52 protein-coding genes, 1 other RNA gene and 1 riboswitch (2 of these 54 only partly in view) are annotated in these 57,671 nt (G+C 69.1%); of the genes, 24 read left to right on the forward strand and 29 right to left on the reverse strand.

The features are described from left to right. Positions 1–638 carry the 3' portion of a cobalamin biosynthesis protein gene (locus ACLBW1_RS16280; RefSeq protein WP_447812828.1) on the forward strand. It extends 298 nt beyond the left edge of the window, so only the last 638 of its 936 coding nucleotides appear in the window; its start codon lies beyond the left edge, outside the window; it ends in the stop codon at positions 636–638. Between the two features lie 9 nt (positions 639–647). Here the strand turns inward: ACLBW1_RS16280 and ACLBW1_RS16285 are convergent, their stop codons facing one another. After that, positions 648–1,646: an SURF1 family cytochrome oxidase biogenesis protein gene (locus ACLBW1_RS16285; RefSeq protein ID WP_447812829.1), complete on the reverse strand. Its 999-nt coding sequence runs from the start codon at positions 1,644–1,646 to the stop codon at positions 648–650. A gap of 206 nt (positions 1,647–1,852) precedes the next feature. On the opposite strand from ACLBW1_RS16285, the gene ACLBW1_RS16290 reads away from it, so the two are divergent. Then, the gene (locus ACLBW1_RS16290) at positions 1,853–2,866 is read left to right on the forward strand and encodes a zinc-binding metallopeptidase family protein (RefSeq protein WP_447812830.1); all 1,014 of its coding nucleotides are present in this window, start codon (positions 1,853–1,855) and stop codon (positions 2,864–2,866) included. A 27-nt stretch (positions 2,867–2,893) separates the two neighbouring features. Here ACLBW1_RS16290 and ACLBW1_RS16295 read toward each other — a convergent pair whose 3' ends face one another. Both ACLBW1_RS16295 and ACLBW1_RS16300 read right to left on the reverse strand, forming a co-directional pair. Further along, positions 2,894–3,379, reverse strand: a complete 486-nt coding sequence (locus ACLBW1_RS16295) for a low molecular weight protein-tyrosine-phosphatase (RefSeq protein WP_447812831.1) — start codon at positions 3,377–3,379, stop codon at positions 2,894–2,896. Further along, complete coding sequence (locus ACLBW1_RS16300) at positions 3,372–4,058, reverse strand: HAD hydrolase-like protein (RefSeq protein WP_447812832.1); 687 nt, start codon at positions 4,056–4,058, stop codon at positions 3,372–3,374. The genes ACLBW1_RS16295 and ACLBW1_RS16300 overlap by 8 nt, the downstream gene beginning before the upstream one ends. 65 nt (positions 4,059–4,123) lie before the next feature. Between ACLBW1_RS16300 and cobC the strand changes: the two genes are divergently transcribed. The 5 genes from cobC (at position 4,124) to ACLBW1_RS16325 (ending at position 10,016) form a co-directional block, all read left to right on the forward strand. Next, the gene (gene cobC / locus ACLBW1_RS16305; protein WP_447812833.1) at positions 4,124–5,272 is read left to right on the forward strand and encodes an Rv2231c family pyridoxal phosphate-dependent protein CobC; all 1,149 of its coding nucleotides are present in this window, start codon (positions 4,124–4,126) and stop codon (positions 5,270–5,272) included. Next, the gene (locus ACLBW1_RS16310; protein ID WP_447812834.1) at positions 5,259–6,434 is read left to right on the forward strand and encodes a Nif3-like dinuclear metal center hexameric protein; all 1,176 of its coding nucleotides are present in this window, start codon (positions 5,259–5,261) and stop codon (positions 6,432–6,434) included. Before cobC ends, ACLBW1_RS16310 begins: the two co-directional genes overlap by 14 nt. A 39-nt stretch (positions 6,435–6,473) precedes the next feature. Next, the gene (locus ACLBW1_RS16315) at positions 6,474–7,211 is read left to right on the forward strand and encodes a zinc ribbon domain-containing protein (RefSeq protein ID WP_447812835.1); all 738 of its coding nucleotides are present in this window, start codon (positions 6,474–6,476) and stop codon (positions 7,209–7,211) included. A gap of 5 nt (positions 7,212–7,216) precedes the next feature. Continuing rightward, positions 7,217–8,326, forward strand: a complete 1,110-nt coding sequence (locus ACLBW1_RS16320) for a bifunctional RNase H/acid phosphatase (RefSeq protein ID WP_447812836.1) — start codon at positions 7,217–7,219, stop codon at positions 8,324–8,326. 232 nt (positions 8,327–8,558) lie between these two features. Beyond that, entirely contained in the window at positions 8,559–10,016 is a 1,458-nt protein-coding gene (locus ACLBW1_RS16325) for a DUF222 domain-containing protein (RefSeq protein ID WP_447812837.1), read from the forward strand. 150 nt (positions 10,017–10,166) lie between these two features. Here the strand turns inward: ACLBW1_RS16325 and ACLBW1_RS16330 are convergent, their stop codons facing one another. From ACLBW1_RS16330 to ACLBW1_RS16340, 3 genes are read right to left on the reverse strand one after another with little or no spacing between them, the layout of a single operon-like run. Continuing rightward, positions 10,167–11,390 carry an SLC13 family permease gene (locus tag ACLBW1_RS16330; protein WP_447812838.1) on the reverse strand — a complete coding sequence of 408 codons (1,224 nt, stop codon included), beginning with the start codon at positions 11,388–11,390 and terminating at the stop codon, positions 10,167–10,169. Between the two features lie 22 nt (positions 11,391–11,412). Beyond that, positions 11,413–11,934: a DUF1697 domain-containing protein gene (locus tag ACLBW1_RS16335; protein WP_447812839.1), complete on the reverse strand. Its 522-nt coding sequence runs from the start codon at positions 11,932–11,934 to the stop codon at positions 11,413–11,415. A 39-nt stretch (positions 11,935–11,973) separates the two neighbouring features. Next, a complete protein-coding gene (locus ACLBW1_RS16340; RefSeq protein WP_447813002.1) occupies positions 11,974–13,008 on the reverse strand; it encodes an alpha/beta hydrolase in 1,035 nt (344 codons plus the stop codon). A gap of 160 nt (positions 13,009–13,168) precedes the next feature. Between ACLBW1_RS16340 and rnpB the strand changes: the two genes are divergently transcribed. Beyond that, positions 13,169–13,593, forward strand: an RNA gene (gene rnpB / locus ACLBW1_RS16345) — RNase P RNA component class A. 40 nt (positions 13,594–13,633) lie between these two features. Here rnpB and ACLBW1_RS16350 read toward each other — a convergent pair. From ACLBW1_RS16350 to panB, 3 genes are all read right to left on the reverse strand, one after another. Beyond that, positions 13,634–15,142 (reverse strand): CYTH and CHAD domain-containing protein, encoded by a 1,509-nt coding sequence (locus ACLBW1_RS16350; RefSeq protein WP_447812840.1) that lies wholly within the window; start codon positions 15,140–15,142, stop codon positions 13,634–13,636. Continuing rightward, positions 15,139–16,137, reverse strand: coding sequence for a prolyl aminopeptidase (gene pip, locus ACLBW1_RS16355; protein ID WP_447812841.1), 999 nt, complete (start codon positions 16,135–16,137; stop codon positions 15,139–15,141). Before pip ends, ACLBW1_RS16350 begins: the two co-directional genes overlap by 4 nt. A 62-nt stretch (positions 16,138–16,199) precedes the next feature. Continuing rightward, the gene (gene panB / locus ACLBW1_RS16360) at positions 16,200–17,045 is read right to left on the reverse strand and encodes a 3-methyl-2-oxobutanoate hydroxymethyltransferase (protein ID WP_447812842.1); all 846 of its coding nucleotides are present in this window, start codon (positions 17,043–17,045) and stop codon (positions 16,200–16,202) included. A gap of 178 nt (positions 17,046–17,223) precedes the next feature. Here panB and ACLBW1_RS16365 point away from each other — a divergent pair, with 178 nt between their 5' ends. From ACLBW1_RS16365 to ACLBW1_RS16380, 4 genes are all read left to right on the forward strand, one after another. Next, a complete protein-coding gene (locus tag ACLBW1_RS16365) occupies positions 17,224–18,858 on the forward strand; it encodes an alpha/beta hydrolase (protein WP_447812843.1) in 1,635 nt (544 codons plus the stop codon). An 84-nt stretch (positions 18,859–18,942) separates the two neighbouring features. After that, positions 18,943–20,283, forward strand: a complete 1,341-nt coding sequence (glnA, locus tag ACLBW1_RS16370) for a type I glutamate--ammonia ligase (RefSeq protein WP_447812844.1) — start codon at positions 18,943–18,945, stop codon at positions 20,281–20,283. Positions 20,284–20,341: 58 nt separating this feature from the next. Continuing rightward, a complete protein-coding gene (locus ACLBW1_RS16375) occupies positions 20,342–23,395 on the forward strand; it encodes a bifunctional [glutamine synthetase] adenylyltransferase/[glutamine synthetase]-adenylyl-L-tyrosine phosphorylase (protein ID WP_447812845.1) in 3,054 nt (1,017 codons plus the stop codon). Between the two features lie 21 nt (positions 23,396–23,416). Next, entirely contained in the window at positions 23,417–24,391 is a 975-nt protein-coding gene (locus tag ACLBW1_RS16380) for an endonuclease/exonuclease/phosphatase family protein (protein WP_447812846.1), read from the forward strand. 11 nt (positions 24,392–24,402) lie between these two features. Here ACLBW1_RS16380 and ACLBW1_RS16385 read toward each other — a convergent pair whose 3' ends face one another. The 4 genes from ACLBW1_RS16385 to glnA (ACLBW1_RS16400) all read right to left on the reverse strand — a co-directional run bounded on the left by ACLBW1_RS16385 (position 24,403) and on the right by glnA (ACLBW1_RS16400) (position 27,622). Continuing rightward, on the reverse strand, positions 24,403–24,567 hold the full coding sequence (locus tag ACLBW1_RS16385) for a hypothetical protein (protein ID WP_156378083.1): 165 nt from the start codon (positions 24,565–24,567) through the stop codon (positions 24,403–24,405). A gap of 127 nt (positions 24,568–24,694) precedes the next feature. Beyond that, positions 24,695–25,462, reverse strand: a complete 768-nt coding sequence (locus tag ACLBW1_RS16390; protein ID WP_447812847.1) for an FAD-binding oxidoreductase — start codon at positions 25,460–25,462, stop codon at positions 24,695–24,697. A gap of 12 nt (positions 25,463–25,474) precedes the next feature. After that, complete coding sequence (locus tag ACLBW1_RS16395) at positions 25,475–26,071, reverse strand: sulfite oxidase-like oxidoreductase (protein WP_447812848.1); 597 nt, start codon at positions 26,069–26,071, stop codon at positions 25,475–25,477. A 117-nt stretch (positions 26,072–26,188) separates the two neighbouring features. Then, a complete protein-coding gene (gene glnA, locus ACLBW1_RS16400; protein WP_447812849.1) occupies positions 26,189–27,622 on the reverse strand; it encodes a type I glutamate--ammonia ligase in 1,434 nt (477 codons plus the stop codon). A gap of 119 nt (positions 27,623–27,741) precedes the next feature. Between glnA (ACLBW1_RS16400) and ACLBW1_RS16405 the strand changes: the two genes are divergently transcribed. Beyond that, positions 27,742–28,203 (forward strand): RDD family protein, encoded by a 462-nt coding sequence (locus tag ACLBW1_RS16405; RefSeq protein WP_447812850.1) that lies wholly within the window; start codon positions 27,742–27,744, stop codon positions 28,201–28,203. Positions 28,204–28,224: 21 nt separating this feature from the next. On the opposite strand, the gene ACLBW1_RS16410 is transcribed toward ACLBW1_RS16405, so the two are convergent. The 6 genes from ACLBW1_RS16410 to ACLBW1_RS16435 all read right to left on the reverse strand — a co-directional run bounded on the left by ACLBW1_RS16410 (position 28,225) and on the right by ACLBW1_RS16435 (position 35,347). Further along, entirely contained in the window at positions 28,225–28,962 is a 738-nt protein-coding gene (locus tag ACLBW1_RS16410; RefSeq protein WP_447812851.1) for a DUF4191 domain-containing protein, read from the reverse strand. A gap of 73 nt (positions 28,963–29,035) precedes the next feature. After that, a complete protein-coding gene (gene lipA / locus ACLBW1_RS16415) occupies positions 29,036–30,091 on the reverse strand; it encodes a lipoyl synthase (protein ID WP_447812852.1) in 1,056 nt (351 codons plus the stop codon). Next, complete coding sequence (gene lipB, locus ACLBW1_RS16420; RefSeq protein WP_447812853.1) at positions 30,088–30,858, reverse strand: lipoyl(octanoyl) transferase LipB; 771 nt, start codon at positions 30,856–30,858, stop codon at positions 30,088–30,090. Before lipB ends, lipA begins: the two co-directional genes overlap by 4 nt. After that, positions 30,851–31,765 (reverse strand): TIGR01777 family oxidoreductase, encoded by a 915-nt coding sequence (locus ACLBW1_RS16425; RefSeq protein WP_447812854.1) that lies wholly within the window; start codon positions 31,763–31,765, stop codon positions 30,851–30,853. The genes lipB and ACLBW1_RS16425 overlap by 8 nt, the downstream gene beginning before the upstream one ends. Further along, entirely contained in the window at positions 31,765–33,642 is a 1,878-nt protein-coding gene (sucB, locus tag ACLBW1_RS16430; protein ID WP_447812855.1) for a 2-oxoglutarate dehydrogenase, E2 component, dihydrolipoamide succinyltransferase, read from the reverse strand. Before sucB ends, ACLBW1_RS16425 begins: the two co-directional genes overlap by 1 nt. Before the next feature lie 166 nt (positions 33,643–33,808). Continuing rightward, complete coding sequence (locus ACLBW1_RS16435; protein ID WP_447812856.1) at positions 33,809–35,347, reverse strand: leucyl aminopeptidase; 1,539 nt, start codon at positions 35,345–35,347, stop codon at positions 33,809–33,811. Between the two features lie 114 nt (positions 35,348–35,461). On the opposite strand from ACLBW1_RS16435, the gene gcvT reads away from it, so the two are divergent. Next, on the forward strand, positions 35,462–36,574 hold the full coding sequence (gene gcvT, locus ACLBW1_RS16440) for a glycine cleavage system aminomethyltransferase GcvT (RefSeq protein ID WP_447812857.1): 1,113 nt from the start codon (positions 35,462–35,464) through the stop codon (positions 36,572–36,574). Between the two features lie 88 nt (positions 36,575–36,662). After that, positions 36,663–37,766 (forward strand): branched-chain amino acid aminotransferase, encoded by a 1,104-nt coding sequence (locus ACLBW1_RS16445; RefSeq protein ID WP_447812858.1) that lies wholly within the window; start codon positions 36,663–36,665, stop codon positions 37,764–37,766. A gap of 31 nt (positions 37,767–37,797) precedes the next feature. On the opposite strand, the gene ACLBW1_RS16450 is transcribed toward ACLBW1_RS16445, so the two are convergent. The 3 genes from ACLBW1_RS16450 to ACLBW1_RS16460 are packed head-to-tail and all read right to left on the reverse strand — an operon-like array spanning position 37,798 to position 41,080. Next, positions 37,798–38,556 carry an adenosylcobinamide-GDP ribazoletransferase gene (locus ACLBW1_RS16450; RefSeq protein WP_447812859.1) on the reverse strand — a complete coding sequence of 253 codons (759 nt, stop codon included), beginning with the start codon at positions 38,554–38,556 and terminating at the stop codon, positions 37,798–37,800. Continuing rightward, the gene (gene cobT, locus ACLBW1_RS16455) at positions 38,553–40,373 is read right to left on the reverse strand and encodes a nicotinate-nucleotide--dimethylbenzimidazole phosphoribosyltransferase (protein ID WP_447812860.1); all 1,821 of its coding nucleotides are present in this window, start codon (positions 40,371–40,373) and stop codon (positions 38,553–38,555) included. The genes ACLBW1_RS16450 and cobT overlap by 4 nt, the downstream gene beginning before the upstream one ends. A 5-nt stretch (positions 40,374–40,378) precedes the next feature. Continuing rightward, a complete protein-coding gene (locus ACLBW1_RS16460) occupies positions 40,379–41,080 on the reverse strand; it encodes a DUF3043 domain-containing protein (protein ID WP_447812861.1) in 702 nt (233 codons plus the stop codon). 117 nt (positions 41,081–41,197) lie between these two features. Here ACLBW1_RS16460 and ACLBW1_RS16465 point away from each other — a divergent pair, with 117 nt between their 5' ends. The 3 genes from ACLBW1_RS16465 (at position 41,198) to ACLBW1_RS16475 (ending at position 43,980) form a co-directional block, all read left to right on the forward strand. Beyond that, complete coding sequence (locus tag ACLBW1_RS16465; RefSeq protein ID WP_447812862.1) at positions 41,198–42,310, forward strand: glycerate kinase family protein; 1,113 nt, start codon at positions 41,198–41,200, stop codon at positions 42,308–42,310. Positions 42,311–42,452: 142 nt separating this feature from the next. Further along, entirely contained in the window at positions 42,453–42,818 is a 366-nt protein-coding gene (locus tag ACLBW1_RS16470; RefSeq protein ID WP_447812863.1) for a HesB/IscA family protein, read from the forward strand. Between the two features lie 187 nt (positions 42,819–43,005). After that, on the forward strand, positions 43,006–43,980 hold the full coding sequence (locus tag ACLBW1_RS16475; RefSeq protein WP_447812864.1) for a carbohydrate kinase family protein: 975 nt from the start codon (positions 43,006–43,008) through the stop codon (positions 43,978–43,980). 72 nt (positions 43,981–44,052) lie between these two features. On the opposite strand, the gene asnB is transcribed toward ACLBW1_RS16475, so the two are convergent. Beyond that, positions 44,053–45,981, reverse strand: a complete 1,929-nt coding sequence (asnB, locus tag ACLBW1_RS16480; RefSeq protein WP_447812865.1) for an asparagine synthase (glutamine-hydrolyzing) — start codon at positions 45,979–45,981, stop codon at positions 44,053–44,055. Between the two features lie 267 nt (positions 45,982–46,248). Between asnB and ctaC the strand changes: the two genes are divergently transcribed. Genes ctaC through ACLBW1_RS16495 form a run of 3 tightly spaced genes read left to right on the forward strand, consistent with a single transcriptional unit; the run spans position 46,249 to position 48,413 of the window. Further along, a complete protein-coding gene (gene ctaC, locus ACLBW1_RS16485; RefSeq protein WP_447812866.1) occupies positions 46,249–47,391 on the forward strand; it encodes an aa3-type cytochrome oxidase subunit II in 1,143 nt (380 codons plus the stop codon). Further along, on the forward strand, positions 47,388–47,804 hold the full coding sequence (locus tag ACLBW1_RS16490) for a cytochrome c oxidase subunit 4 (protein ID WP_447812867.1): 417 nt from the start codon (positions 47,388–47,390) through the stop codon (positions 47,802–47,804). The genes ctaC and ACLBW1_RS16490 overlap by 4 nt, the downstream gene beginning before the upstream one ends. Positions 47,805–47,819: 15 nt before the next feature. Further along, positions 47,820–48,413: a GNAT family N-acetyltransferase gene (locus tag ACLBW1_RS16495; RefSeq protein WP_447812868.1), complete on the forward strand. Its 594-nt coding sequence runs from the start codon at positions 47,820–47,822 to the stop codon at positions 48,411–48,413. Between the two features lie 258 nt (positions 48,414–48,671). Here ACLBW1_RS16495 and qcrB read toward each other — a convergent pair whose 3' ends face one another. The 4 genes from qcrB to ctaE all read right to left on the reverse strand — a co-directional run bounded on the left by qcrB (position 48,672) and on the right by ctaE (position 53,131). Then, positions 48,672–50,300 (reverse strand): cytochrome bc1 complex cytochrome b subunit, encoded by a 1,629-nt coding sequence (gene qcrB / locus ACLBW1_RS16500; protein ID WP_447812869.1) that lies wholly within the window; start codon positions 50,298–50,300, stop codon positions 48,672–48,674. Further along, on the reverse strand, positions 50,297–51,487 hold the full coding sequence (gene qcrA / locus ACLBW1_RS16505; protein WP_447813003.1) for a cytochrome bc1 complex Rieske iron-sulfur subunit: 1,191 nt from the start codon (positions 51,485–51,487) through the stop codon (positions 50,297–50,299). The genes qcrB and qcrA overlap by 4 nt, the downstream gene beginning before the upstream one ends. A gap of 35 nt (positions 51,488–51,522) precedes the next feature. Then, the gene (qcrC, locus tag ACLBW1_RS16510) at positions 51,523–52,452 is read right to left on the reverse strand and encodes a cytochrome bc1 complex diheme cytochrome c subunit (protein ID WP_447812870.1); all 930 of its coding nucleotides are present in this window, start codon (positions 52,450–52,452) and stop codon (positions 51,523–51,525) included. A gap of 67 nt (positions 52,453–52,519) precedes the next feature. Continuing rightward, positions 52,520–53,131: an aa3-type cytochrome oxidase subunit III gene (ctaE, locus tag ACLBW1_RS16515; RefSeq protein WP_447812871.1), complete on the reverse strand. Its 612-nt coding sequence runs from the start codon at positions 53,129–53,131 to the stop codon at positions 52,520–52,522. Between the two features lie 80 nt (positions 53,132–53,211). Here ctaE and ACLBW1_RS16520 point away from each other — a divergent pair, with 80 nt between their 5' ends. Further along, positions 53,212–53,682: a hypothetical protein gene (locus ACLBW1_RS16520; RefSeq protein WP_447812872.1), complete on the forward strand. Its 471-nt coding sequence runs from the start codon at positions 53,212–53,214 to the stop codon at positions 53,680–53,682. Positions 53,683–53,761: 79 nt separating this feature from the next. Further along, on the forward strand, positions 53,762–54,871 hold the full coding sequence (gene trpD / locus ACLBW1_RS16525; RefSeq protein WP_447813004.1) for an anthranilate phosphoribosyltransferase: 1,110 nt from the start codon (positions 53,762–53,764) through the stop codon (positions 54,869–54,871). Between the two features lie 4 nt (positions 54,872–54,875). Here trpD and ACLBW1_RS16530 read toward each other — a convergent pair whose 3' ends face one another. Continuing rightward, complete coding sequence (locus ACLBW1_RS16530) at positions 54,876–55,151, reverse strand: Lrp/AsnC family transcriptional regulator (protein WP_045823103.1); 276 nt, start codon at positions 55,149–55,151, stop codon at positions 54,876–54,878. Positions 55,152–55,200: 49 nt separating this feature from the next. Next, positions 55,201–56,964: a DEDD exonuclease domain-containing protein gene (locus ACLBW1_RS16535; protein WP_447812873.1), complete on the reverse strand. Its 1,764-nt coding sequence runs from the start codon at positions 56,962–56,964 to the stop codon at positions 55,201–55,203. A 233-nt stretch (positions 56,965–57,197) separates the two neighbouring features. Between ACLBW1_RS16535 and ACLBW1_RS16540 the strand changes: the two genes are divergently transcribed. Then, positions 57,198–57,479, forward strand: a complete 282-nt coding sequence (locus ACLBW1_RS16540) for a hypothetical protein (protein ID WP_447812874.1) — start codon at positions 57,198–57,200, stop codon at positions 57,477–57,479. A gap of 110 nt (positions 57,480–57,589) precedes the next feature. Continuing rightward, positions 57,590–57,671, forward strand: a riboswitch (cyclic di-AMP (ydaO/yuaA leader); it runs 120 nt beyond the window's last position.

The following is a 57,671-nucleotide window of genomic DNA, read 5'->3' on the forward strand; positions in this document are numbered from 1 at the left end:
TCACCCGGGTCGCTGCGGCGGTCGCCGACGCCCTGGAGGCCGACGACGAACCGGCCGCGAGGGCCCTGATCCCCAGCCTGTGTGGCCGCGACCCCGAGAGTCTCGATCGTGCCGGGATCATCCGCGCGACCGTGGAATCGGTGGCCGAGAACACCTCCGACGCCACCGTCGCGCCGCTGGTCTGGGGCACGGTCGGTGGGGTGCGTGGCCTCATCGCCTACCGGATGGTCAACACCCTCGACGCGATGGTCGGTCATCGCACGCCGCGCTACAAGCGGTTCGGTTGGGCGGCAGCACGACTCGACGATGTCGCGAACCTCGTGCCGGCACGCCTCGCCGGATTGGTGGTCATCGCGATAGGCGGCCGTCCCGTCGACGCGGCGGCGGCGTGGCGTCGCGACGCGGGAGGCCACCCGAGTCCGAATGCCGGTGTCGTGGAGTCGTCGTTCGCGGGCGCGCTGGGCATCGGACTGGGGGGCACCACGGTGTATCGACACCGGGTGGAGGAGCGACCCCGTCTGGGCGACGGCCCCGCACCCGAGGTGGCAGACCTGCGGCGAGCGATCACGCTGTCGCGGCGGGTGCAGCTGGTGAGCGCGGTACTGGCGGCGGGCGCCGCCGGTGTCCTGCTCGGTTGATTACTCGGCTCAGTCGCCGTAGCGGTCGGCGAGCTTGCCGCGCACGCGGTCCTCGCTCGCGCCGGTCTGATCGGGACCCGCGCCGATGGTGCCGCGCACCCGCGTCTGTCCCATCCCCGTCGACGATGCCGAGGTGAGTTCCTTGCGCCGCTGCCGGGCGCGGGCCGCGCGCTCGGACAACGCCGACTCGGCCAGTGCCGCCGACTCGAGGGCGTCGGGTGGTGCGGCGCCGGTGCGGATGCGCTCGGCGGTCTCGGCGCGGGCTGCGTTGGCCTCGCGACGGTGGCGGATCTCCGATCGCACGAAATACAGCAGACCCAGTGGCGCCATCACGCCGAATGCGATCCACTGCAATCCGTACGACAGGTAGGGCCCGGAGTCGAGCTGGGGGATGGGGATCTCGGCGAGGCTGCCGGGTTGCCCCGACGACAACTGCAGGTAGGCGGGCATGGTGGTGAGCCCGACGGTGCGGCCCAGTACGGCCGGATCGATCGTGTAGACCTGCAGCACGCCGGACTCGGTTCGGGGTCCCTTGCCAGGGCTGGTCCCCTCCGGCGCGCGGATGCGGGCATCGACGGTGGTCGTGCCGGTGGGCGCCGCGGTCACCGGCGGCAACGCGGTGCCCTGCTGCGGACGTACGTAACCGCGGTTGACCACGAACACCCGACCGTCGGATGTGCGGAACGGGGTGAGCACCTCGAACGCGGGGCTGTCGTCGACCGACCGCAGCCGGACCACCGCCTGCGCCTCGGGCAGGTAGGTACCCGTCACCGACACCTCGCGCCACTCGGTGTCGGTCGGTATCGGACCCGAACCGGGATACACGGTGTCGATGGGGACCGCTGCCTTCGACACCGCGCTCTTGATCAGATCGTTCTGGTGTTCGGTACGACCGTTCTTGCCTAGTTGCCACGGTGCCAGGACCCAGAAGCATGCGACCGCGAACGCGACCACGACGAGCGCGAGGACCACCCAGCCGGGACGCAGGAAGGCGCGGAGCACTCGCATACCTCGACGGTACAACCTCGCCCGGGGGTCGGCGGGCGCCGCGATCGGTGAGCGGACCTGCATGTGTCGACTACGCTGAGTCGGCCGGAGCCCGACAGGCCCTCACGCGAAGCCGCCGCCGTGAGCGTTGCCTCGCCGCCTCCGAACTCCCACCTCGCCCGTCCCCACGCGGCGCAGGTGCCTCACCGAACGGACCCACCCCCACCATGCGTGATTTCGCCTGCCGTAACTGCGGCCAGCAACTCTCCTTCGAGAACACCCTCTGCCTGAAGTGCGCCAGCGCGCTCGGCTTCCACCTGCCGTCGCGCACCATCGTCACCCTCGACGACAACGGTCAGACCGAGATCGACGGATCGACCCTGATCCGTTGTGCGAACAACATCGTCGCCAAGTGCAACTGGCTCGTGGTGAAGGGTGCCGGCGACGACGGCCTCTGCGAGTCGTGCGTGCTCACCCGCACCCGTCCCGGCGACGGCGACACCGAGGCGATTGCCGAGTTCGGCGACGCCGAGGCGGCCAAGCGTCGGGTGGTGCTCGAGCTGACCGAGTTGAACCTGCCCATCGTCGGTCGCGATGACGACCCGAGCACCGGTCTGGCGTTCGACCTGTTGTCCAGCGCCCAGGAGAACGTCATCACCGGTCACGCGAACGGGGTCATCACCCTCGACCTCGCCGAGGGCGATGACGTGCACCGCGAACAGCTCCGTGTCTCGATGGACGAGCCCTACCGCACCCTGATCGGCCACTTCCGCCATGAGATCGGTCACTACTACCAGATGGCCCTCGTGGGCGACGGCGAGCACCGCCAGCGGTTCGAGGAGCTGTTCGGCAACCCCGACGACGACTACCAGGCCGCGCTCGACCGCCACTACAACGACGGCCCGCCCTCGGACTGGAAATCCGACTTCGTCTCCTCCTACGCCACGATGCACCCGGCCGAGGACTGGGCGGAGACCTTCGCGCACTACCTGCACATCCGCGACACCCTCGACACCGCAGCGGCATTCGCGATGGCACCGGCCGGCGCGACGCTGGCCAGCTCACTCACCGGCGACGTCGGTTTCGATCGCATCATCGAATGGTGGCTGCCGCTGTCGTGGTCGCTCAACCAGATCAACCGGTCGATGGGTCACCAGGATCTGTACCCGTTCGTGCTGCCGGCCAAGGTGCTGGAGAAGATGCGGTTCGCGCACTCGTTGATCGAGCCCGTCAAGGTCTGACCGACTCGTGCGGGGTCGTCGACCGCGCTACGGGGCGGGTTGCTCGCGGATCCAGTCGAGCAAGCCCGGTACGGCGGCCTCGATCTGTTCCCGGACCCGCGTGAAGTCGCTCTGGTCGCCGTAATACGGATCGGCGACGTCGAGATCGTCGCCGACGGCGGGGTCCACATCCGGGTCGAAGCTGCGCAGCAGACGCGCGCGCTCGCCCAACCGCTTGCGCCGCAACGCCTCGAGGTGTCCGCGGTCGAGCGCGACGATCAGATCGGCGTCGCTGTGCTGAGCGCCGAGAACGGCTGCGGCGTGCTCGTCGGAGTACCCGTTGCGCCGCAGTTCCGTCCGCGCGCGGTCGTCGGCGGGTTCACCGACGTGCCACGAACCGGTGCCGCAGCTGTCGATGCGCACCCGATCCGACAGTCCGGCCTCGGCGACGGCGTGGGTGACGATGCTCTGGGCCATCGGGGACCGGCAGATGTTGCCGGTGCAGACGAACGTGATGTGGAGCCGGTCAGACACCGAGCACCTCCCGCAGCTCGCCCACCGTGGACACCTGCCACCGTGCGTCGGCACCCTCGCCGTCGAGCGCGTATCCCCAGCCGACGAGGACCGCGGGGATGCCGAACGCGCCGGCGCCGTGGATGTCGTGAGAACGGTCGCCGATGATCACCACGTCGGGTGTGCCGCCGTCGGCACTCGCGGTCGGTGCCACACCCAGGCCGGACAGCGCATGCGCCACCACGTCACCCTTCGTGCGGCGGGTCCCGTCGTCGCTCGCGCCGGCGATCACCGTGAAATACCCGGCGAGACCGAAGTGCTCGAGGATGCGCGTCGCCGTGGTCTCGTTCTTCGAGGTGGCGACGGCCATCCGGCGCCCGGCCGCGGCCAGGTCGTCGAGCATCGCCTCCATCTCGGGGAACACCGCGTTCTCCAGCCACCCGATGTCGGTGTACCGCGCACGGTAGGCATCCATCGCGGCGGCCGCGCGGTCGTCGTCGAGACCCAGTGTCCGCAGGGTGTCGAGCATCGGCGGCCCGGCGATGCCCTCGACGACCGTCGGATCGGGTTCGGGATGACCGACGGTCGCCAGCGCGTGTCGAAAGCTGTTGGCGATGCCGTCGAAGGAATCGGTGATGGTGCCGTCGAGGTCGAACAACAGGGTCGTCGTCGCCGCGGCGGGATCGGTGGAGACCGGCACCCGACCATTCTCACCCGACGTGCGGAGCCCGGGCCACGCAGGGGCGCGAAGTAGAGTCGGGAGTCGTGATCCCGTCGGCCACGCAGCACCAGACCGCCACGGGTACAGACCTCACCGCACTCGACCGCCACGGCGACGACGACGTCGCGGCGGGCATGGTCGATTTCGCCGTCAACGTCCGTGGCCGGACGCCGCGCTGGATGGTCGACGCCCTCGCCGAGCGGCTGCCCGACCTGGCCGCCTACCCCCTCCGTGACGATCACGACGCCGCCGTCGACGTGATCGCGCGGGCCCATCGTCGGGATCGCCGCGAGATCCTGCCGCTCGCCGGTGCCGCCGAGGGGTTCTCGCTGCTCGCACGGTTGCGCCCCGGGAACGCCGTCGTCATCGCCCCCACCTTCACCGAGCCCGAACGCGTGCTGACCTCTGCCGGTGTCCCGGTGACCCGCGTCGTGTGCGCCGCACCGTGGGATGTGACCTCCGCCGACGTCCCCGCCGACGTCGACCTCGTGATCGTCGGCAACCCGACGAACCCGACCTCGGTGCTGCACCCCCGTGAGGCCATCGAGTCGTTGCGGCGTCCGGGACGGATCGTGGTGGTCGACGAGGCGTTCGCCGACGTGACCCTCGCCGTGCGCGACGGGGCCGAGATCGACGAACCGGAATCCCTCGTCGATAGCGCGTATCCGGACGTGATCGTGATCCGCAGCATCACCAAGACCTTCGCCCTCGCGGGACTTCGCGCCGGATATCTCTGCGCCGCAGCAGATGTCATCGATCGCCTCACCGCGGGTCGCCCCCACTGGCCGGTGGGCACGCTGCAGCTCGCCGCACTCGCCGCCGCACTGTCGGAACAGGGGAGGGCTCATGCGCGCGAGCAGGCCCGGGTGGTCCGATCCGACCGCGAGGCGATGTGCGCGGCCCTGGCCGCGGCCGGCATCACGGTGTGCGGCACGCCCGCGGCGTCGTTCGTGATGGTGCGGGTGACCGAGGGCACCGCGGCCAAGAACCATCTCGCGCGTGAGGGTTACGCGGTACGCAGCTGTGCGAACTTCGCCGGGCTGGGTCCCGATCACCTGCGTCTCGCCGTCCGCGACCGCGAGGCGGTTGCCGGTCTGATCGCCGCCTGGCCACGCCGCGACGACACCGGACAGCTCCCGCACCGCACCGCGTGCACCGACCTACCCTGTACCGACTCGAATGACGGGAACTGACGTGGCCGCCCTGCGCCATCTGATCGAACTGCTCGACGAGACCTACCCGCCGCGTCACGCCGAGTCCTGGGACAGTGTCGGTCTCGTGTGTGGCGACCCCGGTGACACCGTCACCGCCGTGTTGATCTGCGTCGATGTGACCGACGCGGTGGTCGACGAAGCCGTCGCGACCGGTGTCGAACTGATCGTGGCGCACCACCCGCTGCTGCTGCGCGGTGTCGACACCGTCGGTGCGCACACCCCCAAGGGGCGATTGATCCACCGCCTCATCCGGTCGGGATGCGGGCTCTACACCGCGCACACCAACGCCGACATCGCCCGCCCCGGGGTGTCCGACGCCCTCGCCGACGCTCTCGGGGTCACCGACACGCGGCCTCTCTCACCGCTGCCGAGCCCGCCGTTGGACTCCTGGGTGGTGATGGTCCCGCGCACCGCGACCGACGCGGTCGCCGAGGCGATGTTCGCCGCCGGTGCCGGCGCGATCGGCGAGTACAGCCGGTGTCGGTTCACCGTCGCGGGGACCGGCGAGTTCCTCCCCGGTCCGTCGGCGAACCCGGCCATCGGTGACGTCGGTGAGGTCGCCTCCGTCGCCGAGGACCGCATGCAGATGGTCGCCCCCCGCGGCCGACGCGACGCGGTGGCCGCGGCCCTGCGCGCGGCGCATCCCTACGAGGAACCGGCCTTCGACCTGATCGAACTCGCCTCCACCCCGTCCGACATCGGATTGGGGCGGGTGGGCGTCCTCGCCGAACCGATGTCGTTGCGCGCGTTCACCGATCATGTGGCGACGTCACTCGCGACCGCGGCGTGGGGCGTGCGGACGGCGGGCGATCCCGACGCCATGGTCTCGACGGTCGCGGTGTGTGGTGGAGCCGGCGACTCGCTGATCGACGCGGCCGCCGCGGCCGGGGCCGACGTCTACGTCACCGCCGACCTGCGTCACCACCCCGCCGACGAACACCTGCGCGCAGGTGGCCCCGCGCTCGTCGACGCCGGGCACTGGGCGACGGAGTTCCCCTGGTGTGCGCAGGTCGCCGCGGTGCTCGGCGCCCACGACGCGGGGCTGGTCATCTCGCAGTTCGACCGTCCGACCGACCCGTTCACGCTGCACGGCGCGGGCTCCACCAGCGCCGTCACGGGCGAGGCACGCCCCGACCGGTAGTGTCGCCAGAACCCCTACAGAACAGGACACCCTCGCGACATGAAGGCAGATCCGGCCGATCAGAGAGCACTCCTCGACCTGGCCGAGGTCGATGCCGGGGTCTCGAGGGCCACCCACCGGCGGTCCCACTCGCCGGAGGCCGCACGGGTCGCCGAACTCGTCGAGGCCCTGCGTGAGTACCGGGATCAGACCGTCGCCGCGCAGATCGCGGCCGAGGACCTCGCCCGCGAGGTGCGACGCCTCGAGAACGACATCGCCGTGCTCGACACGCGGTTGAGCAAGGACTCGGCCCTGCTCAACGGCGGCACCCTCACCGGCAAGGCGCTCACCGAGATCGAGCACGAGATCGCGGGCCTGCACCGTCGGCGCGGTGTGGCCGAGGACGAGCTGCTCGAGGTGATGGAACGTCAAGAGGCCACCGCGGCAGAGGAATTGCGCTGCGGAGCGCTGGTGACCCACACCGAGGAAGAGATCGAGAAGGCCGACGCCGACGCGGCGACGGCGATGTCGGAGATCGACGTGACCGCAGACGCCGCGCGCGCCCGTCGCGACGAACTGCGCGGACAGATCGACGACGCCCTGCTCGCCGTCTACGACAAGCAGGTGGCCCAGGGCCGGATCGGCGCGGGCCTGCTGCGTCAGGCGCGGTGCGGGGCCTGCCGCATGGAGATCGACCGCGGAACGCTCAGCCGCTACGGGCAGGCACCCGCCGACGAGGTGCTGCGCTGCGACGAGTGCGGCGCGATCATCGTGCGCACGCACGAATCCGGGGTCTGAGCCGGATGCGGGTCATCGTCGAGGCCGACGGCGGATCGCGCGGCAACCCCGGCGTCGCCGGATACGGCACCGTCGTGTTCGACGCCGACCACCGGACCGTCCTGGCCGAGCGCAAGGAGTACATCGGACGCGCCACCAACAATGTCGCCGAATACCGTGGGCTCATAGCGGGTCTCGGGGCTGCGAGGGATCTCGACGCCGACGAGGTGTCGGTGCGGATGGACTCCAAGCTGGTCGTCGAGCAGATGTCGGGTCGGTGGAAGGTCAAGCACCCGGACATGATCCCGCTGGCGGAGCAGGCCCGCGATCTCGTCTCGGGCTTCTCACACGTCGACTTCGCGTGGATCGCTCGCGCGGAGAACTCCCACGCCGACCGCCTCGCCAACGAGGCCATGGATGAGCAGGCGCAGGGGCAGATCGCGACAGGTGGTGAGTCGGCCGCCCCGGTCGAGAAGAGCGCTTCGGCGGCGAAGACCGGGCCCGGTTGGACCGGGGCGATGGGGGAGCCCACCCGGTTGTGGCTGGTGCGCCACGGGCAGACGGCGCTGTCGGTGGACCGGCGCTACAGCGGACGTGGGAACCCCGAGCTCACCGAACTCGGTGTGCAGCAGGCCGATCGGGCGGCGCATCGCATCGCCTCTCGCGGCGGTGTGAAGGCCATCGTGTCCAGCCCGTTGTCGCGGGCGCGGGCGACCGCCGGCGCCATCGCCCGCAAGCTCGATCTTCCGGTGCACGAGGTGGAAGGCTTCACCGAGACCGACTTCGGCGAGTGGGAGGGTCTGACGTTCATCGAGGCGATGCAGCGTGACCCGGAACTGCACCGCGCCTGGATGTCCGACACGTCGGTCGCCCCTCCGGGTGGGGAGAGTTTCGACGCCGTCACCGAGCGTGTGCGGGTCGCGACCGACCACGTGGTGTCGGAGTACGGACCCGGCGACGTCGTGGTGGTCAGTCACGTCACGCCGATCAAAACCGTTCTGCGCCATGCCCTCGACGTCGGTCCGTCGATCCTCTTCAAGCTCCACCTCGACCTGGCGTCGCTCTCGGTGGCCGAGTTCTACTCCGACGGAGGAAGTTCCGTCCGCCTCGTCAACGACACGAACCATCTGTCCTGATTCACGGCCGACCGTGACGAACCCGAACCGGGTGTGCTGACCACAGATCGTGAGTTGACGGCGAAACGACGCACACTCGGCGACGACTTTCGGCACAGTCGGCGGTAGTAGAACGCGACCGGACAAGCGAAATACACCAGCGTTCAACAACATTCACTAAAATTAACCACCCACCCCTCGAACATCCGTGCTAGGATAGATGTACAGATCCACCTGGGGAGGGGGCAGGCCGATGAACAGCATCCAATCGGATTACGCTGCCCTGGAACAGATCGTGGACAGAATCCTCACTGCCGACTCCACCTCGTGCACCGACGAGGAGGTCGCGGATCTCGCCATTCGCCATGAGCGCATCGCCCGGCAATTGGAGGCCGCCGGCAACAAAAGGATCCTCGAGGTGTCCGACCGCGACGCCCACCGCGCCGTCGGATGTGTGAACCTGACCGAGTTCCTTCGGACGACACTGCGCGTGACGCAACCGAAGAAGCGGCTCAAAGAAGTGCAGGCGCTCGAATCGATGCACGCGATGACCGGAGAGAAGCTGCCACCGGTCTGCCCGAACGTCGCTCGGGAGTTGGCGGCCGGATCGATCGGCCCCGACCACGTTCACGCCGTGCTGGATGTCATGGCCAAAATCCCCACCGCGGTCGAGCCCGAGCACCGAGCGTTCGCAGAACAGACCCTCGCCGAGTTCGCGACCACACTCACCCCGAAAGAGATCACCGCCGCCGGGGTACGGATCCTCGCCCACCTCGATCCCGACGGCACCCTCACCGACGACCGTGACCGCGCACGGAACCGGAAGCTGTCTGTGGGTTGCCAGGACAGCCAGTTGATGTCGAAGCTGACCGCCACCTTGGACCCGACCACGCGCGCCCTGTTCGACGTGGTGCTCGCGAAGTGGGCGGCACCGGGGATGAACAACCCCGACGACGATCAGTCGCCTCACGGCGACGGCAGCGAGATCAGCAGCGATGCACTACGGGAAGCAGCAGATCGGGACTGCCGCTCGCAGTCCCAACGCAACCACGACGCCCTCAAAGCCCTACTCGACGCCGCCGTCAACGGCGGCTTGCTCGGTGGGTCACACCGCGGGCTGCCGCCGCAGATCATCGTCTCCATCACCGACGCCCAACTCCGCGAGCACGCCGGCGTCGTACGCACCACCACAGGTACCGACCTCCCGATCGGTGACGTTGTGAAGCTCGCCGCCGACGCCCAACAACATCTCGCGGTGTTCAGCGACGTCACCAACGAGCCCTTGTTCTTCGGGCGCACCCGCCGCCTCGCCTCACAAGCGCAACGGTTGATGGCTTTCGCGCAGTACCGCGGTTGCAGCAAGGACGATTGCGGTGTCGCCTTCGCCCACACCGAGATGCATCACGCCGAACAGGATTGGGCCGACGGCGGGCTCACCGACTCCACCCACCTGGCCCCCGCCTGCGGACCCCACAACCGAGCCGTCGGAACCGAACCCCATCAGTGGTCCACCGAGAAGATCACCGACGGCCCCGACAAAGGCCGCTACGGCTGGCGCCGCAACACCGACCCACCCGAAAAGCTCCGCGCCAATCACCTACACCGGATCGACGAACTCCTCGAACGATTCCGGAACCCGCCTGACGTCGCGGCAGTGAGCAGGCGCTTCGACATCACTTGGCCTGAGTGTGAGCTCTATCCCGCTGCTTGATGGGTGTTTGGGTTCTACCGCCGCTGACGGTGCGGAAAGCCGTTGTCGAATGTGCGTTGTTCACGTCTCGGCTTGCGTAATGCTGCGAGCACACTCAGCGACGACTTTCGGCACAGTCGGCGGGAGTAGAACGCGACCCGGCCGCTCAACTCAAGTGACGAGCCACAACATGGTGACGGCAGCGACGATCGACGGGGCACCGGCGACGAGGCCGAGGGCGGAGAAGCCGGCGGCGGAAACCGCGACACCGTCGCGGCTGACGATGCGGCGCCACAGCAGATTCGCCAGCGACCCCACGTAGGTGATGTTGGAGCCGATGTTGACGCCGAGGAGCATTGCCAACAGCGCGACGGTCGGGGCGCCGGACATCGCGGCGAGCAGCAGCAATGTCGCGGGGATGTTGTTGATGACGTTCGCGACCACCGCACCGATCGCGGCCACGCCGAGCAGCGCGAGAAGACCGGTGCCGTTCGGGACGATGCCGGCCAACCAACGACCGATCGCGCCGTCGGCGATGGCGGCGACCAGGACCCCGAGTGCGAACACGAACAGCAGGAACAGGGGATTGATCGCCTTCACCACATCGACCACGCCCGACGCCCTGCGCGCCATCGCGATCACCGTGAGCACCACGGCACCCGCGGTGGCGAACCACACCGGCTCCACCCCGACCTGAGACGACAGGACGAAACCGACGAGCGTCGCGCCGAGGACACACAACGCGGTGACCGGCGCGAGCCCGGGATCCTGTGGCTCGTGATCGGGGACGTCGGCGATCTCGGCGCGGAACCACCAGCGGTGCACCGCGTACTGCACCACGAGCGTCGCGAGCCACGGCAGGGCCATCAGCAGGGTGAAGCGGCCGAAACTCACGCCGGTGGCCGAGAACGCCAGCAGGTTGGTCAGATTCGAGACCGGCATCAACGACGACGCCGCGTTGGCGAGACTGATCGTCGCCACCGACAGCGGCCGTGGGCGCACCCCGAGGCCGCGGGTGACCGCGATCAACACCGGGGTGAGCAGGACGACGGTGGCGTCGAGATTGAGCGCGGCCGTCGTGACCGCCGCCCCGACGAATCCGAGGGCGAACAGTCGTCGACCGTTGCCGGCTCCCGCGCGACCGATCTGCCGCGAGACCCACCCGAACACCCCGAGCACCTCACACGCGTGCGAGAGCGCCAGCAGCGCAGCCAGTGTGGCGACCGTCGACGCCAGACGGTGGATCTCGTCGAACGCCTCACCCAGCGTCACCGCGCCCACAGTGATGGCGATCGCCGCCGCGGGCACCGCAACCGTCGCCTCGGGAAGCCCTCGCGGACGCCACACAGCGAACGCGAGCGCCAGCACCATGAGCGCCACTGCGCCCGCTGCCATCATCTCTGTCGTCCCCGTGTCCTCAGCCGAGGATCCTGCGGAGTGTGCGCAGGTTGCGGTTGGTGGTCGTCGCCTTGTACGCCGACCTGCCCAGGACCTTCCCGAAGGCGCTGCTGAGCGTCTGCTTCTGTGGCACCGACCAGTAGACGACGCCGTCACCTCGGGCCACCGATTCGACGTCGCCGTCGATGTCGACACCGAGCAGTTCGTCGAGCACCGCATCGTCGGCCACGAACACCACATACGCGTGGACGCCGTCGCTCTCGTCGAACGGATAGGCCCCGGTGACGTCGGCAACGTGGTCGACGGTGTGGACGAACACGAATGCCTCGTAGCCGAACCGCTTGCCGAGGGCCGGTTCGATCAGCTCGCGCAACGACGACGGCGTGTGGTCGTCGTCGGCGTCGAACACGACGTTGCCGGTGGCCAGCACCGTGCGCACCTCGGTGAAGCCCAGATGCCCGAATTCGTCACGCAGATCGGACATTCCGACCCGCACGCCACCGACGTTGATGCCTCGGAGCAGGGCGACGTAGCGGGCCACCGCGCCAGGGTAGCGCCCCGGCAGTTGTCGTCGCCGACGCTACCGCCGGCCGACCGGGACCCCGAGCGCGCGTGCCACCGTCGGCCAGGCGCGGTGCAGATCCTGATTCCAGTACCCCCACGAGTGCAGTCCGGCCCGGTAGTCGATGGTGGTTCGCACACCGGCGCGTCGTGCGGCGCGGTCGAACAGTCGGGTGCACGTCAGCGCTCCGCTCTCCAACACACCACCGACCGGCGACGCGATGCCCGCGAGTCCGAGGGACAGATCGGGCAGGCCGTTGCCGACGGCGAGGTAGAGCGCGGTGCCCCTCAGCGCACCGACCTGTGATGCCGGGTCGTGCGCCCGCCACTGCGCGTTCCCCGGCCGACCCCACATGTTGTCGGGGTTGCCACCGCGGGTGAGGATGCTGCCCTGCGTGGCCGCCGCGGCGGTCGGGTCGAGGAGATCGAGACACCCGCTGAACGCCGCGACGCCGCGGTAGAGACCCGGGTGGCGGACGGCGAGCATCATCGCGCCCGTGGCACCCATCGAGACACCGCCGATCGCATTGGTGCCGTTGCCGCGGAACGTCCGGTCGATCACCGGGGGCAGTTCGGAGGCGAGGAACGTGTCCCATTTGTTCACGCCGAGAACGGGATCGGTGCGGTCCCAGTCGGTGTAATAGCTCGCCGTCCCGCCGATCGGCAGGACGACGTTCACGGACTTGTCGGCCATGAAGCGCACGATGTCGGTCTGGTCGGTCCACCCGCTCTGGCGGTAACCGGTGAGGACGCCGGCGTCGATACCGTCGAGCAGGTACAGCGACGGGCGCGGTCGGCTCCGGTCACGGGGGAGCAGTACGTCGACCGAGATGATCTTGCGCATCGACGGGGAGAACACGCGCAGGCGCGCCTTCTGCGACGAGGTCATCACCACCGACACCACCCGCGCGGCCGGGGCGGTCGACGGGGTCTGCGTGACGCCGGGTGACGTCGTGACGCCTGGCGTCGGGGGCGCCGCGTGGGCGACAGGCTGGTTGAGCGCTGCCGTCGCCACCAGCGCGACGAGAGTGAGGATCACGGCGACGAACCGCATGATCCTCGGACGTGCCGCATCGGTTGTGCCGAGTGTCTGTGTGTCGAGCGTGGCCATTGTTCGAACCCCCCAGGTCGCGTACACGTCGCCGGTCCGGTGCCGCCGTGTGTGCGACGACGACCGGAGTACAGACGACCGGCGGTTATCATAAGCGGGCGAACGAGCCGACCGGGCGATCGCGGTCTGCGGGAACGGTCGCCGTCGGGCGATACGCCCGTGATCGAGGAAAGTCCGGACTCCACAGAGCAAGGTGGTTGCTAACGGCAACCCGGGGTGACCCGCGGGAAAGTGCCACAGAGAACAGACCGCCGACACCGCACGCCCTCGGGCGTGGGGTTCGGTGAGGGTGAAACGGTGCGGTAAGAGCGCACCAGCGCCGTGGGTGACCACGACGGCTCGGTAAACCCCACCAGGAGCAAGGTCGAAGGTCGCACCGCGAGGTGCGGCTGCGCAGGCGTTCGAGGGCTGCTCGCCCGAGCCTGCGGGTGGACCGCTCGAGGCACCCGGCGACGGTGTGTCCAGATGGATGATCGCCCCCGACCCCCGTGGTCGGGACAGGATCCGGCTTACAGGTCGACTCGTTCGCACCCCGCCCGGCGCAGCCGCGCCCACCGGGGTCTGCCTGTCAGAAGGCGTCGGCGATGGCGTCGTAACGGTGCAGCGCCTCGGCGTGACGTTGCTGTTCGCGGGCGTCGAGACGGCCGAGGACGAAGGCGTCACCCGGCGCGGTGACGTTCGCGGCGACCTCGGCGAGCAGTTCGCGACTCAGCGACGCGTCGTTCGCATCCCCGAGCAGCGACTGGATCTTCTTGGCCGTCGAGCCCACCCGCTTGTGTCGGGAGACGCCGAGCGTCGCGCCCGCCTCCGCGATGTAGCGCAACCGCTTGGCCTTCTTGCGGACCGTGTGCATCTGCTCGGTCCACTCCTCGGTTCCCCGGTCGAGCTCGGCGAGCTTGCGTTGCGCCTTGCGCACCGAACGACGGCTTGCGTCGACGGCGTCACGCAGGGCTTTCTTCGCGGGCCGCTCACCGTCGGGGCCTGCGACCGGATCGGCCAGGTGTGCGTCGATGGCGTCGAGCAACGTGAAGTAGCGGGCGGAGTTCATGCCCGTCACCGCGACCCGCAGGCCACGCCGGTACCTGCGTTCCTGTTCGTCGACGAGTGCGGCCCGCAGCGCATCCGACGCGTTCTCGTCGGTGAGGAGTTCGGCGTAGCGCTGTGCGGTGACCTCGGCGTCACGGGCGACCCCGAGCACCGAGGCCAACTCCCTGAGCTCGTCGCCGATGGTGTCGCGCGCGGTGCCGCCGAGAACCGTGTCGAACGCGCGCAGCACGCTGCGGAGCCTGCGTGTCGCGACCCGCATCTGGTGGACCGCGTCGTCGACGTCGGCACGTACCGCCGGGTCCCACTCGACGAGCTGGTCGCGGTGACGCGACAACTCGGTGATCACGAGTTCGAGCGCGGTCGGGTTCTTCGGCAGCGGCTTCGTCGAACGGTGGGAGGGCATCGCGCCGATGGTGCGGGCGAGCTTCGACGCGCTCGAGGCGGTGGTGGCGCCGGCCCCGCGCAGCAGTTCCTCGGCGGGTCCGAGGAGGTCGGTGTCGCCGTCCACGAGTTCGAATTCCCACTCCGACCACGTCTGGCCGGTGCCGCCGGGCAGCAGCGATCGCGCGGTCACCAGATCGGCGCACAAGACGGCGAGCAGACGGTCGTCGTCGTCGCGTGCCTCGGTGATCTGGCGTCGGGTGCCGATCACCGCCACCGGCGACAGTGCCCGCCCGCGTACGTGCACCCGGACCGGCTCGAGCAGCTCGCCGGGCACGGTCGCGTGCGCGATGCCGGTCGCGGGATCGGCGTCGTCGGGATCGAGCGGCACCTGTCGCTCGCGGCGTCCGCCCGTACCCGCGGGCCGCTTGAGATGCCACCCCTCGTCGTGGCCGCCGGTGCGGCGCCGCAACGTGATCCGGTTGTCGGCGAGGTCGAGGTTCTCGGTGTCGAAGTAGGTGGCGTCGAGGTTCTCCTCGATCGGGCCGGACGTGGAGGCGACACCGGGTAGCGCGGTCAGGTCGGGGATCGGCCGTCCGGCGGCGACGTCGAACTTGAGCTCGATCTCGATCTGCTCGTGCGCGGTCATGGGGTGCGTGTGTCCTTGTCCTCGGTGGTGTCGGTGCCTGCGGGCGTGCGCGCGAAGCGGTCGGTCGCCTCCACCAGATGGTGTTTGATACCGGCCTCGAACGAGGCGTGACCGGCGTCGTCGACGACGCGTAGATCGGCAGACGGCCACGCGCGGTGCAGATCCCACGCACTACGCATCGGGCACACGACATCGTATCGGCCCTGGACGATCACGCCGGGGATGTGGGCGATGCGGTCGATGTCACGGAGCAGCTGACCGTCGTCGAGGAAGCCGCCGTGGGTGAAGTAGTGGTTCTCGATCGAGGCGAACGCGAGATCGAAACGCGTGTCGACGTCGTCGCCGTCGGGGGTCGGCAGCAGATGACTGGTGCTCTGTTCCCAGTTCGTCCACGCCGTGGCGGCCGCTGTGCGCACGTCGGGGTCGTCGGAGGCGAGGAGTCGCCGGTAGGCCGCGACGAGATCGCCGTCGCGCTCGGACTCGGGGATCGGCGCGAGGTATCCCTCCCACACATCGGGGAAGAGGTGTGCGGCACCGCCGTTGTAGTACCAGTCGATCTCACTGCGGCGCAGCAGGAAGATGCCACGCAGCACCAGCTCGGTGACCCGTTCGGGGTGGGTCTGGGCGTAGGCCAACCCCAGGGTGGAACCCCACGACCCGCCGAACACCTGCCACCGCTCGACCTCGAGATGGGTGCGGATGCGTTCCATGTCGGCGATCAGGTGCCCGGTGGTGTTGACCGAGAGGTCGGCGCCATCGGCGATGTGCGGAGTCGAACGCCCGCAACCGCGTTGATCGAACAGGATGATCCGGTAGTGCGAGGGATCGAAGAAGCGGCGCTGATCCGCCGACGTCCCCCCGCCGGGCCCGCCGTGGACGAACACCACGGGCTTCCCGTTCGGGTCGCCGCTGCATTCGACGTAGATGCGTTGCCCGTCACCGACGTCGAGCATCTCCTGCCGGTACGGCTCGATCGCCGGGTACAAATCGCGCATGTGACCACTATGCCGGGTGTGGCCACCTCATCGGTCACGCGCGCGGCGCGCGGGTCGTCGGTTCAGTAGCTGTGCTCGGGACCGGGGAACGTCCCACGGCGCACCTCGTCGGCGTACTGCTCGGCCGCCACACGCAGGTCGGTGCCGATGTCGGCGTACCGCTTCACGAACTTCGCGGTCTTGCCGTGGGTGAAGCCGGCCATGTCCTGCCACACGAGAACCTGTGCGTCGGTCTCGTTGCCCGCACCGATGCCGACGGTGGGGATGGTGAGCTTGCGAGTGATCTGGCCGGCGAGGTCGGCCGGGACCATCTCCATCACGACGGCGAATGCGCCGGCCTCGGCGACGGCGATCGCGTCGGCGACGAGCTGATCGCCGGCGTCGCCGCGGCCCTGGACGCGGAAACCGCCGAGGCCGTTGACGCTCTGCGGTGTGAACCCGATGTGGGCCATCACCGGGATGCCCGCGGCGCTCAACGTGGCGATCTGGTCGGCGACGCGCTCACCGCCCTCGAGCTTCACCGCGTGCGCGCCACCCTCCTTGAAGAAGCGGATCGCCGAGGTCAGTGCCTGCGCCGAGCCACCCTCGTAGCTGCCGAACGGGAGGTCGGCGACCACCAGCGCATGCGGGGCACCGCGCACCACGCCGCGGACCAGCGGAAGCAGCTCGTCGATGGACACCGGGATGGTGGTGTCGTAGCCGTAGACCACGTTGGCGGCGGAGTCGCCGACCAGCAGTACCGGGATCTGCGCCGCATCGAAGATGCGGGCGCTGGAGTAGTCGTAGGCGGTGAGCATCGACCACTTCTCACCCTCGGCCTTCATCTGGGCGAGGTGGTGGACGCGGGTCACGCGGCGGGGAGAGGTCGGCGCGGTGGAGGGGGCGCCATAGACAGAGCTGTCAGACATCGTCGTCTCTTTCGTGCCTCGAGTCTCGCGGTGCGAGTACCCGGGTGGATGTGGACGCCACCAGTGTGGCACTCGCACGCCACGACGTCCCAGGTCTCTGCGGTGTGCCGTGCCTCACATCGTCTCCGCGTCTTCCTCGCGGAGGTCCGGGTCGGCCGCGCCGTGCCACGATGGGGCGATGCCGCACCCGACGTCGACAGTCGAACCGTCCCGCCGGCAGCGTCGGGGACTGCGCTGGTCGGTTCTCGCCGCGGTGCTGTTGATCGCCGGTTGCGCGAGCACGAACACGCAGCGGTTCGATCTCGGCGCACCGGTGCCGGATTCGAGTTCGAACGGGTCGGGCACCTCGGTGGAACCGGATCCGACGGCGGCGCCGGTGAGCGGACCGCTCGCCCGGTTCTACGGCCAACGCATCGCGTGGGGGTCGTGTGCGGAGTTCGCCCCCGACGGTGGATATCCGCAGCAGCGTAGTCAGTGTGGCCGACTGACCGTCCCGGTCGACTACACCGACCCGACGGGTGCGACGGCGTCGCTCGCGGTGTTCCGGCTCAAGGCCGCCGACCGGGCGAACGGGATCCTGCTCACCAACCCCGGCGGGCCCGGGGGATCGGGTGTCGACTTCATGGCCTCGGCCGCCGCAGACTTCGCCGACCGCGACGTGAGTCGGACCCTCGACGTCGTCGGCTTCGATCCCCGCGGCGTGGGACGTTCGACGCCGCAGATCCGCTGTCGGACCGACGCCGAGCGCGACGCGGTGCGTGCCCGCGACTGGGTCGACACCAGCCCCGCCGGTATCGCCGCGGTCGAGAAGCGCAATGCGGCTGTGGGTTCGGCATGCGCGCGTCAGATGGGCGGCGACTTCCTGGCCCACGTCGGAACGGCGGACGTGATCGCCGACATGGACGTGCTGCGCGGCGCCCTGGGCTACGAGCAGCTGAACTATCTCGGCTACTCCTACGGCACGCTCATCGGCGCCGATTACGCCGAACGGTTCCCGACCCGTGTGCGGGCGATGGTCAACGACGGCGCCGTCGACCCGTCAGCCGACCCGGTCGCCGACGTCGTCGCGCAGACCGCGGGATTCCAGCGAGCGTTCGACGGCTTCGCCGCGGACTGTGTCACCCGACGTGGCTGTGCGCTCGGCACCGACCCGGCCCGGGCCACCGCGCGGTACCAGGAACTCACCCGACCGCTCATCGGTCGGCCCGCGCCGACGACCGATCCGCGGGGACTTACCTACGGCGACGCCCTCACCGGCACCGGGCAGGCGCTCTACAGCAAGAACCTGTGGCGGTACCTCCGCGACGGCCTCGCCGAACTCGCCGGCGGACGTGGCGACACCATGCTGCGGCTCGCCGACCTGTACGAGGGACGCGACCGCTCGGGTCGCTACGACAACAGCGCCGACGCCTTCACCGCCATCCGCTGTGTCGACGGACCACCCATCACCGACCGCGCGACGATCGACCGACTCGACACCGATCTACGACGGGCGGCGCCGTTCCGCGACGACGGTCGGGGAACCGGGCGCGGTTCGGCCGACGAGTGCGCGTTCTGGCCGGTGTCCCCCACCTCGCAGCCGCATCGGATCGCCGCGGCCGGTCTGCCGACGACGGTGGTGGTGTCGACCACCGACGATCCCGCCACGCCGTACGCCGCGGGTGTCTCGCTGGCCGGTCAGCTCGGTGCCCGCCTGATGACCTTCCGGGGCACCCAGCACACCGCGTCGTTCGAGGGCAACGCGTGCCTCGACGACCCGTTGACGAAGTACCTCGTCGATCTCACGTTGCCGCCGGTGGGTGCCACATGCTGAGACGCCGGTAGTCGAGCCCCAGTTGAGCGACCCCGATCCGCATCTGTAACACGGATTTAACAGCGCGCTTCTAGCCTCTGAACCATGGACCGCCAAAAGGAATTCGTCCTTCGCACCCTCGAAGAACGAGACATCCGATTCGTTCGACTGTGGTTCACCGACGTCCTGGGCTATCTCAAGTCGGTGGCCATCGCGCCGGCCGAACTCGAGGGTGCGTTCGCCGAGGGGATCGGCTTCGACGGATCGTCGATCGAGGGGTTCTCGCGGGTGTCGGAGGCCGACACCATCGCCAAGCCCGACCCGTCGACCTTCCAGGTCCTCCCGTGGACGACGAGTGCGGGCAAGCACCACTCGGCGCGAATGTTCTGCGACATCGCCATGCCCGACGGCACACCGTCGTGGGCCGACTCACGCCACGTGCTGCGGCGGCAGCTGAACAAGGCGGCCGACCAGGGTTTCACCTGCTACGTCCACCCCGAGATCGAGTTCTTTCTCATGAAGGACGCGCCGACCGACGGGTCGCCGCCCACGCCGTCGGACACCGGCGGCTACTTCGACCAGGTCGTGCACGGCAGCGCGCCCAACTTCCGACGCCACGCCATCGACGCGCTGGAGTCGATGGGCATCTCGGTCGAGTTCTCCCACCACGAGGGCGCCCCCGGCCAGCAGGAGATCGACCTGCGCTACGCCGACGCACTGTCGATGGCCGACAACGTGATGACCTTCCGCTACCTCGTGAAGGAGGTCGCGATCGGTGAGGGCGTGTGGGCGACGTTCATGCCCAAGCCCTTCAGCGAGCATCCCGGTTCTGCGATGCACACCCACATGAGCCTGTTCGAGGGCGACACCAACGCCTTCCACAACCCCGACGACCCGATGCAGCTGTCGCAGACGGGCAAGCACTTCATCGCCGGGATCCTCCACCACGCCTCGGAGCTGAGCGCGGTCACCAACCAGTGGGTCAACAGCTACAAGCGACTCATCCACGGTGGCGAGGCCCCGACGGCGGCGAGCTGGGGCGGCGCCAATCGTTCGGCACTGATCCGGCTGCCGCTCTACACCCCGAACAAGGCCTCGTCGCGGCGCATCGAGGTCCGCAGCCCCGACTCCGCCTGCAACCCGTATCTCACCTTCGCGGTGCTGCTCGCCGCCGGACTCAAGGGCATCGCCGAGCAGTACGAACTGCCCGACGAGGCCGAGGACGACGTGTGGGCGTTGACGTCGGCAGAGCGCCGCACCATGGGCTACAAGGAGCTCCCGGGCAGCCTCGGTGACGCACTGAAGGCGATGGAGTCCTCGGAACTGCTCGCCGAGGCGCTCGGTGAGCACGTGTTCGACTACTTCCTCCGCAACAAGTGGACCGAGTGGAACAACTACCGCAGCCAGGTCACGCCGTTCGAGCTGAAGAGCTACCTGGCGCTGTAGGCGCGGATCGGCCGGTCGCGCGCGCTGTGGCGCGGTGGCGCCGACTACGGTCGTGTCCGTGAGTTCACTCCCATCGAGGGCGGCGGTACCCGGCCCTGCGCGTCTCGGATTGATCGACGACTCCGCGGCGGCCGATCTGGCGACGCTCGGGTGGACCACGCCCGCTGATCTCGATGTGCTCTGGGCGCTGTCGCGCGCGCCCGACCCCGACCTCGCGCTGCGCGCGCTCATCCGGTTACGTGCCGCGGTCGGCGACACCTGGACCGAGGTCGACGACCGCATCCGTGGCCGCCGAACCTTCCGCGGCCGGCTGTTCGCGGTACTCGGTGCCTCGGAAGCCCTCGGCGATCACCTCGTCGCCGAGCCCGACACCTGGCATCTGCTCGACCCCGACCCGACAACCGACGACGGCCTGCCCGGGTTCGACGAGGTGCTGGCCACCATGCTCGCCGCGGTCGACGCGGTACCGGAACCCGGCGCTCTCGAGCGTGGCGACCGCGTCTATCGGGCGGGGATCACGGGCCCCGCCGCGGTGGTCGCGTTACGGACCGCGTACCGGAACATCCTGCTGCAGTTGGCGGCCCGCGATCTCGCGCCTGCCGTGGAGGACGAACCGGTGCTGTGGTTCCCGCAGGTCGGTCGGTACCTCGCCGACATGGCCGACGCCGCCCTGACCGCCTCGCTCGCCGTCGCGATCCGTGAGGTCTGCGGCGACGCGGCGTTGCCGGTACGTCTCGCGATCATCGCGATGGGCAAATGCGGTGCGCGCGAACTGAACTACGTCAGCGACGTCGACGTCATCTTCGTCAGCGACCCCGCCGACGGCATGTCGGCCCGCATCGCCGGCGAGGTCATGCGGATCGGCACGCTCGCGTTCTTCGAGGTCGACGCCGCGCTGCGGCCCGAGGGCAAGGCGGGCGCACTCACCCGCACGCTCGCCTCGCACGTCGCCTACTACCAGCGCTGGGCCAAGACCTGGGAGTTCCAGGCGCTGCTCAAGGCGCGACCGATGACCGGCGACATGGCCCTCGGCGCCGAGTACCTCGACGCGGTGTCGCCGATGGTGTGGGAGGCCTCCGAACGCGAGGACTTCGTGCCCGAGGTCCAGGCGATGCGCCGCCGGGTCGAGAAGATGGTGCCCGCCGACCTGCGGTCGCGCGAACTGAAATTGGGCAGCGGCAGCCTGCGCGATGTGGAGTTCGCCGTGCAGCTCCTTCAGCTGGTCCACGGTCGGGTCGACGACTCGCTGCGCGTGCTATCGACCGTCGACGCGCTCACCGCGCTCACCGCCGGGGGATACGTCGGCCGCGACGACGGCGCCAACCTGACGGCGTCGTATGAGTTCCTGCGGCTGCTCGAACACCGTCTGCAGCTGCAGAAGCTCAAGCGCACCCACCTCTTGCCCGAGTTCGACGACCGCGAGGCCATGCGCTTCCTCGCCCGCGCGGCCCACATCCGGCCCGAAGGCGATCTCGACGCGGCGGCGTCGTTGCGCGCGGAGATCCGCAGGCAGTCGCTACGGGTGCGTCGTCTGCACGAGAAGTTGTTCTACCGTCCGCTGCTCGACGCCGTCACCCGCATCGATGCCGACGAACTGCGACTGTCGGATGCCGCGGCCACCAAGCGCCTCGCCGCACTCGGTTACAACAAACCCGATCACGCGCTCAGTCATCTGCGCGCGCTGCTGTCCTCGGCCGGGCGCCGCGGTCAGATCCAGGAGCTGCTGCTCCCGACGTTGCTCGAATGGCTCAGCAACACACCCGATCCCGACGCGGGGCTGTTGAACTACCGCCGCCTGTGCGAGAGCCTCGCCGACCAGGACTGGTTCCTGCGGTTGCTGCGGGACGACGGTCTTGTCGCCGAACGGTTGATGCATGTCCTGGGCGCGTCGGCGTATGTCTCCGAGCTCCTCATGCGGTCGCCGGAGGTGATCCGCCTCTACGCCGACTCCGCGTCGGGCCCGAAGCTGTGCGAGGTGCCGCTGTCCGACGTCGCCAACGGTCTGATCGCCTCGGCGGTCCGCCAGTCCGACGCCAAACGTGCGATCGCGGTCGCGAGGTCGCACCGGCGAGCCGAACTCGTCCGGGTCGCCTCGGCCGACATCCTCGGGATGCTCGACACCCCGGCGGTGTGCGCGGCGTTGTCGGGTGTGTGGGCGGCGGTGCTCAACGCGGCGCTCAAGGTCGTGATCGCCGAATCCGCCGCTGCTCGTGGGGCCGCCGCCCCGGCGCGGATCGCGGTGATCGGGATGGGGCGTCTCGGCGGTCAGGAACTCGGATACGGCTCCGACGCCGATGTGCTGTTCGTCTGCGATCCGATCCGGCCCGAGGGGGACGGTGGCGAGACAGGGGAGGTCGACGAGGCCGCGGCGGTGCGGTGGGCCAACACCATCGCCGACCGTGTCCGCACCCTGCTGAACACCCCCAGTGCCGATCCGCCGCTCGAGATCGACACCGGTCTGCGGCCCGAGGGGCGCAACGGACCGGTGGTGCGGACGTTGGCGGCCTACCGCGCCTACTACAGCCAGTGGGCGAAGCCGTGGGAGATCCAGGCGCTGTTGCGCGCCCATCAGGTCGCCGGTGACGAGGACCTCGGCGTCGCCTTCCTCCACATGGCCGATCGCATCCGTTATCCCGATGGAGGTGTCTCGGCCGACGCGGTGCGTGAGATCCGTCGGATCAAGGCGCGAGTCGACGCCGAGCGGCTGCCGCGCGGGGCCGATCCGGCGACGCACACGAAACTCGGTCGCGGTGGGCTCGCCGATGTGGAGTGGACGGTGCAGCTGCTCCAACTCCGCCACGGGCACCGTCTGACCTCGCTGCACAACACCTCCACGCTGCAGTGCCTCGACGCCATCGGATCGGCCGAGATCCTCTCCGAGACCGACGTGGGGCTGCTCAAGGAGGCATGGTTGACCGCGACCAAGGCCCGCAACGCCCTGGTGCTGGTGCGAGGCAAGGCGATCGACCAACTCCCCGGGCCGGGGCAGCAACTGCGCGCCGTCGCGTTCGCCGCGGGATGGCCCGAGGATCAGGCGTCGGAGTTCCTCGACAACTACCTGCGGGTCACCCGTCGCGCCAAGGCCGTCGTCCTGAAGGTCTTCGGTGGCTGATCCGATGTCGGTGTGGCCGTGGTGAGGACGGCCGCACACGAACGACGTCCGCTGGCACGCTTCGCAACTGTCGTCGCAGTGCTCGTCGGTTGGGCGCTCGCCGCGGTGGTGATGACGGCGCTGTGGTTGCACTGGTATCCGGGACGGGGGCGGGTCTCCACCGCCGCGGCCTCGGCGGTGCCGTGGCTTCTGCTCGCGGCGGTCCCCGCGGTACTCCTGCTGGGGCTGGCGCGCCGGTGGATCTCGGTGGCGCTGACACTGGCCCTCGCTGTCGCCGGCCTCACCACCCAGCTGCCGCTGCTGGTCGCATCCACCGCGCCCGCGGGCCGTGCGATCGTCGTGGTGCAGTTGAACATCAAGCTCGGTGCCGGCGACGTCGGCGAGCTCGTCGACATCGTGTCGCGTGAACGCGCCGACCTGCTGACCATCGAGGAACTGACACCGCAGGCGCTCACGCGCCTGCAGGCCACCGATCTACGGGCGACGATGCCGTATCTGTATGCGGTCCCCGGAACCGGTGGGGTGGGAACGGCGATCGCGAGCCGGTACCCGTTGCGCGACACCGTCGCCCTCGACGGTTACGCCCTGAACAACCTGCGGGCGGTCGTCGATCTGCCGGGCGCCCCGGCGACGACGGTGTTCGCGGTGCACCCGATCCCGCCGTATCCGTACAAACCCGATCGCTGGGTGCGGGAGATGCGCACCCTGCGCGAGACCGTCCACGCGGCCCGCGGGGCCCACGTGATCGTCAGCGGTGACCTCAACTCGACCTGGGATCACCAGCAGTTCCGTGCGTTGGCCGACAACGGGTTCGGTGACGCGACCGAGCAGGCCGGGGCGCGCTGGGCGATGACCTATCCCGCAGACCGCTGGTTCCCTCCGGTGATCGCCATCGATCACGTTGTGTCGCATGGTTTCACCGCGCGCTCACTGCGCACCGTGTCGGTGCCGGGATCGGATCACCGCGCGCTGGTGGTGCGGCTGGCGGTGAACTGATCCCGCCTGCGTCAGTCCGTGGTCTGTGCGCGTGCCAGGGCGGCGACCGCCTGGGCCAGCGTCTCGACCGACTCCGCGAGCAACGCGTGTCCGCGATCGTCGTCGAGGTGGGATTTCGCGATCGCGGCGATACCCGCCGCGGTGTCGGCGCGTTCTGCTGCCTGTTCGAAGCTCACGATCGCTCACCTTTTTCTCGTCGTCGCGCGGGGATCGTCGATGTGACCCCTCTCCGACGACCCTACTGACCCGGCCCGGGTTCGCGGGTCCGGTCCGGGCGAGAAGAGTCGGGGCGGGGAGGCGGTGTCAGGCGGCGAGAAACCGTTCGATGCGGATGTCCTCGATCGGGTAGCCGGCGTCGAGCAGCCACTCGCCGAGGGTGTCGACGTACTCGCTCGACCCGCACAGGTACAGAAGTGGTCGTGACTCGACGGGCAGGATCGCCGCCGTGAACTCCTCGCGGGTGATGCGCCCGGGTGGGCGGGTGTCGCCGGGCCCGGCGGTGCGGGTGAAGAACCAGTCGACGTGGAGTCGATCGGCGGCGGCCAAGGCGGCGAACTCGTCGCCGAAGAACGCCTGCTCGGGCGATCGCGCGGAGTACAGCAATCGCATGGTCGTCTCCGGTCGGGTGGTCTCCCGGAGGCGGATCATCGCCATCAGCGGTGTGATGCCCGAACCGCCCGCGACGAGCTGCACCGGCCGGGAGGGATCGGTGTCGGCGCCGCTGTGAGTGCCTGGTTCGGCGCCGGTGTCGACCGGGGGCCAGACGAACTGCATGCCGATGGGGCCGGCGATCTCGACCTGTTCGCCGATCTCGAGGTCGTGCACCAGGAACGGCGACACCTCACCGTCATCGAGTTCCTCGACACCGACGGCGACGGTGTCGCCGCCCTCCCGCACATCGGACAGCGAGTACGAGCGCGACGTCGAATAGCCATCCGGCGCGGTCAGTTTGATGTCGATGTGCTGTCCGGCACGAGCGCCGGGGAAACCGGGGATGTGCAGCCAGATCGACCGCGCGGTGTCGGTCTCACGCACCGCGCCCACCACGGTCGCGACCCGCCACGTCGTCATCGCGTCCACCTGTCACGCATAGCGTTGCTCACGCCACGGGTCGCCGTACATGTTGTAGCCGTTGGCCTCCCAGAAACCGGGTTCGTCGGCCGACATCAGGTGCAGCTCGTGGACCCACTTCGCACTCTTCCAGAAGTACAGATGGGGCACCACGAGCCGAGCCGGGCCGCCGTGTTCGGCAGCGAGCGGCGTGCCGTCGAAGGTGTGGGCGATCATCGCCTTCCCGTCGACGAGGTCGGCCAGCGGCATGTTCGTGGTGTATCCGCCGTAGCAGCTCGCCATCACGTGCGTCCCTGCGTCGCGCAGCCCGGCGGCGTCGAGCAGGGTGTCGACCGACACGCCCTTCCACCTGGTCCCCAGCTTCGACCATCGTGTGACGCAGTGGATGTCGACGGTGATCTCCTGCTGCGGCAGGGCGGTGAACTCTGCCCACGTCCACCGATGGCCGCCACCGTCCGGCGCCGTGAGGGACAGCGCCCAGCGCTCGGTGCGCACGATCGGGGTCGCGGCCAGCGACATCACCGGGAAATCGGTGGTGAGGTACTGACCGGGCGGCAGCTGCGGTCCGGGACGCTCCTTGCGACGGAAGCGCGGGTTGATGACGGCCATGGGGACAGTATCGACGCTTCGCGGCCCACAGACGACTCCACCCGCCCTACTCGAGAGCAGGACGGGTGGAGGGTCGAGTTGCTGTGCGCGACTCAGCAGTCGGTCGTCGGAGACGACTCAGCAGTCGTAGTAGAGCGAGAACTCGTACGGGTGGGGACGGATCTGCACGGGCATGATCTCGTTCTCACGCTTGAGGTTGATCCAGGTCTCGATCAGGTCCTCGGTGAACACGCCACCGGCGGTGAGGTAGTCGTGGTCCTCCTCGAGGCGGTCGATGACCGCGGCGAGCGACGTCGGGGCCTGCGGGATGCCCTTCGCCTCCTCCGGCGGGAGCTCGTAGAGGTCCTTGTCGACGGGCTCGTGCGGCTCGATCTTGTTCTTGATGCCGTCGAGGCCGGCCATCATCATCGCGGCGAACGCCAGGTACGGGTTGCCCGAGCTGTCGGGGCAGCGGAACTCCAGGCGCTTGGCCTTGGGGTTGTTGCCCGTGATGGGGATACGCACGCAGGCACTGCGGTTGCGCTGGCTGTAGACCAGGTTGATCGGGGCCTCGTAGCCGGGGACCAGACGCTTGTAGGAGTTCACCGTGGGGTTGGTGAACGCCAGCAGCGACGGTGCGTGGTGCAGGATGCCGCCGATGTAGTGGCGCGCCAGGTCCGACAGGCCCGCGTACCCGGCCTCGTCGTGGAACAGCGGCTTGCCGTCCTTCCACAGCGACTGGTGGGCGTGCATGCCCGAACCGTTGTCACCGAAGAGGGGCTTGGGCATGAAGGTGACCGACTTGCCGTTCTGCCACGCTGTGTTCTTGCAGATGTACTTGAACAGCATCACGTCGTCGGCGGCGTGGAGCAGGGTGTTGAACTTGTAGTTGATCTCGGTCTGTCCGCCGGTGCCCACCTCGTGGTGGCCGCGCTCGAGGGTGAACCCCGAGTTGGTCAGGTTGGTGGAGATCTCGTCGCGCAGGTCGACGTAGTGGTCGTAGGGCGCGACGGGGAAGTACCCGCCCTTGGGGCGCACCTTGTAGCCCAGGTTGGGGGTTCCGTCGGGATCGACGGGCGAGCCGGCGTTCCACCAACCCGACGACGACTCGACCTCGTAATGCGTCGAGTTGATGTCGGAGCTGAACGACACCGAGTCGAAGATGTAGAACTCGGCCTCGGCGCCGAAGAAGCAGGTGTCGGCGATACCGGTGCTGGCGAGGTAGTCCTGCGCCTTGCGCGCGACGTTGCGCGGGTCGCGGCTGTAGGCCTCACGCGTGAACGGGTCGTGGACGAAGAAGCTGAGGTTCATCGTCTTGGCCTTGCGGAACGGATCGATCCGCGCGGTCGCCGGGTCGGGCAGCAGCATCATGTCGGACTCGTCGATGGACTGGAATCCGCGAACCGACGAACCGTCGAACGCGAGACCGTCTTCGAACACGCTCTCGTCGAAGGCCGAGGCCGGGATCGAGAAGTGCTGCATCACTCCCGGGAGGTCACAGAAGCGGATGTCGACGTACTCGACGCCCTCGCTCTTGATGCCTTCGAGAAGTTCTTCCTGTGTGTTGTACACCTGTCGGTGACTCCTTCATGCTGTCGGCCGCTGTGGTCACAGGTGGCCGGTTACGGGGTGTTGCGCACTCCATACACTAGCCGCCGCGTCTGCGCTGATCGGCGGCCTATGATGCATTCATGGGTCGTACAACTGGTTCGTGGCTGTCGGGTCCGCAGGCAGGCCTCGACAACACCGACGTCGGGGCATATCGCGGTGAGACCCTCGGCCTGCCCGAATCCGGTCCGGGTTCGCTCGTGTCGTCGTGGCAGCGCGTTCTCGGGCTCTTCGTCGACTGGGTCATGTGTTACGGCGTGTCCCTGCTGTTCGTGGGGTTCCTGTCGCCGTCGCTGTCGACCGTGGTGCTCGCCGTCTGGTTCGTCGTCGGCGTCGTGACCGTCACCCTGTTCTCGTTCACCCCGGGCCAGTTCATCGTCGGGATGCGGGTCGCCCGTGTCGACGGCGGGGGATCGGTCGGCATCGTGCGCGCCGTCGCACGTCAGATCCTGATCGTGTTCATCGTGCCGCCGCTGGTGAACGACGCGATCGGTCGCGGGATGCACGATCGCGCCACCGGGACCGCGCTGGTCCGCTCGCGCTGACCTCTCGGATCGGACGCGTCGTCAGCGTCGACGCATCGAGCGCTGCACATTGCGCATCTTCGCTCCGGCGGGCATCGGGCCCTTGGGGATCCCCGGGCCGCCCTGACGACCACCGAGCGCGGCGAGACGTGATTCGAGAGCGTCCATCCGCTTGCCGTTGATGTTCTTCGGCAGCTTGTTGAGATGTCGCTCGAGACGCTTGAGCGGGACCTGACCGTCGTCGTTGCCGACGATCACGTCGTAGATCGGGGTGTCGCCGACGACGCGGGCGATCTTCTTCTTCTCCTGCGCCAGCAGGCCTTTCACGCGATTCGGTGCGCCCTCACCGACGAGGATGACGCCCGGCTTGCCGATCACGCGGTGGACGGCGTCGAGGTGCGAGGTACCGGTGACGGCCTGCTTCACCCGCCACTGACCGCGCAGGTTGTCCAGGGCCCAGCCCGCGGCGCCCGCCTGCCCCTCGGCCTTGGCGAACACGCTCTTCTGCACACGGCGACCGAAGATGATGAAAGCGATCAGCAGACCCAGGACCACGCCGAGCGGGATGAGGAAGAACAACGCGCCGACGAGCAGACCGATGACGGTGAACACCGCGATGCTCGCGACGAGGCTGCCGATCATCAGCGGCAGCAGCAGCTTGTCGTCCTTGCGCTGCATCTGGAAGGCCTGCCAGAGCTGCTTGCGCCGGTCGCGCGACGCCTTCTTGCGGGCAGCCTTCGCAGCTGCCTTCGCCTCTTTGGTCGCCTGTGCCTTAGCCATGGGTTTCAGGATACTGGCGGTGCGGACGCCGATCGCCGCGGGCGGCGCCATCGCGCCGCCGCCGGCATCCGGGTCAGCGTGCGGCGAGGCGGGAGAGCACCGAGGTGGCCTCCTGCGATGCGCCCGATTCGTCGGCGAGGTGCGCCATCGACTCGGGCAGTTCGCGGCCGTGACGCCGCATCGCCTGCGCGTAAAGGCGCCCCGCGCGGTACGACGACCGCACCAGCGGACCCGCCATCACGCCGGCGAAGCCGAGTTCGGTGGCGAAGTCGGAGTGTTCGACGAACTCCTCGGGCTTGACCCACCGGTCGACCGGGTGATGCCGCGGCGAGGGGCGCAGGTACTGCGTGATCGTGATGATGTCGCAGCCGGCGTCGTGCAGGTCGGCCAGGCCCTCGCGCACCTCGCCGGGCGTCTCGCCCATGCCGAGGATCAGGTTCGACTTGGTGACCAGACCCGCGTCGCGCGCTGCGGTGATGACGTCGAGGCTGCGCTGGTACCGGAAGGCGGGACGGATCCGCTTGAAGATGCGCGGCACCGTCTCGACGTTGTGCGCCAACACCTCCGGGCGGGATCCGAACACCTCGGCAAGCTGATCGGGCTCGTTGTTGAAGTCGGGGATGAGCAGCTCGACGCCCGTCGCGGGGTTGAGGCGCTTGATCTCGCGAACGGTCTCGGCGTATAGCCATGCGCCGCCGTCGGGCAAATCGTCGCGGGCGACACCGGTGATGGTCGAGTACCGCAGACCCATGGCCTGCACGCTCTCCGCGACCCGACGGGGCTCGTCGCGGTCGAGGTCGTCGGGCTTGCCGGTGTCGATCTGGCAGAAGTCACAGCGGCGGGTGCACTGTTCGCCACCGATGAGGAAGGTGGCCTCGCGGTCCTCCCAGCACTCATAGATGTTGGGGCACCCGGCCTCTTCGCACACCGTGTGCAGGCCCTCACGTTTGACGAGCTTCTTGAGTTCGGTGAACTCCGGGCCCATGGTCGCGCGGGTGCGGATCCACTCCGGCTTGCGCTCGATCGGGGTCTGCGCATTGCGCACCTCGAGCCGGAGGAGCTTACGGCCCGCCGGGGCCGCGGGAGCCGCATCGGTGGTGTCCGGGGAATGGTCCTGGTGAACAGTCACCGGATCGATGCTACGCCGTGCCCGACCAGCGGCACGTCGGGCGCAGGGCCCGTCGCCACGGTCGGATCACCCTCGGCGGAACCGGCTGCGAGTGTGCCGTCGAGCGCTGCGGAGACGGCGTCGGCGACGGCGTCACGCACGGAGTCGACGGGCACCGCACGGCCGAGTTCGACGGCGAGTGATGTGACCCCGGCGTCGGGGATCCCGCACGGCACGATGGTCCCGAACGCCGACAGATCGGGTTCGCAGTTCAGCGCGAAGCCGTGCAACGCGACACCGCGGGCCACCCGGATGCCGATCGCACCGATTTTGCGTTCGGGGCGCCTGGTCGCCGGATCGGCTGCCACCCACGCGCCGGACCGTCCTTCGACACGTCCGGCGACTACTCCGAGAGACGCGCAGACCGAGATCATGGCCTCTTCGATGCGGCGCACGTAGTCGACGACGTCGAGGGGCTCGGCGAGAGCGACGATGGGGTAGCCCACCAGCTGCCCCGGGCCGTGCCAGGTGATCTTGCCGCCGCGGTCGACGTCGACGACCGGCGTACCGTCCGACGGTCGGTCCTCGGGTGCGGTGCGCTTGCCCGCCGTATAGACGGGTGGGTGCTCGAGCAACAACAGGACGTCGTGGTCGAGAGTCCCGTCGGCGCGGTCGGCTGCGAGGCGGTGCTGCAGCTCGAAGGCATCGGCGTACTCCACGAGCCCCGACGATCGGACCTCGATCGGGGTGGTGACGCGACGTGCGCGTCCCGACCGCGGGTCAGGCATTGGCGTACTCCATGCCGTCGTCGATGGTGGGGTGGACGAACGTGAAACCGGCGTCGGTGAGCGCCTTGGGGACCGCGCGTTGTCCGCCGAGGAGCATCTCGCGCGCGAGTTCGCCACCGGCGAGGCGCAGCAGCGGCGCGGGCACCGGCAGCACGGCCGGTCGGTGGACCGAACGGCCGAAGGCGGCGGTGAACTCGGCGTTCGTGACCGGCTGCGGCGCGGTGAGATTCACCGGACCCGACAGCTCGTGGTCGAGCACGAACCGGACCGCGCGGACATGGTCGACGAGGCTGATCCACGACATGTACTGGTGGCCGGCGCCGAGTCGACCGCCGAGACCGAGCTTGAACAGCGGACGCAGCTTGCCCAACAGACCGCCCGACGGCGACAGCACCGGCGCGGTCCGGATGGCGACCACCCGTGCGTCGGTGGCCAGCGCCGCGGTGCGCTCCCAGTCCTTGGCGAGCTCGGCGAGGAAACCACTGCCCGCAGGGCTGTCCTCGGTCATCTCGGGGAAGTCCCCGTCACCGCTCCCGAGGTTGCCGTCGCCGTCGGAACCGAAGCCGTAGATGCCGGTGGCACTCGAGCTGATGAACACCGGGACCCCGGTCGCGAGGATTGCGTCGGCGAGCACCTGGGTCGGCACCATGCGGCTGTCGCGCAGCTTCTGCTTGAACTCGCCCGACCAGGGCCGGTTGCCGATGCCCACTCCGCAGAGGTTGATCACGGCGTCGACACCGTCGAGCGCGTCCGGGGTCAACCCGAACGACTCGGGCGCCCAACCGATCTCGTCGGGCGTCCGCGGCTCGTGACGCACCAGGCGTCGCACCTCGTGCCCGTCGGAACGGAGCGACGCGGTGAGTGCGGTACCGATCAGGCCGGACGAACCGGCGATCGCCACCCGCATCAGACTCCCAGGTCCGCCCCGAACGCCGCTTCTTCCAGACGATGCTTGACCGTGGTGAGGAAGCGACCGGCGTCGGCGCCGTCGACCAGCCGGTGGTCATAGGTCAACGGCAGGAACGACATCGAGCGCACGGCGATCGACTCCGAACCGTCCTCGGCGGTGATCACCGTGGGCCGCTTGACGATCGCACCGGTGCCCAGCATCGCCGCCTGCGGCGGGACCAGGATCGGGGTGTCGAACAGTGCGCCCTGGCTGCCGATGTTGGTGATGGTGAACGTGCCACCGGCCAACTCGTCGGGCTTGAGCTTGTTCTCCCGTGCCCGCGACGCGATGTCGGCGATGGCCCGGGCGAGCCCGGCGATCGACAGGTCGTCGGCGTTGTGGATCACCGGCGACAGCAGACCCTGCTCGGTGTCGACGGCGATGCCGAGGTTCACCGACCCGTGGTAGGTGATCTCCTTGGCGTCCTCGTCGATGCTGGCGTTCACGTTCGGGTGCGCCTTGAGCGCCTCCACCGTCGCCTTGGCGATGATCGGGAGGTAGGTGAGGTTGACCCCCTCCGACGCCTTGAACGACGCCTTGGCGGCGGCGCGCAGGGCGACGACACGGGTCAGATCGACCTCGAAGACCTGCGTCAGCTGTGCGCTGGTCTGCAGGGATTCGCGGGTCTTCTTCGCCGTGATGAGGCGGATCCGGTTGACCTTCTGGGTGGTCCCGCGCAGCTCGGCGAGCTCGGGACGCACACCCTTCGGGGCCGACTTCGTCTCGGTGGGAGCCGACGCCGCAGGTGCCTGGGCCGGTTCGCTCTTCTCCTGCGCCGGGGCCTTGGCCGCCTCGGCCGCGGCGAGCACGTCCTGCTTGCGGATACGGCCGCCGACGCCGGTGCCCTTGACCGAGTCGAGGTCGACGTTGTTCTCGCCGGCGAGCTTGCGGACCAGCGGGGTCACGTACGGCGTCGACGACGCGCTGTCGGACGAGGAGTCGGACTTCTTCGCGTCGGGTTCGGGCTTCTCGCCGGTCTCCGACGACGACGGCGGGGTCTCCGGCTCGCGCTGGGACTCCGCGGTCTCGCTCTTCGGCTTCTCCGACTTCTCGGGTTCGGCCTTCTTCTCGGGTTCGGGCTCGGACTTCGCCTCGGGCTCGGGTTCCTTCTCGGGTTCGGGTTCGGGCTCGTCGGAACCCGACGAGGCGGCGTCGGCCGAACCGATGACCGCGAGTCGTCCACCGACCTCGACGACGTCGTCCTCGTTCGCGATGATCTCGAGCAGGGTGCCGGCGACCGGCGACGGGATCTCGGTGTCGACCTTGTCGGTGGACACCTCGAGCAGTGGCTCGTCCTCGGCCACCTCGTCGCCGACGGACTTCAACCAGTTTGTGACGGTGCCCTCGGTGACCGACTCGCCCAGCTCGGGCATGGTGACGTCGGTGCCCTCGGAGCTCCCACCGGACTTCGCGCCCGCGGTCGGCTTCTTCGCCGGCTCGTCGGCGTCGGCCGACGGTTCGGGCTCGTCGGCGGGGGAGTCGCCCTCGGTGTCGGTGGGCGCGGTCCCGCCGGCCTCGTCGGAGGAATCGTCGGAGTCGGACCCGGCGTCGTCATCGCCGTCGTCGGAGGAATCGTCGGACGAACTGCTCGCCTCGTCGGCGTCACCGATCTCGGCGAGTGCGCCACCGACCTCGACGACGTCGTCCTCCTGGGCGAGGATCTTCGTCAGCACACCGGAAGTGGGAGCGGGGATCTCGGTGTCGACCTTGTCGGTCGAGACCTCGAGCAACGGCTCGTCCTCGGTGACCTCGTCGCCCTCCTGCTTGAGCCACCGGGTGACTGTTCCCTCGGTGACGCTTTCACCCAGGGCGGGCATCTCAACAGAGAAGGCCATGCTTGTCGACTCCTCGACTCGTGTTTCCGATGGTGCGGGATCTGCCCGGTCGCGGCGGGTGTGGCTCGCGGGCAGAAGGTCGGGGCGAGGTTGCGCGCCCTCGGTCGAAACCCTACCCGTAGCCCACGCTCGCGCGGGGGCGGTGTCGACGACTCGTCGGGGCGTGTCAGCCCAGCGCCGCGATGTCCTCGATGACGCCGATGATCGTGCGCACGGGCACGCCGGTTCCGCCCTTCGGGGTGTACCCCCACGGACCCCCGGTGTTGAAGGCCGGCCCCGCGACGTCGATGTGGGCCCACTGCACCCCGTCGGCCACGAACTCGCGCAGGAAGATCCCCGCCGACAACATGCCGCCCCACCGGTGGTTCGTGACGTTGGCCAGGTCCGCCACACGCGACTTCAGGTCGGCGGCCAGCTCCTCCGGGAACGGCATCGCCCACCCGTTCTCACCGATGCGACGCGAGATCGCGGCGACCCGGTCGCGGAAGTCGTCGGTCCCCATCACGCCGGGCGTGCGCGTCCCCAGCGCGACCATCTGGGCGCCGGTGAGGGTCGCGGTGTCGATGAGGTAGTCCGGCTCGTCGGCGCAGGCGCGCACGATCGCGTCGGCCAGGATGAGGCGTCCCTCGGCGTCGGTGTTGATGACCTCGACGGTGGTGCCGCCGTACTGGGTCAGCACGTCGCCGGGTCGCTGCGCCGTCGACGACGGCATGTTCTCGGCCATCGGCACGGTCGCGGTGACGTCGACCCCCACACCGAGTCGGGCCGCGAGGACCACGGTCGCCACGACCGCCGCCGCGCCACCCATGTCCGACGTCATGTTCTCCATACCGGCGGCGGGCTTGATCGAGATGCCGCCGGTGTCGAAGGTGACGCCCTTGCCGACGAGAGCGACCTTCTTCGCATCGGATACGCCGCTGCGGTAGGCGAGTCGCACGAGACGTGGCAGGCGCGAACTGCCCTTGCCCACACCGACGATGCCGCCGTACCCCTGCTCGATCAGGGCGGTGTCGTCGAGGACCTCGACCTCGAGTCCGGCCGATTCGCCGAGCGTGCGGGCGCGGTTCGCGAACTCCTCGGGGTAGAGGTGGCTCGGCGGGGTGTTGACGAAGTCGCGGGCCACGGCGACCGCGGTCGCGACGGATCGCGCGCGGTCCAGTTCGGCGGCGGCATCACGTGTCCCGGCTCCGGGCAGCAACGACACCGCGGCGACGGGGCCCTTCGTCGAGCGGGTCTTGTCCGAGCGGAACTCCTCGAACCGGTAGGCGCCGAGGAAGAACCCCTCGGCGGCCGCACCGAGGTCGACCGTCGACAGGGTTGTCAGCGCCCGCTCGACGCCGGTGAGTGTGCGTGCGGCGACACCCGCGGCCCGGCGCACGGTGTCGGGGTCGTCGAGCGCCGATCGTGCGCCCATACCGACGGCAAGGATGCTGTCCGCGCCGATCGATGCGGGCGCCACGATCCGGCTGACCTCGCCCGCCCCGGCCGAGGCACCGACGGCGGCCAGGGACGCCGAGATCTCGGCGAGCTGTGCGTCGTCGAGAAGGCCGTCACCGACGACGGGCACCGGTGTCGCGTCACCGCCGGTGCCTTCTGAACCGCCGGGGCCGTTCACGAGCCCGATGACGAGGACGTCGGCGGTGTCGCCGATCGAGCTCGCGATGGCCAGATCGGGTCCGAGCTGTCGGTCCGGTGCGCTGCTCATACGGGCATCTCTTTCGTCGCGGTCGTGGTGTTCAGGGGCATCGGCAACGAGCCTAATGGGCGTGCATCACCGCAGCGGCGACGGCCGTGTACGCGGGCAGATAGGTTGTCTGCCATGAGTGACGCACCCCTGAACGGACCGATCCACGCCGTCCACGAGCGGATCGGCGCCGCGTTCGCCGAGTTCGGCGGATGGCTCATGCCGGTGTCGTATTCCGGCACGGTGGCCGAGCACGCCGCGGTGCGCGAGGTGGTCGGCGTGTTCGACGTGAGCCACCTCGGCAAGGCGTCGGTGACGGGCCCTGGTGCCGCCGAGTTCGTGAACCGTTGTCTCACCAACGATCTCAGGAAGATCGAGCCGGGACGGGCGCAGTACACCCTGTGCACCGACGAGTCCGGCGGCGTGATCGACGACCTCATCGCCTACTGGGTGTCCGATGACGAGGTGTTCCTCGTCCCCAACGCGGCGAACACCGCGGCCGTGGTCGCCGCCCTCGCGGCGGCCGCACCTGCCGGCATCGAGGTCCGTGACCTCCACCGTGAGTACGGCGTCCTCGCCGTGCAGGGACCGCGTTCGGCAGAGGTCCTGACCGCGATCGGACTGCCCACCGACATGGGATACATGTCCTACGTCGACGCCGAACTGCCGATCGCCGGACGCACGCGCACGATCCGGGTGTGTCGCACCGGATACACCGGTGAGCGCGGATTCGAACTCCTGCCGGCGTGGGACGACACCGCCGAGGTGTTCGAGGTGGTCCTCGCTGCGGTGACCGAGGCGGGCGGGCTGCCCGCGGGTCTCGGCGCCCGCGACACCCTGCGCACCGAGATGGGTTACCCGCTGCACGGCCATGAATTGTCGCTCGACATCAGTCCGCTGCAGGCGCGCTGCGGCTGGGCCATCGGGTGGAAGAAGGACGAGTTCTTCGGCCGCGCGGCACTTCTCGCCGAGAAGGAGGCCGGTCCGACGCGACGCCTGCGCGGTCTGAAGGCGATCGGTCGCGGAGTGCCGCGCGCGGACTGCGTGGTCAAGGACGCCACGGGGACGGCCGTCGGCCTGTGCACCTCGGGCACGTTCTCGCCGACGTTGAAGCAGGGCATCGCGCTCGCTCTGATCGACACCGCTCCCGGTGTCGCCGACGGCGACCGCGTGGTCGTCGACGTGCGGGGTCGGGACCTCGAATGCGAGGTCGTCGCACCGCCGTTCGTCGAGACCAGCACCGACTGAGTCGTCCGGTACACCAGCGCGGGCGACGCCCCCTAGCGGGCGCGGACGACGCGACGGTCGCCGAGGCGTCACACGCTACGATTGCCCGATGACCATGGAGTTCACCCGCACCGAGCACCCGCATCCGGTGTCGGAGGCACGCCGTGCCGAGATCCTGGCGGCGCCCGGCTTCGGCAACTACTTCACCGACAACATGGTGAGCGTCGACTTCGACTCCGACCGTGGCTGGCATTCGGCGCAGGTGGTGCCCTACGGACCCATCGCCCTCGACCCGTCGGCGATGGTCCTGCACTACGCGCAGGAGATCTTCGAGGGACTGAAGGCCTACCGGCAGCCCGACGGGTCGATCGCCTCGTTCCGCCCGGACGCCAACGCGCGTCGGCTCAACTCGTCGGCACGGCGTCTGGCCATGCCCGAGCTGCCCGAGGAGGACTTCATCGCCTCGCTGCGTGCGCTGCTCGATGCCGACAACGCCTGGGTTCCGGCGGCCGGCGGCGAGGACTCGCTCTACATCCGCCCGTTCATGTTCGCCACCGAGGCCGCGCTCGGTGTCCGCCCGTCGAAGACGTACCGCTTCGTCGTGATCGCCTCACCGGCCGGCGCCTACTTCGCCCAGGGCGTCAAACCGGTCAGCGTCTGGCTGTCGTCGGAGTACGTGCGCGCCGCGCCGGGCGGTATCGGTGACGCCAAGACCGGCGGCAACTACGCCGCATCGCTGCTCGCGCAGGCGCAGGCCGCCGAGCACGGGTGCGAGCAGGTGGTGTGGCTCGATGCGATCGAACGTCGCTTCATCGAGGAGATGGGCGGGATGAACCTGTTCTTCGTCTTCGGATCGGGTGCCGATGCACGTCTGGTGACCCCGGAGTTGTCGGGCTCGCTGCTGCCGGGTGTCACCCGGGACTCGCTCCTGTCGCTGTCGGTCGACGCGGGCATCTCGGTCGAGGAGCGCAAGGTCAGCAGCGAGGAGCTGCGCAAGGGTGTGGCGTCGGGTGACATCACCGAGGTCTTCGCCTGCGGGACCGCCGCGGTGATCACGCCCGTCGGACGCGTCAAGAGCGACACCGACGACTACCGCATCGGCGACGGCGGACCCGGCGAGGTCACCACCGCGCTGCGCGACACCCTCACCGGTATCCAGCGCGGCACGTTCGCCGACACCCACGGCTGGATGACCGAACTCCACCGCGGCTGACCGGTCTCGCCGGTCGAATCTCCCGGAGTGGTCAGAGCAGGACCGCGACGAGGGCCACGGTGGTGCCGAGTTCGATCCCGGCGCCGAGCACGTCGCCGCTGATGCCGCCGAGCCTGCGGGCGCAGTGCGCCGACAGGAACCAGGCCGCGAGGCCGATCACGACCACCGTGGCGACCCCGCGCCACCAGGTGTCGATGTCGACCGCCACCGCGCACGCCACGGCGAGTGCCGACCACACGACGATCGACCACCGCTGACCGCCGGCGACCAGTTCACCGAAACCCCCTGTCGCAGCGGGTAGTCCGCGGCGACATGCGATGGGGACGGTGAGTCGACCCAGCGCGATGGCGGCGACGATCGCGTACCAGTGGTGACCGTCGGCCAGCGCGCCGAGGGCTCCGGCCTGCACCAGCAGCACCACGACGAGCGCGGCAGCACCGAACGGACCAACGCCGCCGCTGCGCATCACCTCTCGCGCGCGTTCCGGCGGGCCGTAACACCCGAGACCGTCGACGGTGTCGGCCAATCCGTCGATGTGCATACCGCGCGTGAGCAATCCGAGGACACCGACGACGAGCGCGCCGACCACGATCGAGGGGAGCGCCGTCACCGACAACACAGCGGCGAGGCCCGCCGCGACACCCCCGAGACCGATACCGATCACCGGACTCGCCGCGATGGCGCCGGCGCCGGCCGCACGGTCGATCTCGGTGCGCGGCTGCGGGACCGGGACCACGGTCAGCCACGACACTGCCAGCCACGTCGAGCGCAGCGGACCGGTGGTCGTCACCGTCCGCCGGACGACGCCGCCTCGGGCGACCGCTCGCTCACCCCGGAGTCGCCGAACGTGGCCATCGAGGCGAGCGTGGCGACCGCGGCCTGCACGATCGGCACCGCGGTCAGCGCGCCGCTGCCCTCGCCCAGACGCATGGAGAACTCGAGCACCGGTTCAAGTGCGAGGTGTCGTAGCGCGATCGAATGCGCGGGTTCGGCCGACCGGTGACCGGCGATCCACCACTGCGCCGCACCGGGTGCGAGATCCTCGGCGACGAGTGCGGCCGCGGTGACCACCAGGCCGTCGAGGACGACGGGTGTGCGACGTTGGGCGGCCTGGGCGAGGAATCCCGCCATGGCCGTGAGATCGGCCCCGGCCACCGCCGCCAGCAGTGCGATGGGGGAGCGCGACACCGCGCGGGCCCGCCGCATCCCGTCGCGGATGGCGGCGGTCTTGCGGATCCAGCCGGCGTCGTCGATGCCGGTCCCGCGGCCCACCACGACCACCGGTTCGGTGTCGGTGATGGTGCCCACGAGGACCGCGGCCGGTGTGGTGTTGCCGATGCCGAGGTCGCCGGCGATCAGCAGGTCGGCGCCGGAGTCGATGAGCTCGTCGGCGATCGCCCGACCGTTGGCGAGGGCGGCATTGGTCTCCGCGGCGCTGAGGGTGTCGGTGGTGCGCAGGTCGCCGCAGCCGCGCCGGATCTTGAACCGCTGTACCGACTGGTCGGTGTCGGCATCGACACCGATGTCCTCCACGCGGACGGCCACCCCGGCCTGACGGGCCAGCACGTTCACCGCGGCGCCGCCGGTGAGGATGTTGGCGACCATCTGGCCGGTCACCTCGGGTGGATACGCCGACACCCCGGCTTTGGCGACACCGTGGTCGCCGGCGAACACCACGACGGTCGGTCGGTCGAACGGCGCAGGCGGACACACGCCCTGGCAGGCCGACGCCCAGATCGAGATCTCCTCGAGCCGCCCGAGCGAACCGGCCGGTTTGGTGAGGATCATGTGTCGACCGCGGGCCTCGTCGCCGATGGTGTGGTCCGGTGACGGCACGATGTCGAACTCGTCGGCGGCATCGTGGTGGGCGCCGATCGTGTTCGGCCCGGCGTCGGTCGACTGCGACGACGTGGCCGCGGTGGGTGCCGGGGTCGTCGTCGCGACAGGCGCGGCCGCCGCTGCTGTGGACTCCATCGGGGCGGACTCGACGGGGGCGAACTCGACGGGGGTGGACTCTATGGGTGCGGACCGGACCGGCATCTCGCGTGCCGGTGCGTCGGCGACGACCGACACGGTCTCGGGATCGTCGAGTTCGATGACCCGTCCGGCGACCAGCAGGACCACGCGGTCGCACACCGCCGCGACAGCCGCGTTGACCGCACCCAGTTCGTCCTGGAAACGGCGTCCGGCCGGTGTCGGTGCCACCAGCGACAGCCCGACCTCGGGACTGACCAGCACGACGTCGCCGGTGGTCGTGGCGAGTGCGGAACACAGTTCGGAGGTGCGATCGGACAGGTCGACCGACGGGTCGTCCCATCCGCCGATCTCGTCGAGATAGGTCGTGACCCAACTGCCGAGATCGTCGACGAGGGTGGGCGTCGCCGGGTCCGAGCGCAGTGCACCGGCGACGTCGGCGGATTCCACGGTCGTCCATGTCGACGGACGGCGATCCCGATGGGCGTCGATGCGCGCCGCCCAGTCCGGATCGCCGGTCGCGGGGGTGGCCGCGGTGGCGAGGTAGCGGACGGCGTCTGCGTCGGTGGAGATGATCTGTTCGGCGTACGCCGACTTACCCGAGCGGATACCGCCCAGAACCAACGTGCGCACCGACGTCAGACCGCGTCGCCGGGCTTGACCTGGGGACGGGGCGCACGCATGAACCGCATCTGCATCGACCGGCTGAACGAGTACCACCCGAGCTTGAAGCCGCCGTCGGGGGTGTCCGGGAACCGTTCGCGCACGCGGTTGTTGACGATGCGGCCGAGGATGACGCCGTCGACGGCGAGGAACAACGCGAAGATCAGCATGATCAGCGTCGCGTACACCGCGATGGCGGGCAGGAACATGACGACGATGAGCAGGATCGCGAACGGCATGAACAGTCCCGCGAAGTTACGACGTGAGTCGACGACGTCGCGTGCGTACTTGCGGACCGGGCCCTTGTCGCGCGGCATGAGGTACTTCTCGTCGCCGTCCATCATCCGCTGACGCTGCTCGGCGCGAGCGGTGCGCCGGGTGTCCGATTGCGCCTTCTTCTCCGCGCGGCTCAGCTTCTGACCACCGACCGCCTTCTTGCGGGCGCGCGCCTCGGCGCGCGTCAACGGGGCCGGGGCGACAGGCCCGCGGCGCCGACCTTCAGCCTCACGTCGGCTCGGCGTCGGGCGCCCCTTGCCCGCGGTCCGCTTGGGCGTCGTGGCGGATTTCGTCGCGGTGGTCGCACGGTCCGCCCCGTTGCCGTCGGCCCCGCTTCCGGTGCCGTCGGTCTCGCGTCCGTCGCCGTTGCCGGCGTCTTCCTTGCTCCAGGGCAGCTTCACCCCGTCAGGATATTTGATCGCGGCGCCGGCGCCGCCATCCGGTGAGAACTGACCGTCCGCGACCGGGGCGTGTCCGCTCGGACTGCCGAGCGGATGCGGCGTTCCTATACTTCGGCCATGCGGGCCCTGATCTCTCCGGATTCGTTCGGCGACACCCTCACGGCGGTCGCCGCCGCCGACGCGATCGCCGCCGGTTGGGTGCTCGGTCGGCCAGACGACGACGTGGTCCGCGCGCCGCTGTCCGATGGCGGTCCGGGCTTCGTCGACGTGCTCGCCGCCCGGTTCGGTGAGGTGATCACCACCACGGTGCGCGGTCCGCTCGGGGATCCGGTCGACGCCCGGTGGCTGCTCCACGACCTCGACGGGCAGCGCACGGCCTACATCGAGTGCGCCCAGGCCTGTGGGCTGCATCAGGTGGGGCGCCCGACCCCCGACACCGCGTGGGCGGCCACGACCCACGGGGTCGGGGAACTCGTCCTCGCCGCACTGGCCAGGAGTGCGACGACCGTCGTGATCGGGCTCGGTGGCAGTTCCACCACCGATGGCGGCGTCGGGATGCTCGAGGCGCTGGCCACCGCGGCCGGGTCGACCGCCACCGACCTCGCGGCCGCCGCGGACCTCGTCGCCCCTCTCGACCTGATCGTCGCGTCCGACGTGGAGAACCCGCTTCTCGGGGAATCGGGCGCGTCACACGTCTTCGGACCCCAGAAGGGTGCCGACCCGGACACCGTCGCCCGCCTCGAGACCCGGATGGTGACGGTGAGCGACGATCTGACCGCATTCGCCGGGCGCGCGGTGTCCGACGAGGCGGGCGCCGGGGCGGCCGGTGGGTTGGGCGCGGCCATGCTGGCCCTCGGCGGCCGTCGCGTGTCGGGGGCAGCGGTCATCGCCGAGGTGATCGGCTTCGCAGACCTGATCGCCGACACCGACGTACTCATCACCGGTGAGGGCAGGTTCGACACCCAGACACTGCGCGGCAAGGTCGTCGCGGCGGTGGCGACCGCCGCGAGGGAGCACGGGGTGCCGGTGATCGTGGTGGCCGGACAGGTCACGTTGGCACGGTCGGCGATCGCCGATGCGGGGATCGCCGCGGCGCACGCGATCACCGACATCGCCGACTCGACCGAACACGCGATGAGCGAGGCGGGACCGCTGCTCGAACGACTCGTCGCCGACATCGCGAGCAGATGGACGACACCCCGCACCGCCCCCGGCGGACCGTCGGAATAGCGGTGGCAGGGGTACCGTTGACGTCGAGGAGTACAGCGACACCTGCGCGACCATCGGTGCGCGGCGGCGAACCAGCCGCCATCAGCACCGATCCGACGACAACGTGCGTTCGTACACTGTCTGCACACCCGAGGAGACCGCTATGACTGTCGACAACCAGGCCACCGCCGACACCGCCATCACCACCGGCGTCCGGCTGACCGACGCCGCCGCGAGCAAGGCCAAGGCACTGCTCGACCAGGAGGGTCGCGACGACCTGTCCCTGCGCATCGCCGTCCAGCCCGGCGGATGTGCGGGCCTGCGTTACCAGCTGTTCTTCGACGATCGCAGCCTCGATGGCGACGAGATCTCCGACTTCGGCGGCGTCAAGCTGGCCGTCGACCGTATGAGCTCGCCGTACGTCCAGGGCGCGTCCATCGACTTCGTCGACACCATCGAGAAGCAGGGCTTCACCATCGACAACCCGAACGCGACCGGCAGCTGCGCCTGCGGCGACTCGTTCAACTGAGGCGACGGCGGTGTGATCACCGCCACCACGACCGGCTCACGACTGTGGCCCGCACCGACTCCGGTGCGGGCCACAGCTGTGTGTGGCGCGCGCTGTAGCGTTGTCCCCGGGTTCGGCCACGAACCCCGGGGGCGTCGTGCGTGCTCGGGGGTGTGCCGATAAACGCAGACGAAAGGGTTTGACTGCCGTGGCCATCGCCATTTGCGGGTCGATCGCGACCGATCACCTGATGCGGTTCAAGGGAAAGTTCTCCGAGCAGCTCCTCGCCGAACACCTGCATCACATCTCACTGAGCTTCCTGGTCGAGGAACTGGTCATCCGCCGCGGCGGTGTGGCCGGCAACATCTCCTACGGCATGGGTGTCCTCGGTGCCTCCCCGCTGCTCGTGGGTGCGGTCGGGAGCGACTTCGACGAGTACCGGTCGTGGCTCGAGGGCAAGGGCGTCGACTGCAGCGGTGTCCGGGTGTCACGCAACGCCCACACGGCGCGCTTCATGTGCACCACCGATGACGACATGGCGCAGCTGGCCAGCTTCTATGTCGGTGCCATGGCCGAGGCCCGGCAGATCTCGTTGTCGGACCTGTCCGACGAGGTCGGCAAGCCCGAACTCGTCCTGATCGGTGCCGACGATCCCGAGGCCATGGTCCGCCACAGTCAGGCCTGCCGCGACCTGGAGATCCCGTTCGCCGCCGACCCGTCGCAGCAGCTCGCCCTGCTCGACGGTGAGCAGATCCGCAAGCTCATCGCCGGCGCGACCTACCTGTTCACCAACGAGTACGAGTGGGGCCTGCTGCAGAAGAAGGCCGACCTGACGCCTGAGCAGGTAGCCGAGCAGGTGCAGACCCGCATCACCACCCTCGGCAAGGACGGCGCGGAGATCGTCGAACGAGACGGCACCCGCACCCACATCGCGGTCGTCCCCGAGACGAAGAAGGTCGACCCCACCGGTGTCGGCGACGGCTTCCGCGCCGGCTTCCTCGTCGGCAACGCCGCGGGACTCAGCTTCGAGCGGTCGGCGCAGCTCGGCTCGCTCGTCGCCGTGCTGGTCCTCGAGACCGTCGCCCCGCAGGACTGGACCTGGGACCGGGACTCGGCGCTCGCGCGGATCTCCGATGCCTACGGCGAGGACGCCGCCACCGAGATCGGCGCCGTCGTCAGCTGACACGCGCACAGAAGCACCGACAACGGGCCCGGCGAGTGATCGCCGGGCCCGTTGTCCGTCGGTGGGACAGCGTCAGATGGTGACCGGGTACTCGCGGTCGGCGATGGTCGGGGTGATCGACCCCTCGACGAAGATGCCGTGCCAGACCATGAACACCAGGACCGTCCACAACCGCCGGCTGTTGTCGACCGTTCCCGCGCGATGCTCGTCGAGCATGGCCAGCACCGCGGCCTTGTCGAAGATCTGATCGGTCTGCGAGTGCGCGATCGTCTCGCGGGCCCAGTCGTGCAGTTCGGTTCCGGCGAGCCAATGCCGCAGCGGGACCGGGAAACCCAGCTTCTTGCGGTGCAGCACGTGCGCGGGCACGATCTGCTCCAGCGCACGACGCAGGGCGTATTTCGTGGTTCCGTGGGCCAGCTTCTGGTCGGTCGGCAGCCGTTGGGCGACCTCGAAGACCTCCGGATCGAGGAACGGCACACGCAGCTCCAGCGAGTTCGCCATCGTCATCTTGTCGGCCTTGACGAGGATGTCGCCCCGCAGCCAGGTGAACAGGTCGATGTGCTGCATACGCGCCACCGGGTCCCAGCCACGGGTCGTCGCGTAGAGGTCGGCGGTGACGTCGGTGTGGGTCCACTCGGGCCGGTACCCGCGGAGCACCGCGCGCAGGCGCGCGTCGTCGAACGAGCGGGCGTTGCCGTAGTAGCGCTCCTCGAGGGTCATCGACCCGCGGTGGAGCAGGCTCTTGCCGCGGGTGCCCTCGGGGATGCGCTCCGACAGTCGTCCCGCCGCCGATCGCACCCCGCGGGGCAGGCGGTCGAACGGCTTGAGCGACAGGGGTTCCCGGTAGATCGTGTAGCCGCCGAACAGTTCGTCGGCGCCCTCGCCGGACAGCACCACCTTGACGTGTTTGCGGGCCTCCTGGGCGACGAAGTACAAGGGCACCAAGGCCGGGTCGGCGACGGGATCGTCGAGGTACCAGACGATCTCGGGGATCGCCGAGGCGAACTCCGCCGGTCCGACCACCTTCACGATGTGGCGCGCGCCGATCGCCGCCGCCGATTCCGCGGCCACGTCGACCTCGGAGTATCCCTCGCGCTCGAACCCGGTGGTGAACGTGATGAGGTCGGGGTTGTGCCGGATCGCCAGCGCGGCGATCGCGGTGGAGTCGATGCCACCGGAGAGGAACGAGCCGACGGTGACGTCGGCCCGCATGTGCTTGGCGACGGAGTCCGAGAGCACCTCGGCGATCTCGTCGTAGCGACGCTGCTCCCCGCCGGAGGTGAACGGGCGGGTGTCGAACTGCGGGGTGAAGTAGCGCTGGATCCGCGGCGCCGACCCCGGCGTCAGCGTCGCGTGGCATCCGGACTCGAGGCGGGTGATGTCACGGTGCAGGGTCTCGGGCTCGGGGACGTACTGCAGGACGGTGTAGTGCTCGATCGCTCGTGGGTCGAGGTCTCGGCCGCCGCCGACGCTGTCCAGGAGCGCGAGGATGCTCTTCTTCTCGCTGCCGAAGGCGGTGCCGCCCGGCCCGGTCGCCATGAACAACGGCTTGATGCCGAACGGGTCGCGCGCCAGGAACAGCGTGCGGGTCTCGGTGTCCCAGATCGCGAACGCGAACATGCCGCGGAGTCGGGCGACCGCGCCCGGACCCCAGTAGTGGAATGCCGCGACGACGGCCTCGCCGTCACCCTCGGTGTGGAAGACCGCGCCCTCGTCTGCGGCCAGCTGCGCCCGGAGTTCCAGATAGTTGTAGACCTCGCCGTTGAAGGTCAACGCGTAGCGATCCGGCGATTCCGGCGGCCCCCACCGCAGCGGTTGGTGTGAGTGCTCGATGTCGATGAAAGCGAGTCGGTTGAACCCGAGGACGAGATCGTCGTCGCTCCACGTGCCGCCCGGCTCGTCGGGACCCCGGTGTCGCATGCAGTGCAGCGCCGTGGGGAACCCTTCGCGTAGGCGCCGGCCGGAGCCGTCGCTGGTCAGCAAGCCCACCAGGCCACACACGTGAGAACACTCCGATCGAGGTCGGGAATCGGTGCCGTCGGACCAGGGGATCCGGCACCTCGAGGGGCCGGAGGCGAATGGACGACGACCGCTCGGACGCCGTCGAGTATGCCGCACTCGCGGGGCGTGTCCCGTGCCACCAAACCCGATCACGAAAGACGGCGAGACTTGGTCTACGCTGCGTAGTACTGGATGCATCACGCCGCGGACGCTCATCGCGGACCGGCGCAGGACATCCGCGAGATGGTGTTCCACATGCGGGAAGGCGTGACAGTGACACACGGTGGACGACCACGGCTGACGGCGATCGGTGACGGTCGCCGTAGGGCGAAGAGGGTCTATGCGTTGCTCCTGCTGGGAGTGGGCGCACTGCTGATGTCGGGATGCAGCGCCTCGGAGGCGATGCGTTTCGGGTGGCCCGAAGGCGTCACGCCGGAGGCCGAGGACATGCGGCACCTGTGGACGTGGTCGGTGATCGCGGCCCTCGTGATGGGCATCATCGTGTGGGCGCTCACCTTCTGGACGATCTCGTTCCACCGCCGCAAGGGCACCGGCAAACTCAGCGCCGACGAGGAGTTCCCGCGTCAGACGGCCTACAACGTGCCGCTGGAGCTGACCTACACCGCGATCCCGTTCGTGATCATCGCCGTGCTCTTCTACTTCACGATCATCGTGCAGAACAGCGTCGAGGCGAAGAAGTCCGATCCCAAGGTCGTCGTGGACATCACCGCCTTCCAGTGGAACTGGAAGTTCGGCTACCGCACGGTCGAGATGGGCAACGGGCAGAAGTACGAGGGATTCCTGCGCAACGGCAGCCCGTACGAGGAGCAGCTTCCCCGCGAGAACAAGGAGGGCGAAGAGGTCCCGCTGCCCGCCAACGGTCGCGATGACGACATCCGCAACTACCTCAAGTTCGACCGCATCGAGACCGTCGGCACGTCCGACGAGATTCCGGTCCTGGTGCTCCCGGTCGGCGAGCGCATCGAGTTCGAGCAGGCCTCGGCCGATGTCATCCACTCGTTCTGGGTTCCCGAGTTCCTGTTCAAGCGTGACGTCATGCCGTTCCCGAAGCAGAACCACACCGACAACCGCTGGCAGGTCAGCTCCATCGACCGTCCGGGAGCGTTCGTCGGCCGTTGTGCGGAGATGTGCGGCACGTACCACTCGATGATGAACTTCGAGGTGCGTGCGGTCAGCAAGGAGAAGTTCGACACCTACATCTCCTACCGCGCGGCGAACCCCACGGCGACCAACGCCCAGGCCCTGCAGAACATCTGTGAGACCCCGGTCTCGATCACCACGCACCCGTTCGACACCCGTCGCAGCACTGACGGGACGACGACGCCGCAGACGAACGGCGATGCGAACAACACATCGATCCCCGGCTGCACGGTAGGAGCTCAGCAGTGAAAATCGAGGCTCGACTCTTCGAGATCCTGACGATCTTCTTCTTCGGCGCAGCGATCCTCTACGGCGTGTGCACCGGCTTCTCGAGCAAGAACGTCGAGTGGGTGGGCATCACCGGCATGGTGATGACCGGCGGACTGACGCTCATCATCGGCACGTACTTCCGGTTCGTGGCCCGTCGTGTCGACATCCGGCCCGAGGACTACGAAGAGGCCGAGATCGAGGACGGCACCGGCGAACTGGGCTTCTTCAGCCCCGGTAGCTGGTGGCCCATCGCGATCGCCCTCGGTGCGGCCCTGCTGGCCGTCGCCATGGCCACGGTGAACTTCTGGCTGGCCGCCACCGCGGTCGTCGCGATCATCATGGCCGTCGGCGGCTTGGTCTTCGAGTACCACGTGGGCGCCGAGAAGCACTGATCGTCGTCTCACCTCGTGCCGGCTGAACCGCACGAACGCAACACCGACAGGGCAGGCGCCGCGGCGCCTGCCCTTCGTCTTGCCCACACCTGCGACCTCTCCGCTGCCGACCTCTCCGCGATCCGCGCACTCATGATCGACGCCTTCGACGGCGACTTCGACGACGACGACTGGGATCATGCGCTCGGCGGAATGCACGTGATCGCGCGAGGGCGCTCGGGTGATGTCCTCGGGCACGCAGCCGTGGTGCAGAGGCAGCTCATCGCAGGGGATCAGGTGTGGCGAGTCGGCTACGTGGAGGCGGTGGCGGTGTCGACCGCGGTGCAGCGCCAGGGAGTCGGCGCTCGCCTCATGGCGGCGGTGGAGGACATCGTGGACGCCGCCTACGATCACGGCGCTCTCGCGGCCACTGAGGCGGGTATGCGGCTCTACCGAGCACGCGGTTGGGTTCCGTGGAGAGGTCCTCTGCGTGCCGTCGGTGCCGATGGCGTCGTGGACACACCCGACGACCAGCACAGCGTGCTCGTGTTCGGGTCGCCGATCGAGGCAGGCACGATTGATCTCGACGCCGTGCTGGTGGCCGACCGCCGCCGCGGCGACCCCTGGTGACCCCTCGATCTGCCCGTCGCCGCCCCGGCACACGTCGGTCCTCGACCCCGTGGGCGTGAGCCCGGTCGACGCGAACGAACTGCCCGGTCGATGAAGCAACTGCCCACTCGACGTAGATACAGGCCCGGTCGATGAATGCAGCTGCCCACTCGACGTAGATACGTGCCCGATCGACGGGGTAGGTCGAAACGACGACGGCCGGTGATCCCCTGGGGGATTCACCGGCCGTCGTGGCGCGCGTGGTGGGGGAGTGGACCCCTACTTCTCGAGCATGTTCCCGCCACGCGACTGGAGCTTGGCGAGTGCCTCGTGTTCCTGCCGATGCGCTTCGTGCTCGATCTCGGCGTTGCGCTTCTGCTCCTCGATCGGGTCGGCCACCATCAGCGAACCCGTACCGGGCGCACCGGCGGACCCGAGCTTGTTCATCCGCTTGGGCAGAGCCGCACCCTCGTAGGGGAGCGGGATCGGGTGTCCGTGGCTGTCGACCGGGCCGAGGGGCTGGTGCACCTCGATGTACTCGCCCTGCGGCATCCGCTTGATGATGCCGGTCTCGATGCCGTGCTCGAGGACCGCGCGGTCACTGCGCTGCAGTGCGAGTGCCCAGCGGTAGGCGATGAAGTACGCCAGCGGCGGCACGACGATCAGGCCGATACGCCCCATCCACGTGGTCGCGTTCAGCGAGATGTGGAACTTCAGCGCGATGATGTCGTTCATGCACGACAGCGTCAGGACCACGTAGAACGCCAACGCCATGGCGCCGATCGCCGTACGCACCGGGACGTCACGCGGACGCTGCAGCAGGTTGTGGTGCGCGTCGTCGCCTGTCAGGCGCTTCTCGATCCACGGGTAGGCCACCATCACGGTGATCACGACACCGATGATCGCCACGACCCAGAAGATCGCCGGGATCGTGTAGGTGTTGCCGAAGTAGATCTCCCACGCCGGCATCAGTCGGGCCATGCCGTCGGTCCACATCATGTAGATGTCGGGCTGCGAGCCTGCCGAGACGTGTGCGGGGTTGTACGGACCGAGCACCCAGATCGGGTTGATCTGGAACACGCCCGCCATGATCGCGAGGATGCCGAAGGTGACGGCGAAGAACGCGCCCGACTTGACCGCGAAGACCGGGAGGATGCGCACACCCACGACGTTCTTCTCGGTGCGGCCGGGGCCGGGGAACTGCGTGTGCTTCTGGTACCAGACCAGCGCCAGGTGCGCGCCGATCAACGCCAGGATGATGCCCGGGAACAGCAGCACATGCAGGATGTAGAGCCGCGGGATGATGATCTCGCCGGGGAAGTCGCCGCCGAACAGCGCCCAGTGGATCCATGTACCCACGACCGGGATGCCCATCACGATGCCCGACATCGCGGCGCGGACGCCGGTGCCCGAGAGCAGGTCGTCGGGGAGCGAGTAGCCGAAGAAGCCCTCGAACATGGCCAGCAGCAGCAGGAAGCAGCCGATGACCCAGTTCGCCTCACGCGGACGACGGAACGCGCCGGTGAAGAAGATGCGCGCCATGTGGACGATGATCGCCGCCGCGAACAGCAGTGCTGCCCAGTGGTGGATCTGGCGGACGAACAAACCGCCGCGGACATCGAAGGAGATGTCGAGCGCGGTGGCGTACGCCTTGCTCATCTCCACGCCGTTGAGGGGCTGATAGGAACCCTGGTAGGTCACCTCGGCCATCGACGGGTCGAAGAACAGGGTGAGGTAGACACCCGAGATCAGCAGGATCACGAAGCTGTACAGGGCGATCTCTCCGAGGAGGAACGACCAGTGCGTCGGGAACACCTTGTTGATCTGTCGTCGCACACCTGCGGCGAGGTGGTAACGCGAGTCGACCTCGTTGGCTTGTGTGGCCGCGCGATCAGCTATGACGCTCATGGCTTGTCCTTCCCCTGGCCCCGCTCCCAAAAGGCGGGTCCGACGGGCTCGATGTAGTCGCCTGCTGCAACCATGTACCCCTGATTGTTCACCGTTATCGGGAGCTGCGCCAGTGCCCGCGCAGCGGGTCCGAAGATCGGTTTGCCGAACTCCAACGCATTGAACTGGCTCTGGTGGCACGGGCACAGGATGCGGTTGGTCTGCTGCTCGTAGAGCGATGTGGGGCACCCGAGGTGCGAACACACCTTTGTGTAGGCGAAATAGTCCCCGTAGTTGAAGCTCTCCTGCTCCTTGCGCTTGATCACCTTGGCGGTGTCGGTGGGGCGCAGGCGGATCAACATGACCGGGTTCCGGACCAGTTTGAGGCCCTTGTGCAACTTCTCACGTGACTCTTCGGTCTCACCGAAACCGTCGGAGACACGCCACGGGAAGACGGTCTCCATGGCGCCGGCGTCGAGGTCCTCCGGACGGACGAGGACGACCTGGTTCGGGTCGCCGGTGTCGCGGCGCATGAACACCGTCTCGTTCGGGGACTTCGGGTCGTTGTAGATCGGCGACCAGCCGGTGTGCCAGAGGTCGGAGTCCTTGCCCTTGGCCCACGGGTTCTTCACGATGCCGCCGAGCAGCGCGACGACACCGGTCAGCGCGAACGCACCGACACCGAATGCGGCCGAGCCGATGATGAGCTTGCGGCGGCCGATCGTCGAGGTGCTGCCCGCGTTCGACAACAGCGCGACGGTGGTCGCCTTGTCGACGTCGTTGGAGCCGCCGTCGTGGCGGTCCTGCACCGAGATCTCCTCGGGGATGAACTTCTTCGTGTACTGCACGAGGCCGACGCCGATCGCGAGGATCGAGCCACCGAACGTGATGCCCAGCAACGGTGTGTTGAGCGTGTACAGGAAGTAGTTCTTGCCGCCCGGCAACACGAAGTGCCATTCGTTGAACAGGAAGATCACGAAGCAGGCGACGGCGAGGATGCCGGCGAGGGCGAACCAGATCGCGACCGAACGCTCGGCGCGCTTCTCGGCCTTCGTCCCGGGGACCGGGAACCGCTCACGACGGTGGATGATCTCCACGCCGTCGAGGTTGGTGCCGAGCTTCACCAGCTCGTCGTTGCTCATCTTGTCGAGCTCGTCACGGGTGAAGGTCGGCGGGTGATCGGTGCCCTCCGCGTTCTGCGGGGTCATCTCCTCGTCGGGATCCTTCGGCTTCTGCTCGTCGCTCATGAACGCGATCCAATCCACATCGCCGATGCGACGACGGCGATGACGCCGACGACCCACATCGCCATTCCCTCCGACACCGGTCCGAAGCCGCCGAGAGCGTAGCCGCCCTGTGGGTTCGTCTCGCTGGCGTACTTCACGTAACCGATGATGTCCTTCTTCTCGTCCTCGGTGAGCTGACGATCGGAGAACTTCGGCATGTTCTGCGGGCCGGTGAGCATCGCGGTGTAGATCTGCTGCTCGTTCGCCGGGTCGAGGGTGGGTGCGTACTTGCCCGAGGACAGGGCTCCGCCGCGACCGGTGAAGTTGTGGCACGACGCGCAGTTGAGACGGAAGAGCTCGCTACCGCGTCCGACGTTGTTGCCGCGCAACTCACCCATGGCCTTGACGGGGTAGCCGTTCTCCACCTTCACGGTGCCGTCGGCGTTGTGCTCGTAGACGACCGAGGGGCCGCCGCCGACCGACTGCACGTAGGCGCCGAGCTGGTCGACCTGAGCCTCGGTGAACTTGGCCGGCTTCCGGGCGGCCTGGGCCTCACCGCGCACCGCGGGCATGCGGCCCGAGGACACCTGGAAGTAGACCGACGCGTCACCGACACCGACGAGTGAGGGCCCGCGGTCCTGGACACCGTCGAGGTTGCGACCGTGGCAGGTGATGCACGAGGTCTCGTAGAGCTTCTTGCCGTCCTGGATCAGGGCGGCGTTTGTCTGCGCATCGGCGGTGGCGACCTGCGGAGTCGGGGTGATCGCCGTGGCGAGTCCGCCAGCGACCATGAGGCCCGCGAGCAGGAGGAGGGCGCCGGTCGCGCGACGACGGAGCTTGCGACGCGACTTGGCGCGTCGGGCATCGGTGCGCTGGGTGCCGGGACTGACGGCGCCGACCCCGTCGACCGAATCGTCGGCCGTGCTGGGCGGGGGAGAAGAACTCATCTCTGCTCTCTCTGGTGGTTGCGGGCTGCGAGCGTGCGATCGTCGGCCGAGACTGGGCGGCGTCGGATCACCGGATGAAGTAGATGGTCGCGAAGAGGCCGATCCACACGATGTCGACGAAGTGCCAGTAGTACGAGACGACGATCGCGGCGGTGGCCTGCGCGGGGGTGAACTTGCTGAGCTTGGTGCGGATCAGCAGGAAGATGAACGCGACCAGTCCGCCGATGACGTGCAGACCGTGGAAACCGGTGGCCATGTAGAACACCGACCCGTAGGCGCTCGACGACAGCGTCGTGCCCTCGTGCACCAGGTGGTAGTACTCGTAGCCCTGACCGCCGACGAAGAACGCGCCCATGATGAAGGTGAGGATGTACCAGCGGCGGAGGCCGAAGACGTCGCCGCGCTCGGCGGCGAACACGCCCATCTGGCAGGTCACCGACGAGAGGATGAGCACCGCCGTGACCGGGATGGCCAGGAAGAGATTGAGCTCCGTCGGTTCCGGCGGCCAGTTGCCACCCGAATTCGCCCTGGCGACGAAGTACATCGCGAACAATCCCGCGAAGAACATGAGCTCACTGGACAGCCAGACGATGGTGCCGACACTGACCATGTTGGGACGGTTCAGTGAGTGCACCCTCGAGGTGATGGCTGTGCCCGAGGTACCTGCAGCGCTAGTCACATACGAAGTATGACGCCTCGTAGTAACCGAACACCAGCTGGGTGGGACAAAATGTCGCAAATGATGGAGGAGTGCTGCTCATGGCCCGTGACCTGAACGGACACCCGGTTGCGACCGGGGGTCTGCAACGCCTGTTCGGACGCCTGCGGGGTGGTTCGGCGGCGGCGTCGGAACCGGTGCCGGGTGATTCCGATCTCGTCGTCGTGGCCGAGTGTTTCGACGACACCGCCGCGGCCTCGTCGGTGCTCGCGGACTCGGCGTGGCGCGAGCCCGACCAGGCCGTGCTGCGGCACCTGTTGATCGTCCCGTCCGATCAGATCGACGCCGTGGCGGCCACCGCCGCGCAGGACGGGTACGAGGTCGTCGCCGCCGACGGCATCGGCGGTCCCGACACCGAGCCGGGCCCGGGTAGGGCGCGGGTCGCCCTGGCACGCACGCAGCTCGTCGACGCGCTGCACTGTTCGCAGGAGCGCTCCCGCATGGCCGGCCTCGGTGCCCGCCACGACGGGACGGTGCTCGGGTGGCAGGTGTTGCAGCGACCGGTGTCCTGATCTCCCTCGGCCAACCGGTGCGCATCGGTCGGTCGGTGGGGCGAATACGCTCACCGTCATGGATCCCCGTGGTGACGGCATGAAGGCTGCGCAGACCGGTGTCGTGGAGTCCGCGACGGCGACCTGGCCGTCGGTCCTGGGTGCACTGGCAGACGGGCTCGACCTGTCGGCCGACCGAGCGCGGTGGGCGATGAACGAGATCATGTCCGACAACGCGACCGCCGCTCAGATCGCCGCGTTCGGTGTGGCGTTGAAGATCAAGGGTCCCGTCGCCGAGGAGCTCAACGCACTAGCCGCGGAGATGCTCGCGCACTCGGTGCGGGTCGCGGTGGACGCGCCTGCGGTCGACATCGTCGGTACCGGCGGCGATCGGTCGAACACGGTGAACATCTCGACGATGGCGTCGATCGTGGTCGCGGCGGCGGGTGTCGTGGTGGTCAAGCACGGCAACCGTTCGGCGTCGTCGCGGAGCGGCGGGGCCGACGTGCTGGAGAGCCTCGGAGTCGACATCACCCTGCGTGCCGCCGACGTCGCCCGCAGCGTGGCCGCGTTGGGGATCGGGTTCTGCTTCGCTCCGGTGTTCCATCCGGCGCTGCGCTTCGCCTCGGCGCCGCGCAAGGAGATCGGCATCCCGACGGTGTTCAACGTGTTGGGTCCGCTGACCAACCCCGCGCAGCCCTCCAGTGGTCTGGTGGGGTGTGCGTTCGCCGATCTGGCGCCCGTGGTCGCCGAGGCCTTCGCCCGCCGGGGCAATTCCGTCCTCGTGGTGCGCGGTGACGACGGTCTCGACGAGTTGACCACGACCACCACCTCCACGGTGTGGCTGGCGTCGCGCGGTTCGGTGCAGGAATCGACGTTCGACCCGACCCGTATCGGGGTGGCGCGCTGCGACCCGGCCGACCTCCGCGGCGGCGATGCCGAACACAACGCGGGGGTGGCCCGCGATCTACTCGCCGGGGTGCCCGGTCCGGTGCGCGACGCGGTTCTGCTCAATGCAGCGGGGGCGATCGTCGCCCATGATCTGGGCACCGATGCGCTCGCCGGAAACGATCTGTCCGACACCGACGATTCCGTACTGCTCGGCGCCGACCTTTACGACCGCATCGACGCCGCGATGACGCGCGCGGCCGACGCGATCGACACCGGCGCTGCGGCCGACCTCCTGACCCGGTGGGCGGCGTTCACCTAGCGCGTCATTCGCCGATCGAGAACCCGGCATCGACGTCGGAACTGGAGAAGGTCTTGAAGGCGATGTGCGTCGCGGTGTGGCGGACCCCGGGGAGTTTGTTGATGGTTCCGGTGACGACCGCCGCGATCTGCTCGTGGTCGCGGACCGCGACCGTCGCGATGAGGTCGACGTCGCCGGCGCAGGAGTAGACCTCACGGACGCCCTCGACGTCGGCCACGGCCTGCGCGGTCTCGTCGATGGCGTGGACGTCGGCAGAGATGAGAACGATGGCCGTGATCATCTGTCCGAGTCTATGGCGCCACGGGTGTCGATCGGCCGTGAGAGCACGATCAGCCCGCCAAGCCGAGGAGTTCCCGCGACCGTGACCGTGCGACACCCGCCCGGTCGCGCCAGTGCGACCACCGGGCCGTCGACCGTACCGGCATGACGAAACCGTCGGTGCTGCAGACGATCCGGGTGCCCGGTGTCACGAGCCACGCGTGCACCAACGCCGCCTCCTCGGCCGACGCCCCGCGCAGCGGTCCCGGACCGGGCAGCACCGTCTCTGCCGATGCCGCCAGCGCCTCGGCGATCGCGACCGGTGGGGCGCCGCGGACGGCGACGCCCGCCGCGGCGAGTCGGCCGTGTCGGACCACCGCGAGCTCCCATCCGCCCGCACCGTCGGACCGCGCGGCGACCAGCTCGGTGATCGCGCACAGCGACGCCAGCCGCTGGCAGCGCTCCAGCGCCGCCAGCGTCGTGGAGAGCTGATCACGCAGACGGGCTGCGGTCTCGAACATCTCCGCGGCGGCCAGGACCTCGAGACGGTCGAGAACCGCCTCCAGGGGCGAGTCGTCCTCGCCGAGCAGCACCGCGCGGGCGCGGGCGGCGGCCGGCGCGTAGTCGTCGGCGCCCACCGGCTCGGCCCCGGCGCCACGACAGCCGCCGACCGGTCGTCGCCCGGTGTCGGTGAGGCCACACGTGTGCCGACCCGATGCGCCGATCCGGCGGGTGCATGTCCGCAACCCGCACACGTCGGCCACGAGCTCTGCGAGGGCAGCCGCGTCGGAGCGCACCCGCACGGGACCCACCGCGACCTCGCCGGGACGACGGCTGATGGTGAAACGGGGGAACGCCTCGTCGGTGAGCACCACCCACCACCCGGCGTGCGGGGTCTTCGAGCGCCGGTTGTAGGCGGGCGTGTGCGCGGCGAGCAGTCGCAGTTCGCGGACCCCGGCCTCGAGACGGTGCGCACATTCGACGTGGTCGACGCGAACGGCCAGCGAGATCATCTCGCGCATCCGCGGCCGTGTCTCCGAACCGGTGAAGTACTGCCGGGTCCGGCGGCGCAGATCGGTGGCGGTACCGACGTAGAGGACCTCACCGGACGGGCCGCGGAAGAGATAGACCCCGGGGCGCGCGGGGAGGCCGTCGGTGATGGTGCGTTTCGCGCGCTGGGCGGTGGTCAGCCCGGGCAGGAACTCGACCAGTTCGCGGTAGGTGTGCACGCCGAGGTTGCCCACCCGCTCGAACAGGGCGTGCATCACCTCGACGGTCGCGCGCGCGTCGTCGAGTGCGCGGTGGGTCGGGGTGGTGCCGACGGCGAACAGTCGGGCGAGGGCGGAGAGCTTCACCGTCGGCGCCTCGTCGCGCGGCAGCACCCGCCGGGCGAGGACGACCGTGCAGAGGACCCGACGGAACCGCCACGGCCGGCCCTGGGCGGTCGCGGCGGCGCGCAGGAAGCCGGTGTCGAAGCGGGCGTTGTGCGCCACGAGGACACATCCGTCGGCGAATTCGAGGAACGCGGGCAGCACCTCGTCGATCCTCGGGGCCCGGTAGACCATCGCCTCGGTGATGCCGGTGAGGGCGACGATGTGGCGGGGGATGGCGCACCCCGGGTCGATCAGGGTGGCGAACTCGCCCAGGATCTCCCCACCGCGAACCTTCACCGCGCCGATCTCGGTGATGCGGTCGGTGACGGGGCTGCCGCCGGTCGTCTCGAGATCGACCACCACGAAGGTCGTCTCGCGCAGTGAGGTGTCGTTCCCGGGGTCGTCGATCTCGTCGAAGGCCAACTGCACTCCGCGGTCGTCGACGCCGCTGTCGGCGGTCACGACCACGTCGATCCGACGGGACCCATGTGATGAGGGTGACGCATGAGGCGAACGCTAGTTCGACACCCCGACAACCCGGTACGGGTCCTCCGCGGCGACGGGATTGTCGGAGGGCCTGTCTAGCGTCCCGTTCATACCGGTCGACACCGGTGCGAGATCGCGGACCACACGCCCGTGGCACCGCTGCTATTCCGCCGAAACGCCCTCCCGACCCGAATGAGATGGAGATCACAATGCAGATCGACTGCGCGACGTGCCCCGGACGTCCCCGCTCCTGCGACGGCTGCATGATGACGGTGTTCGTCGGGCTGCCCACCGCGGTGAACAGCACCGATGGACTGCGCTCGGTGCCGACGCCGGCCGCAGTCGATGTCGATGCGGTCCGCGACGCCGTCGAGGTGTTCATCGGACTGGGACTGGTGGGCGCCTCCGCGAGGCGTGAACCGATCGTCACCGAAACGCGTGGTCACGAGACGCAGGACCTCGCTGACGTGCGAGAACTGCGCGCCGGGTGACCTTTCGCGCGGCAACGCGCCGAACTCGTGTCCCGGTGGACAGATCGACATACGGTTTCGTAACCTTTCCGAGACCTTGCGGGGTGTCCCGCGACGACATGTCGCGGATCGCCGGGTCACCGCTCAATCGCCCTGTGGGGCGAATCGGGGAACCATCACTTCGGACCCAGTCCGATCGGGGTGAATCCCCCG

It is taken from the genome of Williamsia sp. M5A3_1d (assembly GCF_053345315.1).

Coding starts and splice junctions, on each gene's coding strand:
- ACLBW1_RS16285 (WP_447812829.1), bottom strand. CDS start 1,646: ATGCGAGTGCTCCGCGCCTTCCTGCGTCCCGGCTGGGTGGTCCTCGCG.
- ACLBW1_RS16290 (WP_447812830.1), top strand. CDS start 1,853: ATGCGTGATTTCGCCTGCCGTAACTGCGGCCAGCAACTCTCCTTCGAG.
- ACLBW1_RS16310 (WP_447812834.1), top strand. CDS start 5,259: ATGACGGGAACTGACGTGGCCGCCCTGCGCCATCTGATCGAACTGCTC.
- ACLBW1_RS16315 (WP_447812835.1), top strand. CDS start 6,474: ATGAAGGCAGATCCGGCCGATCAGAGAGCACTCCTCGACCTGGCCGAG.
- ACLBW1_RS16320 (WP_447812836.1), top strand. CDS start 7,217: ATGCGGGTCATCGTCGAGGCCGACGGCGGATCGCGCGGCAACCCCGGC.
- ACLBW1_RS16325 (WP_447812837.1), top strand. CDS start 8,559: ATGAACAGCATCCAATCGGATTACGCTGCCCTGGAACAGATCGTGGAC.
- ACLBW1_RS16330 (WP_447812838.1), bottom strand. CDS start 11,390: ATGGCAGCGGGCGCAGTGGCGCTCATGGTGCTGGCGCTCGCGTTCGCT.
- ACLBW1_RS16340 (WP_447813002.1), bottom strand. CDS start 13,008: ATGCGGTTCGTCGCCGTGATCCTCACTCTCGTCGCGCTGGTGGCGACG.
- ACLBW1_RS16350 (WP_447812840.1), bottom strand. CDS start 15,142: ATGACCGCGCACGAGCAGATCGAGATCGAGCTCAAGTTCGACGTCGCC.
- pip (WP_447812841.1), bottom strand. CDS start 16,137: ATGCGCGATTTGTACCCGGCGATCGAGCCGTACCGGCAGGAGATGCTC.
- panB (WP_447812842.1), bottom strand. CDS start 17,045: ATGTCTGACAGCTCTGTCTATGGCGCCCCCTCCACCGCGCCGACCTCT.
- ACLBW1_RS16365 (WP_447812843.1), top strand. CDS start 17,224: ATGCCGCACCCGACGTCGACAGTCGAACCGTCCCGCCGGCAGCGTCGG.
- glnA (WP_447812844.1), top strand. CDS start 18,943: ATGGACCGCCAAAAGGAATTCGTCCTTCGCACCCTCGAAGAACGAGAC.
- ACLBW1_RS16390 (WP_447812847.1), bottom strand. CDS start 25,462: ATGACGACGTGGCGGGTCGCGACCGTGGTGGGCGCGGTGCGTGAGACC.
- ACLBW1_RS16395 (WP_447812848.1), bottom strand. CDS start 26,071: ATGGCCGTCATCAACCCGCGCTTCCGTCGCAAGGAGCGTCCCGGACCG.
- ACLBW1_RS16405 (WP_447812850.1), top strand. CDS start 27,742: ATGGGTCGTACAACTGGTTCGTGGCTGTCGGGTCCGCAGGCAGGCCTC.
- ACLBW1_RS16410 (WP_447812851.1), bottom strand. CDS start 28,962: ATGGCTAAGGCACAGGCGACCAAAGAGGCGAAGGCAGCTGCGAAGGCT.
- lipB (WP_447812853.1), bottom strand. CDS start 30,858: ATGCCTGACCCGCGGTCGGGACGCGCACGTCGCGTCACCACCCCGATC.
- ACLBW1_RS16425 (WP_447812854.1), bottom strand. CDS start 31,765: ATGCGGGTGGCGATCGCCGGTTCGTCCGGCCTGATCGGTACCGCACTC.
- sucB (WP_447812855.1), bottom strand. CDS start 33,642: ATGGCCTTCTCTGTTGAGATGCCCGCCCTGGGTGAAAGCGTCACCGAG.
- ACLBW1_RS16435 (WP_447812856.1), bottom strand. CDS start 35,347: ATGAGCAGCGCACCGGACCGACAGCTCGGACCCGATCTGGCCATCGCG.
- gcvT (WP_447812857.1), top strand. CDS start 35,462: ATGAGTGACGCACCCCTGAACGGACCGATCCACGCCGTCCACGAGCGG.
- ACLBW1_RS16445 (WP_447812858.1), top strand. CDS start 36,663: ATGACCATGGAGTTCACCCGCACCGAGCACCCGCATCCGGTGTCGGAG.
- ACLBW1_RS16465 (WP_447812862.1), top strand. CDS start 41,198: ATGCGGGCCCTGATCTCTCCGGATTCGTTCGGCGACACCCTCACGGCG.
- ACLBW1_RS16470 (WP_447812863.1), top strand. CDS start 42,453: ATGACTGTCGACAACCAGGCCACCGCCGACACCGCCATCACCACCGGC.
- qcrB (WP_447812869.1), bottom strand. CDS start 50,300: ATGAGCGTCATAGCTGATCGCGCGGCCACACAAGCCAACGAGGTCGAC.
- qcrA (WP_447813003.1), bottom strand. CDS start 51,487: ATGACCCCGCAGAACGCGGAGGGCACCGATCACCCGCCGACCTTCACC.
- qcrC (WP_447812870.1), bottom strand. CDS start 52,452: ATGAGTTCTTCTCCCCCGCCCAGCACGGCCGACGATTCGGTCGACGGG.
- ACLBW1_RS16520 (WP_447812872.1), top strand. CDS start 53,212: ATGGCCCGTGACCTGAACGGACACCCGGTTGCGACCGGGGGTCTGCAA.
- trpD (WP_447813004.1), top strand. CDS start 53,762: ATGAAGGCTGCGCAGACCGGTGTCGTGGAGTCCGCGACGGCGACCTGG.
- ACLBW1_RS16530 (WP_045823103.1), bottom strand. CDS start 55,151: ATGATCACGGCCATCGTTCTCATCTCTGCCGACGTCCACGCCATCGAC.
- ACLBW1_RS16540 (WP_447812874.1), top strand. CDS start 57,198: ATGCAGATCGACTGCGCGACGTGCCCCGGACGTCCCCGCTCCTGCGAC.